We start from the raw sequence: 56,044 nt of genomic DNA, 5'->3' as shown, positions 1-56,044 counted from the left end.
GACCAAGAGACGGTCAACGGCAAGGACTCGCGAAGCAGATACCTCGACGGAAATTCTTGCTTCAAGCAGCGCGCGGCCGTTGCCTGGCGGCGCATCGGCTACTTCCGCTGGGACAACAACCACACGCCATTGGCGTCCCCGCACCTCACCAGAAAAAACACCGGGCCGTGTTCGCCCGTTTCGCAACTCCCCCGCCAAAACCTCCTCGGCGACCAGCCTGGCCTCAAGCCAGGCACGGGAATGACCGATCGACGCGCGGGCAGATACCAGACTGCGAGGAACGACCGAAACCACCGCCGCAAGGATCGCGACCGCAACGAGAACCTCGAGCAGGGTGAAACCCGCGTCGCCACGGCACTTGTCCTTGGCCACCTCTCGACGAACGACGTGCGGGGTCATCGGCGCATACTCAGTACCTCCGACAGCGTGACGCCCGAGGTCAACGGGTTGACCGCTATGCGGTAGGCGACATTGGTCCCCTCGATACTCAATACGCCGCCGAGCGCGCGTCCATCCGCTTGAAAGACAAACCCGCGGTAGCCGGCCGCTTGCCGGCGGCCGGAGCTCTCGATCCACATCGCCGTGCCGTCGGGCAAGACGACCTTTCGACCTGAAGCACCCGAGACCACCGTCCTGCGCTGCGGATCGACGGCAGAAAGGACCGGCCGCCCCTGCTCTATCGCCGTATTTCTGTCATGGCGCAAAAGTGCGGTGATCTCGGCTGACCGCACCCTCAGAGCCAAGGCGCGGTTGGCCTGCGACAGGTGGGGCAACGACATTGCGGCAACCAGTGCCACGATCGCGAGCGCAGCCAGGATCTCAAGCAACGCAAATCCGCTGTCGCATTCCGCATCATTGCTGGATGGTGATATCGGCTGCGCCATCGGTTCCTCCCTCGACACCATCGGCACCATAAGAGATGATCTGAGGTCTCCCCTTGCCACCGATACGGTATTGATATGGATTGCCCCAGGGATCGAGCGGCACGGAGGCCTGCTGGATATAGGGGCCCTTCCAGCGCTTGATCGCCGCACCGTCTACGAGCGCGTCCAGCCCCTCCCGTTCGGTCGGGTAGCGCGCCATATCGAGATAGAAGAGATCGAACGCCGAAGAGAGAGCCTCGATCTGCAGCTTCGCGGCGCGGACGCGCGCCTCGGAGAGATATCCGAGCACCCGCGGAGCGGCGATGCCGGCGACGAGGCTGAGGATGATCAGGACGACCAGCAACTCAAGCAGCGTGAACCCGCCCTCTCTTTCATCGTGCCCATACCGGCAAGCACTGTGGTCGATTGGCTTTGAGCGACGGGGTGTTTTCATAGGGGTCACAACAGCAGTTCGTTCAGACTGAGCAAGGCAGTGATCACCGAGACGATGATCCAGGCGATGAAGGCGCTGATCGCCAGCAGGACAAGCGGGCCCGCTATCGCGGTGGCGCGGGCAATCGATCGGTCGAGTTTCGTTTCATAGTAGCTTGCGACCCGCCATGCCGCCTTGTCGGCCTCTCCCGTTGTCTCGCCCACTCGCATTATCTGCAGGCCATAGGGCGGGAGGAAGTCGATGCGAGCGAGCGCATCGGTAAGGCGGCTCCCGTCGCGAACTTCGGCAAGAACTCCGGCGACGAGGTTGGCGGAGTTCTTGTCTCGCATGAGGTCTCGGATGAGCCGGAGTGCGGTCGGCAGATCGACACCGCTTCTGCTCAGCATCGCGAGTGTCGAACAGAAGACGACAGCGCGCTGCTGCATGAGCAAGGTGTCGAAACCAGGGATATGGCGAAGCATGGAGATTAGCGCCGCTTTCACCGCGTCGCTGCGCGCGACGAAAACTGCCGCACCGGTCAAAACCGCCGCCGCGTATGCCAAAAGTGCGCGGTGCCCAACGGCAATGCGCGACAGCGTGAATACCAAAGGTTCGGATCCGAGCGACGAGTTGCCCGTTTCGACGAGAGCTTGATCGAATTGCGGAACCACGACGATAAGCACAAAGAAGAACACGCCGATCGCCGCGAAAATCAGAAAACAGGGATAGGCCAGCGCAGAGGTCAACCGATGCCTCAGTTCGCTCTGGCGCCGTCGATTTTGAGCGATCACTTGCAGCGTGACATCGAGATTGCCAGCGACTTCCGCGACCTCCACCATTTTGACGTAGGTTCGCGGAAAGGCCTTTGGATAAGCCGCTATCGCCTCACCAAGACTGTGGCCCTTCGATATAACTTCCCAGATCGAATAGACGATGCCGGCGAGCGCGCGGCGTTTGGTCGATTGATAAATGATCTGAAGGGCGCGGTCCAAAGCGACGCTGCCGGTGAGCAGGGCTGCAAGATCCTCGGTGAGCGCTGTTACATCTTCGTATGATGGCGTCGGCGCCAGGATTGAAGCGCGTCGCTTCGGGGCGGATCGGTTCACTTCCTCTATGTCTATCGGCAGAAGAGACCGGCGTTCGAGTTCAGTCGTCATCACCGCGCTCGAAGCCGCGTCCAGATACCCCTCTAGTATGTGTCCGGACTGGTCGATAGCCCGATACCGGAAGCTCGGCATAACCATTCACCACCACTGGAGTGCTGCAGACGGGCGAGAACTCAACCCTGGCGATAAAGCCGGATCGAATACTAAGCTCAAGGTAATTATAAAAGAATGTCGGAAATCCTCAACAGAGGAACGTCGCAAAACCGGCGACCGACAACAATTCGTTCGATCTAAGTCGGAATAGTTATAAGACTAAAGTCTGGTCTAATCATTGTGATTGCAAGTGTTGAGGGGTACTATCTGCAGACATACAGATCGGAGGACCATGAACTACATTTGATAGGGGCGGATTAAATGTACATTTCTAACGATGCGTCGCGGGCGCGACAGAGAGAAGCGCGGCTCGCACGGGAAAACCGTGCCGAGATCGCTCGGGCAATCAATCAGGAACAGGTAACACGTCGCGAGTTGTTGCGATGGGGCATTTTCACGGCCAGCGGAATGCTCGCCATGAAAAATGGGCTCAGTCCGTTTGCAAAAAGCGCCTATGCGGCGGTGCCCACCGGGGCGCCGCGTACGCCGCTGTTCGGCATCAAGAAATTCTCGCAACCGATGAATCGTTTGCACCTGCTCAACCCTGTGCCGATGACGCGGACGTCAGAGGGTCATGCCTTATTTCCCGCACAACTGGCTGAAAGGCCGGCGAAGCGATTGTCCTATCACACCGACTTTTCGGCCGATCCGACAAACAGGCAATTCATCAATCCCAGGACCAATCGCGGGCCAATCGAGGGCCGGCCGCCCGGCGAAATCTTCGCTCATCAGCGCTGGGACGAGTTCTTTCCCAAGGTCGGTTACATCATGAGGCTGGGCCAGATTACCCAAGGCGCTACCGGCGGATACTTTCACGATGGTTTTCCGCACCAACAGCCAAACAGCGCCTGGTGCTATGGCGCCGGCAGGGCCGGCGAATGCAGCCTGCCGCCGTTCCTCATCAAGGGCCGTTACGGCGAACCCATCGTCACGCGGATCTACAATGATCTGCCCGTCGACAGGGCACAGAACAACGGCTTCGGCCGCAACGAGACCCAGCTTCACTTTCACAATGCGCACAATGGCGCCGAAAGCGATGGCGCAGCGAATGTGCACCACTTCCCGGGCACGTTCTACGACTACCGCTGGAGCACGACGCTTGCGCGGCGCGACAAGATCAACACACAGGCCACCGATCGGCGGGCATCAGGACCGGACGATAGTACCGGTCTCATCAATGTCCCCGGAGACTTCCGCGAACTGCAAGGCAGTATGTGGGCGCACGATCACCGCTTCTTTTTCACCGCGGAAAACGTCTACAAGGGCAATTTGGGCGCCATCAACTACTATAGCGGCCCTGACCGCGGCAACGAGGAGCTCTCCGACGGCGTCAATCTGCGGCTGCCCAGCGGCAAACTGCTGGGCTGGGGCAATGTCGATTTCGACGTCAACCTGATCTTTTCCGATTGCGCATGCGACGCGTCGGGCCAGCTGTTCTTCGACATTTTCGACACGGACGGAATGCTCGGCGATGTGCCGCTGGTCAATTTCGGCTATGCACCATTCTTCGAAGTCCTGCCGCGAAAATATCGCTTCCGCATTCTGAACGCCTGCATGTCACGTTTCCTGAAGCTTGCCCTGGCCGATGCCAAAGGAAATCCTGTCCCGATCAAATTCATCGCCAATGACGGGAACCTGGTGGTCACCCCCCTGACCTTGACCTCCCTTCCCGTGCAGGGCATAGCGGAGCGCTACGATATCATCGTCGACTTTTCCGGCTTCCGGATCGGCGACAAGATACGGGTGGTCAATCAGATCCTCCATGACGATGGCCGCGGGCCCAAGGAAGAACTCAGCCTGGCAGCGGCCATCAAGGGCCTTTCCAAGGATCCGGTGGTCGGGCCGATGCTTGAGTTTCGGGTGGTCGGCGCAGTCGAAAGCGTCGATGTGCCCGGTGTCATCCACCGCGCCACGGACCCGGACGTCAGCCGCGTTCCGCCCAAATTAACCGAACAAATACCGATCGTTACGCCGGTGCGCACAAGGCTCGTCGAGTTCGGCAGGTCGGGAGATGGGGATTCCCGCGGGCCGGACGGGTGTGTTCCGGATTGTGGCGAAATGGTCAACTTCCCCTGGACGATTCGCATCAATGGCGAAACGTCGCATTCCATGAATGCCAACCGAATTTCCCTGCTGGTTCCGAAAGCCGGCGAGGTGGAGCATTGGACCTATAGGAACGGCGGCGGCGGGTGGGATCACCCTATTCACCTCCACTTCGAGGAGGGCGTCACCATTTCGCGCACCGGAATGAAGCTTGCAGCGACCGAGAACCTCCAGCGGAAGGACGTCTGGCGGCTTGGCGAAAGCGGCAGCGTCACCTTCCAGGTGCAGTTCGGCGAATTCGGCGGCGCCTATGTCAACCATTGCCATAACACCGTGCATGAGGACTTCGCGATGCTGGCGCGCATTCAACTGCTGACCGGTGTGGCCGGCTCACCCCAAAGCGCGGTGACCCCTACTCCAAACCCAACCCCGGACGGCGTCGTTTTCACCACCCCGGAGATCCTGCCCGAAGGCGCGCCCAAGGGCTGGCAGGACAGCCAGCCGATGCAGGCCGCACAGCTTTCAGGCACTGTTGTTCCTTGAACGGTTGGCCGAGCCGAGGCCCGGTCAACCAGGAAGGGATTTGTCCTCGTTATGTGAGCTTGGCGCGCGTGCCGCGCCGGCTTGCCTGCTGTTTGGAGATCCAGATGAAACGATGGTTCGCGGCCGTCGCGGCGGTAACCGCAATTTTTCTATCCAGCCCAGGCGAACCGGCGGCCAAGAGTTCGCGTTGGGGAAAGGACTACTTCCCGAATGTCGACGTCGTTACCCAAAATGGCGACAGGGTTCGGTTCTATGACGATCTGATCAAGGACAGGATCGTCCTCATCAGCTTCATCTTCACCAACTGCACGGACCTTTGCCCGCTGACGACAGCGCGCATCGCCCAGGTGGTGGACAGGTTGAGAGACGAAATCGGCAACGACATTTTTGTACTCTCGATCACGGTCGACCCCGAAAACGACACGCCGGACAAACTGAGAACCTTCGCCAACGCCTTTTACACCGGCCCTGGCTGGACATTCATCACGGGGAAGCCAGCCGACATTCGTGCCATCAATTCAAAGCTTGGCAACAAGAGCGATGTGGCGACCCAGCACCGCAACGAAATCGTTCTTGGCAACGACAAAACTGGCGAATGGACAAGAAACTCGCCGTTCGCGGACATCGAGAACCTCGAGCTTGCCATCCGCGACATGGATCCGGACTGGCGGGATCGTCGTCACGTTCGGCAGGATGCCTTGGCAGCGGACCATGACCCACAGGGCCTGACAATCGGCCGCGAACCGGGGCAGGTCCTGTTCAAGAAGATCTGTGCACCTTGCCACACAGTGGGCGTAACCGATCATATCGGCCCCGATCTGCTCGGCGTCACGGACCGGCGTGACCCCAAGTGGCTGGTGGAAATGATCATGAACCCGGCCGGACTGCGCGCAAATAGAGACCCAATCCTCGCCGACCTCGACGCGAAATACAAAGGCGTCCGCATGCCAAATCTCGGCCTGTCGGCGAGCGACGCATCGGACCTCATCTCGTATCTGGCCAGCAAAACGGCTCAGATAGAGGAGTTGCGGGCCGAGCCCGAGGAATCGCATCTCCACCCCACACAAGGCGGGTCTCATCACCAGCACAAATAGACGACCGCTTCCAACTAAAGTACGCCGCCGCCCGACGGGCTGGCTGGCCGTGAGCTTTCGGGAAGTCGCACTTAGCGGGCGGATTCGGGAGCCTGGCGTTGCAGCCTCAAGTTTTCCAGATCGCTCTGAATGAACTTTCACAACAATGCACGCCTGTTGCCTTGAGACGCCAAACGCGGCTGACAGCGATGGCATCATGCCGGCGACCATGAACGCCGGCGCGGTCAGCGAGCAGATCGTCACGATCGAGACAGGCGCTTGAATGCTGGTTCGGATCTATCTCGGTTCATGGAAAGCAAAATTTAACCATACTTGTTCATCTTTTCTCGATCGGTCGTCAAGAAGGGGACAATCCGGGAAATCGCGCAGCGGTGGTCGATCGCCGGCCTGAAGGCCTTTGCGGGATTTACTGGCTTGATATGCGTTGTGAGTAAGGTCGTTCGTCCAAAGTCTTTGCACCGTCTGTTACGCCCGCTGCTGATCACGTGCTGCGGCCTCGCCTTTGCCGGCGTGGCTGCGGGATCGGTGGCCGGCATGGTCGCAATGGGCAGCTTTTTCGCTCATGGTTCGGGCCACTTCCTGCCCAAGCCGCAACTCCATGTGGCAGGGAGAGTAAAGGAGCGCCCGTGGGTCAAGCAGGCCAGGGTCAAACAGACGCCGAGATTGGTCGCCGCCGCGGCTGAGCCAGTCGTGCTCGCAAGCCTTACCGGTGGCCGAGCGAGATCCGCCCACGGTCCCGATGCTCCCGGAGATGCCGAGATGAGCGGCAACGCAGCGCACTTCGACGCCTTGGCGAGGCGGGCCACAGTGACATCCGAGAAACCCGCGAGCAATTTCCGGGCCTCTGGTTCCGCCACGTCGCGCCCCGCGACGGCAAAGGTTGTCGGGCCTGCGCTGGACCGGTTCGGGCCACCGCGCGCCGGTTCGACCGATAAGCCCGAGGCCTCGCTCGCCTATGCCGACCCCTCGCAGAGCGGAGCGAACGGCGTTGCGTTTTCGGCGTTACTGGCGCCGCCGCTGGATGACGACCTCGCCGCCCTGCCAGACTATGAAGATACACCATCCTTCGGCCCTCTGCCGCAGGTCCGTCCCCGTGACAATCAAACCCAAAAGCCTGCTGCTGAAACGGAGAACTCCGAGATCAGGCAGGCCGAAGCCGGGGCAGCGTCGAAGGTCGACGAAACCGCGAAGGCCGACGAACGCGAAACGCCGAGGCAGCAAAAGCTGGCTTATGCGCGGCCGGACGATCCGGCGGAGAACAGATCCGGCGGCGGCCTCGGCCAGGCCTTGCGCAGCATGTTCGGCGGTGGAACCAAGGCGGGAAATGGCGTCGCGGTCTACGACATCAGCGCCGCGAAGGTTTACATGCCCGACGGCAGTGTGCTCGAGGCCCATTCCGGCATCGGCAAGATGGCCGACAATCCGCGCTATGTGGATGTCAAGATGACCGGACCGACCCCACCGCACACCTACAATCTCAAGATGCGCGAAACGCGCTTCCATGGTGTCGAAGCGATCCGCATGCTGCCGATCGACGGAAAGAACAAGCACGGCCGCGACGGTTTCTTGACCCACAGCTACCTGCTGCGCGGCGGCCGAGCGGAATCGCATGGCTGCGTCGCCTTCAAGGACTACAGGCGTTTCCTCACCGCCTTCAAGGAGGGCAAGGTCCGGCAGATCGTCGTGGTGCCGAGCGGCGGACGCGCGGCTGGCATGCAAATGGCATCGAACGGAAAGAACACCTGACAGGCTCACCCGGCAGTCGGCTGGTTGAAGCAAGAGATGGCGATCAAGGCTTTCGCCAACGAGGGGTGGGCATTAAGATCTCGCCTTCTACAGCGCCGCGCGTCAAATATGACGCGCAAAGGACGCTGTAACACTTTGAGTTGCTGCATAATTTTGTCCTTAAATCGATTCCGATTTAAGGAATTATGCAGTAGAGAAGCCAGTTTAAAGCGGACCGGGAGCCAGTCATGTGCCGAAACATAAAACCCCTGTTCAATTTCGATCCACCAGCGACTGACGAGGAGATCCATGACGCCGCGGTGCAGTTCGTGCGCAAGCTGAGCGGAACGACCAAACCGTCCAAACGCAATCAGGCGGCCTTCGAGCGCGCGGTCAATTCGATCGCGGCCTACGCCCGAGAATTGCTCGATACGCTCGATACTTCGCAGCCCCCACGCAACCGCGAAGAAGAAGCAGCCAAGGCGCGCGCTAGATTGGCGATCAGGTTCGCCTGACGAGAGCAGCCATCAGCCTGCCATAAGCCTGGGTCTCCTCCCGCTGTCTCGCGATCGATTGCCCCGGCAAACCGCTCCGCTCACGCGAGGATGAAGCCGAGATTGATGTGGCCGTCCTTCAGACCGCGGATGATGTCGTTGGGCGAACCGCTTGATACATGCAGCTCGATATCGGGATACTTGCGGCTACTGCATAATTCCTTAAATCGGAATCGATTTAAGGAGAAAATTATGCAGCAAGTTTAAAGCCTTACAGCGTCCTTTGCGCGTCATATTTGACGCGCGGCGCTGTAATACGCCCCAGGAACGCCGGCAGCACGCCAATCGTCGCGGGATAGATGCGTCCCGGCAAGCCTCGACAGGTGTCGCAGGCCATGGATGCGGCCACGGGCGCCGCATCCATGGCCTCATCCGATATCAGGCCTCGATGAAGGCGAGCAGGTCGCCATTGAGGACGTCGGCATTGATCGTCAGCATACCGTGCGAGAAGCCCGGATAGGTTTTCAGCGTGCCGTTCTTCAGGAGCTTGATGGCCTTGAGCGCGGCGTCGGCGATCGGGACAATCTGGTCGTCGTCGCCATGCAGGACCAGCGTCGGCACGCCGATCGCCTTCAGGTCCTCTGTCTGGTCGGTTTCCGAAAAGGCCTTGATGCCCTCGTAATGGGCCTTGGCACCGCCCATCATGCCTTGCCGCCACCAATTTTGGATCACGCCTTCCTGCACTGTCGCGCCGTCGCGATTGAAGCCGTAGAACGGACCGGCGGGGACGTCACGGAAGAACTGCGCCCGATTGGCAGCCAGCGCGGACCGGAAGCCGTCGAAGACTTCAATCGGCAGACCTTCGGGATTTGATGCCGTCTTGAGCATCAGCGGCGGTACGGCGGAGACCAGCACCGCCTTAGCAACGCGGCCTGACGGTTCGCCGTGTCTGGCAACATAGCGGGCAACTTCGCCACCGCCGGTCGAATGGCCGATATGGACGACATTCTTCAGATCGAGCGCTTCGACGACCGCAAAGGCGTCGGCGGCGTAGTGATCCATGTCGTGCCCTTCGGAGACCTGCGCCGAGCGGCCATGACCACGGCGGTCATGGGCAACCACGCGGTAACCCTTCGACAGGAAGAACAGCATCTGCGCGTCCCAGTCGTCGGATGAGAGCGGCCAGCCATGATGGAACATGATCGGCTGCGCGTCCTTCGGACCCCAGTCCTTGTAGAAGATTTCGGTTCCGTCTGCGGTGGTAACAAAGCCCATGTCTTTCTCCTTTGGCGATCTGGATGGTGGGTTGTTTCGCGGCGTTTCGATTGTCTATGCAGAGATATTGGACCGAGAAGAGAATGCCGACAATTGCAACAATAGTATTGATTGAATTGCGATTTTAGCAATTAAGGGAGGGCGGCCGAAGCCGCCCCCTCTGGTCACGCCGATACCTTACCCGGCCGGTTGATGTTCAGAAAGTGCCTGACGACAGGCTTCTCCGCTCCCGAGTGATAGGCAAGCACCTTGCCCTGTAGATCGGCATCAGCCAGCGACACGCGCTTGTGCTGCCTAAGATGTTCCGCCCAGGATTCGACCATGAACCACTCGACCATCTTTTCCGGAGCGGCCGAATCCTCGGTTATGCCCCAGCCATAGGCGCCGTCACGGCGTCGTTCGTGCGACAGCTCGTCAAGCGCATGCAGGAATGCGGCACGGTTTTGCCTCTCGACCTGATACTCGATCAGGATCAAAACCGGGCCGCGGTCATGCGGGACCGGTTCTGCGACGAGCGGCTCCGGCCAATGGTTTGACGGGACCAAATCGGCATCACCCGCCGGCAACTTGATACGGTGCATGATCAGTCCAGCCACGAACAATCCGCCCGCTCCGATCAGCAAGGTGCCCGAGACACCGGCAACTTCGCCGACTGCACCCCAACCGAGGCTCCCGGCAGTCATCGCACCGTTGAAGACGGTCAGATAGACGGCGAGCCCGCGTCCCCGGACCCAGTTCGGCAGGATCGCCTGAGCGGCACCATTCAGGGTGGTCAGGGCCGTGATCCATGCAGCACCGAGGAAGAGCAAAATGACGACGGCAAGCCATTGCGGCGGCGCCAGCGACAGCGCTGCCATGACCAGCGCCGTCACGAGCGCAGATCCGAACAACAGGCCATCGGCGCCGAAATGTTGGCGCAGCCTCGGCATGACGAGGGCGCCGCCGATCGCACCGGCCCCAACCGAGCCAAGCAGGATCCCGTAGAAGCTGGCGTCACCGCCGAGCAGCTGGCGCGCCACCAGCGGAAGCAGTGCCCAGACCGCACTGGCGAAGGCGAAGAAGACGGCAGCCCTCAACAGAACGACATGCAGCGGCCGGCTGGCACGGGTGTAACGCAGCCCCGCTCGAAATGCGCCGAAAAAGCCTTCCGAAAGCGCGTCATTCGCATCCTTGGCGCGCGGCCACCAGACCAATGCGGCGACGACGAGCACGTAGGACGCCACGTCGGCGCCGTAAGTAACGGCGGCGCCGAGGGAGGCAAGCAGCAGACCGCCCGCCGCCGGACCGATGGAGCGCGCGATGTTGATGCCCAGCGAATTCAAAGCGACGGCACCCTTCACATCTTCACGCGGTACGAGTTCAGGAACGATCGCCTGCCACGTCGGCCCCATGAGCGCCGCACCGATGCCGCCCATGAACGTCAGGGCGATCAATGCGCTGACCGACAACAGACCCATATGGGACAGTGTCATCAGCGTTATACTGACACAGGCGAGCAGAAGCTGAACGGCGATGAGGAATTTGCGCCGGTCGAGAATGTCAGAGAGCACGCCAGCGGGGATTGCCAGCAGGAAGATCGGCAACGTGCCGGCCGCCTGCACCATGGCCACGGCCGCAGGTGCGGCGGAGAGATCCGTCATCAGCCAGGAGCTGGCGACATCGCGCATGAAGCTGCCGGTGTTGCCGAGGACCGTTGCTGCCCAGAGGACCGCGAACACGGGTTGGCGAAGCGGGGCAAAGCTGCCACCTGAAGATTTTGGGGCGCTCATTTGCCTGCTCCTTTGGTGATATCGATTGCCGCGACGAGGATGAACGCGCCGGCGAGGCCGAGGTGTTCGAAGAAGGCATTGGTCGCCATCATCCGCTCCATGCCCGGCGCAATTTCCCAGAAGCGAAGCGCGACGAAGGTCGCGAGAACCGTGAAAGCGGCCAGAGCCAACGCGCCCAGCCAACGCAAGAAACCTGAGAGAATCATGGCCGAGGCAGCAAGCTCGAATGCGATGACGGCGACAGCGAATAGGCCTGCCGGATGAAGGCCGAAATGCTCCATCTCGGCAATCGCGCCGGTGAAGTCGAAGATTTTGGTGAGCGGCCCCTGAATATAGGCCGCACACAGCGCGAGAAGCGCGATGGTGCGCGTGACAGGTGACGCGGCAGCCCTTTCAAGAAGCCTGCCGGGGCGATTGAAGGAAAAAGAACGATCAGTCATTTCTGCTCCTGCGATCTTCGCCGTTCGGTAAGAGCGACGGTGTGTTCGTCTGATGGAGGCTATGTTGCCCGGGAAGATTGCCGCCAACAATTGCAGTAATAGTTTTGATTTAATTGCGCTTCTTGCAACAATACGCCCGTAAGACGAGGAAGTCGGCTTCCATGCTACGGCACCATGGGGCTCGGGAAGAACGGGCAGCACCAATCCGCTGCCCGCTCGATGCTTAATGACTTAGCTGCGTTTCACACGGCCCAGCAGGAGCAGCCGAGCGCACCGAAGAAACCCTTGAGGTCGGCGATCGGCAGTTTCGACGTCCAGGCGCCGGCATGGTCGTGGCCATGCACGCCGCAGTCGTTGACACAGCCGCATGTCGAGATTGCCGTCCGGCGGAGCGAGCGCTTGCCTGCACCTTCTGGCTCACCCCAAGCGGCGTATCCGCCGAACGCGCGCACCGGCGACCAATTCGGCATGGCAGGCGGTACGTCGTTTTCATCGAGTGCCTTGAAGTCACCGGCACCGTAGACGATCTTGCCGCCCACCATGGTGAGGTCCGATGTCAGGAAGGAAATCTCGTCTTCGGCGCAGGAAAAGAAATCCTTGTCCGGCACGACGAGATCGGCGAACTGCCCCTTCTCGATGCGGCCTTTCTTGCCCTCTTCATTGGAAAACCAAGTGACCTTTTCCGTCCACATGCGCAGCGCCGTCTCGCGATCGAGGCAATTGGCACGAGGATAGAGTTGCATGCCGCCGACAGTCTTGCCGGTCACCATCCAGGAGAGCGAGACCCAAGGGTTATAGGATGCGACACGCGTCGCATCCGTACCGGCCGAGACGTTGACACCCTTCTCAAGCATGCGCTTGATCGGCGGCGTCGCTTCGGCAACGCCATGACCATAACGCTCGACGAAATACTCCCCCTGGTAGGCCATGCGATGCTGGGTGGCGATGCCGCCGCCCAGAGCTGCGATCCGGTCTATGGAGCTATCCGAGATGGTTTCGGCATGGTCGAAGAACCAGTTCAGTCCCTCGAGCGGGATGTCCTTGTCGACCTTTTCGAAGACGTCGAGCGCGCGGCTGATGGTTTCGTCATAGGTGGCGTGAAGGCGCCAGGGCCAGCGGTTCTCGGCCAGCACACGAACGACCTCCTCGAGTTCGCCTTCCATTTCCGGAGCCATCTCCGGCCGGGGTTGGCGGAAGTCTTCGAAGTCCGCAGCGGAGAAGACCAGCATCTCGCCCGCGCCGTTGTGACGGAAGTAATCATTGCCCTGCTTGTATTTGACCGACTGCGTCCAGTTCAGGAAATCCTGCTTCTCTTCTTTCGGCTTCTGGGTGAAGAGATTGTAGGCAAGCCGAACGGTCAGCTGATCTTCATCGGAAAGTTTCTGGATGACGGCATAGTCATCGGGATAATTCTGGAAACCGCCCCCGGCATCGATGACGCAGGTGATCCCCAATCGGTTCAGCTCGCGCATGAAATGACGGGTGGAGTTGACCTGATAGTCGAAGGGCAGCTTCGGGCCCTTGGCGAGCGTCGAATAGAGGATGCCCGCATTCGGCTTGGCCAGCAGCATGCCGGTCGGATTGCCGTTGGCGTCGCGGGTGATCTCGCCGCCCGGCGGGTTCGGCGTGTCTCTGGTATAACCGACGGCGCGAAGGGCTGCGCCGTTCAGCAAGGCGCGGTCGTAAAGGTGCAACAGGAAGACCGGCGTATCCGGGGCGACCGCGTTGATCTCCTCGATGGTCGGCAGACGCTTTTCGGCAAACTGATGCTCGGTGAAGCCGCCGACGACGCGAACCCATTGCGGTGCGGGCGTGATTGCGACCTGTCGCTTCAGCATGTCCATGGCGTCGGCAAGGCTACGAACGCCGTCCCAGCGCAGCTCCATGTTGTAGTTCAGCCCTCCCCGAACCACGTGGGTATGGTTGTCGATCAACCCCGGCAGCACGCGCTTGCCTTTCAGATCGATGATTTTCGTCTCCGGACCCGCCAACGCCATGATCTCACCATCGCTGCCCACCTTCATGAACAGGCCGTCCTTGATGGCGATCGCGGTGGCGTTCGGATTGGCGCGGTCGAGCGTGGTGATCAATCCGCTGTGAAGGATGATATCGGCGTGCATGGGATCGGCTCCGGTCTTGCTGGGATCGGCGGCATTTGCCGGTGAAAACAGGCTGGGAAAGGCGAGGCTCGTCGCTGCGCCCAGAAAGGTTCGGCGCGTCGTCATCAGCTTTTGTCCTGTGGCAAATGTTGGCTGGCGGTGGCTACGTTCACCGCGTTGACGCCGCCCTTCGGCAAGTGGCCGAACATGTGCGGCTTCACCTGGTGTAACCAGGATAGAGCGGCTGGCTCGCGGGCCCAGAAGCTCTTTGCCAGCGGCACGAGCTGCTCTCCGACAAGGATGCCGAGTAGCCCGATGAGGGCGACGACGGGCGGGGCTGGCGAGCGCACGTTAAGCAGGCTGTAGACCACACCCACCAGCAGGCCGGCACCGAGTGACAGAAGATAGACTTTCATTGGGGGAACCTCGCGCGGTGAAAGAAAAGTCCCTCCGGCAGGAAGCGTCCTGCCGGAGCGATCGGCGGTGGTTACTTGGCGGGATTCGGGCCGATCCGCTTGCCGTGGCTGACGCGCTCAGTGCCACCGTGGACATGCGTTACCGCGTAATCGATGCCCATGCCGTAAGCGCCGGAATGCTCCTTCACCAGCGCGGTGACAGCGTCGTAGGTTTCCTTGCGTGCCCAATCGCGTTGCCACTCGAGAACCACCTGCTGCCAGGTGACAGGAACGACGCCGGCCTGCACCATGCGGTCCATCGCATATTTGTGTGCATCAAGAGACGTGCCGCCCGACGCGTCCGCGACCATGTAGATCTCGTAGTCGGTATCGCGCATGCAGGAGAGCGCGAATGTCGTGTTGCAAACCTCGGTCCACAGGCCCGAGACGACAACCTTCTTGCGCCCGTTCGCAACGTTCTTCGCAAGAGCGTCGCGCACGTTCTGGTCGTCCCACGAGTTCATCGAGGTGCGCTCGAGAATGTCGTTCTCAGGGAAGACGCCAAGCAGTTCGGGAAAGGTGTTGCCGGAGAAGCTGTCGGTTTCGACGGTCGTGATCGTCGTCGGGATGCTGAATATCCTTGCAGCCTTGGCGAGGCCGACGACATTGTTCTTCAGGGTCTGACGATCAATCGACTGGACGCCGAAAGCCATCTGCGGCTGCTGGTCGATGAAGATGAGTTGGCTGTTCTGCGGGGTCAGGACTTCGAGTTTGCTGGACATTGGGTCTCTCCTTCGTGAGTTATGTGCCGTTTGGGCGGCGGGCTGGGAACTGAATAGGCTCGGCCGATCGGACGCCGGTGTTTCCGCAGTTCGTCCGAAGCCTCAAAGTGGAAGAGAGGCGGACCGCCTGGGGCGGCCCGCGGGAGTTCGTTCGCTACGCTGCAAGCGGAGCGAGGCCTGCCTCAATCCGGTCGCGCAAGGGTTCGTAGCGTACGGGCAGCTTCAGCGCCTCGCCGAGATGTGCGGTATCCTCGTCACGATCGAACCCAGGCTCGTTGGTTGCGATTTCGAACAGGACGCCGCCGGGGCTGCGGAAATAGATCGCCCAGAAGTAGTCGCGGTCGATGACCGGCGTCACCTGATAGCCCGTATCCATCAACGCCTTGCGAACCTCAAGCTGTGCCGCCCGGTCAGCCACGGCAAATGCGATATGGTGTACCGAGCCGGCCCCCTGGCGAGCGAACGGCGTTTGCGGCAGAGCCTCGAGATCGATCGTATCGGCGCCGTTGCCATTTGGGATCACCAAGCGCGTGACGTTGCCTTCCTTTTCTGCTCGCTCATACCCCATGAAACCGAGAAGCTCCTCCATGGCTGCGGTATCGTGCAGGCTCAATCTGGTGCCGGCAAAGCCACGGATCGCGGCACCGGCCGGCACGCCCGCGGCGGCCCAGGGAGAGCGAGCGTCCTCGACCTTTTCGACCAGCGCCAATCCGTCGCCGTCCGGGCCGCTGAACCGCAGGCGGTTGGCACCGAAGATCGTGTCGACCTTGATGCCGCCGACACCCTGCGATATCAGCCGGTCCTTCCAATAGGTCAGCGACCCCTTAGGAACCGAAAACTGGGTTTCGCCAACTTCTCCGACGCCGGGGCGGCCGCGCATGATGTGATCGAAAGGGAAGTATGTCATCACCGTTCCGGCTGCGCCCATTTCATCGCCATAGTATAGATGGTAGACGCTCGGCTCGTCGAAATTGACGGTCTTCTTCACCCTTCGCAGACCGAGGGTATTCGTGAAAAACGTGTTGTTCCGCCGGGCGTCCGACGCCATGGACGTCACATGATGAAGTCCTTTGATATCCTTGATCATGACCGTGTTTCCTGCGTTTGTCTGGTGTTGGCTGCTGAAAACAAATCTACGCAGATTGCCGCGACGACGGAATTGCAATATTAATTTCGAATGAATTGCGATTTTTGAAATAATGAGATGAACGACTACAAAGCTCTTCGCACCTTCCTGATGGCCGCCGAAAAGAGGAACTTCGCGCAGGCCGCCCGCGAACTCGACATGACGCCCGCCGCGGTGACCCGAGCGATCGCCGCACTTGAGGCTGATCTTGGCGTTCAATTGTTCGTTCGGACCACCCGGCAAGTGTCGCTCACGACGGACGGTGCGATTTTCGCCGCCCAAATTCAGCCCGCCGTGGAAACGCTCGAGAGCGCACGACGCGACGTGATGAACGCCAACAAGGCGGATGAAGGTCGTCTCAGGATCAGTGCTCCGACCTGGCTGGGAAAAACCGTCCTGCCTCCCATCCTGTCGGGATTCAAAGAACTCTATCCCAAGATGGGCTTTGAGATTTCCCTTTCGGACGGGCTCGTGAATATCGTCGACGATGACTATGATCTGGCGATCCGCATCTCCGCGCAGCCTTCCGACAAGTTCACCATCTGGCGAAAGATATGCGCCATACCGCGCATGCTGGTCGCAGCACCTGGCAGTCGGTTCGCAGACCTCAACCACCCCAGCGAACTGATGCCTGACGAGTGCCTCGCTTACAGTGACGAGAGCCGTCGAGAGAGTTGGGTTCTTTCAGACGGTGGTTCATCCGTAACAATATCAGCAGGTCGCGGCTTCAGCGCCAACAGTGGCGAGGTTCTCGCCGACATGGCGGCTGACGGTGCGGGCGTGGCGCTACTTCCGGGCTTTCACATCGCCGAACATCTGCGGACCGGACGGCTGGTGCATGTGTTCAAAGGATGGGCACCACAGGATCTGTGGCTGACCCTCTATTATCCGCCCTATCAGGCGCTGCCGCCACGCATCGCCTCGTTCTCGAAGTTTTTTGAGCAACAGGTTCCGGGATTTATGGTTGCAGTTCACTGACCTCCACGGGCCGAATTTTGCGCGGACGAGATCTTGTCCGGTTTTTATGGGGCAACTCCAGTCAATGCGCTGACGCCAATGAAGGCCGCAGCATATTCGAGGCGGAAATCCACTTACAGCGCCGCGCGTCAAATCTGACGCGCAAAGGACGCTGTAACACTTTAAACTTGCTGCATAATTTTATCCTTAAATCGGATCCGATTTAAGGAATTATGCAATAGCAAAACGCCCCGAACTGTTCAGACAAACCGAGCCAGTTCTGTGGGGACAAGTCGCGCCGGGTGTGTTCAGCTGTCTGTGAGGATCTGGATCAGTCGCTCGCGCGTCAGCGGCAGATCCCGCAGGCGCACCCCCAGCGCTCGCGACGCCGCGTTTCCGATCGCGGCGGCCACCGGACCTTGCGACGCCTCACCCGCGCCAAGTGGCGGACTGCCGCGATCGACGATGAAGCGCGTCTCGATTTGCGGTACGTCGGAGAACCGCAGGATCGGATAGCTTTGCCAGTCGAGCGCTGGCACGCGGTCATTCTCAAGGCTGATCGCCTCCTTCAGCGTCCAGCTGATGGCTTGTATGGCGCCACCTTCAATCTGGTTTCGCGCACCTTCCGGATTGATCAGTAAGCCGGCATCAACGCACAACCAAAGACGCTCCACCCGGACCGCCTCGTCCACCGTCACCTCCGCAACGGCCGCAAGCCATGCGCCCTTGTTCTTGTAGCGCGCAACGCCGATGCCCAGAGCCTGCCCCTCTCCAGCCAGCCGGCTACCGGGCCAACCACTCATCTTGGCGGCACCTTCAAGAACCGCGCGGCAGCGTTGATCGCGAAGGTGACGCAGCCGGAACTCAAGCGGGTCGGCTGCGGCGATCTCGGCAAGTTCGTCCATCGCGGATTCGATTGCGAACACGTTGAGGTGCGCTCCCAATGATCGCAGTGACGAGGTCCTAACCGAACTGCTGGTATCGAGGGCGACACACACCTCATGGCTCGGAAAATCATAAATCGCCACAGCATTGCGCGATGCGCCGCCGCCGGCCACATCCGGCAAATCCTCGACCCGGCCAGGAAGCCGGCGTACGTCGAGCGCCTCGGCCGAGGTCAGGTTGACATGACCACCGAAACCCGGACGCTGCGCATGGGGCGCGCTGACCACAGACATCCTCCAGGCCGATATGCTTCCCGCGGCATCGAGCGCGGCGCCGATCTCTGCCGACATCGCCGCTCCCAACGGTGCACGGCTGAGTTCGTCCTGGCGCGACCATTGCACGCGAACCGGGATCCCGGCGTGATCGACAGCGATAATCGCTGCATCCAACGCCGCATCATCCGCGCTGTTATGACCATAGCAACCTGCACCATGGGCATGGACGACGCGAACGTTGGCGACGTCGAAGCCGAGACAAGCCGCAATCTGGTCCCGAAGAGCGAAAATTCCCTGGGAATGCGTCCAGACCGACAGTTGCCCATGTTCATAAAATGCGAGACCACAACTGGGTGCGATCGACCCATGGGCGACATAGCCGCGCGAGTAGCGGGCTCTAAGGGCCAGATTTGTCATCGATAGCGGGACTTCGCCATCGCGGATCACCGCACGCATTTCGCCCGCCGTCTCTGCCGGCTGCCAACGCCCGGGTTCCTCCGACCAGGTCAGGAACGCGTCGGCATCTGCCTGCGCGGACTGAACATCGAATTCATCGGGCCCGACAAGAGCGACAAAGTCCTGCCTGCATAGCAACTCGACGCCCGGATAGTGTTTCGAAAGCCAGGCCGTGTCGGTGTTGGTCAGCCTGGCAAGGCGAAAGGGCTGCCGGACGACGCGCGCATGCAGCATGTTTTCGAGCGCGATGTCGTGAATGTACCCACCGCGTGAAATTTTGACAGCCAAGTCGAGACGCGGCGGGCTGGTACCGACGATCGCGTAATCGGCTGCCGCCCTTACCGCAATCGGCCCTTCGACAGCTTTGGTCCAATCGACATCTGCAGCCACCGTCCAGAAATCGAGCCCGACCGGCTCCACGCCCCTGAAAAACACACCGTCTCTGCAAGACAGGATTTCGGGAGCAGCCTGCAAACGTCTTGAAGCTGTTTGAAACAGCTCAGCGCGCGCATGCGCGGCCACGAGCCGCAACGAGGCGCCCGACACTTCGATCGATTGGCTGCCGGCAGTGATCCCTTCGTCCGGTGAGACGGCAGTGTCTGCCGAGCAAACCTCGATCTGTCCAAGGGACAGATCCAGTTCCTCGGCAACGATCTGAGCAAGCGCCGTCAGAATGCCTTGTCCAAGCTCGACCTTTCCCGGTCTGATCAGGACCTTTCCGGGTAGCTCGAACGAAATCCAGCGGGCAAGGATGGGATTGTCCTTAAGGCTCTTCGGCGTTGAAGCAGCGGTCATCGGCTCGCCTCCGCCAGGCCCTTCGCAGCGCGCTCGACGGCGCGCAGGATGCCGCCGTGGGCGCCGCAGCGACAAAGGTGGCGATCAAGCGCTTCGATCACTGCCTCACGTGTCGGAGACCTGTTCGCTTTCAACAAGGCGAACGCGGACATGACGATACCGGAGAGGCAATATCCACATTGGCCGGCATGCTCGGCGTCAAAGGCTTCAAGAAGAGCACGACCGACCGGATCGTCGGCTAGCCCCTCCGGGGTGACGATCGACGCACCATCCAGAAACGATACGGGCAAGGCGCATGAATAGCGGGCCTGCCCATCGACGCTGAGGACGCAGGCGCCGCATTGTTCCAGGCCGCACCCGAAATGGCTCGCCTTCAAGCCAAGCCGGTTTCGCAGCGCCAACAGGAGCGGCTCATCGAGGCGCCCCTCGAAGGAGACCTCGGCACCATTGATCTGGCATTGGACCCGATTGGTCATTGTTGCCCGCCCACCTTGCCTGCCTTGGCAGCGGCTCGCTGCGACGCACCTGCTTGCGGAAAGGCAAAGGTGGCGGCGGTCGCCCTCACATTGGCCTTTGCCTGCTTGAGTCGATAGGCGGTTGGCGTCATTCCGACGGACTTGCGAAAGGCGCGCAGGAAGTACTTTTCGTCGTTGTAACCGACCGCATAGGCGATCTGGCTGATCGTTTCGTCGGTAAGGACAAGCCGCTCCCTTGCATCCTCGATCCGCATCTGCCGAATGAGCGCATTGAAGCTCGTGCCGGAATATTGTCGGAGCAGCGAGCAGAGCCGGCTTCGCGAAAGCCGCACCGCTTTGGCCGCCTCTTCGAGCGTCGGCCCCTTTAGATAATTGTCGGAAATGAAATCGGCGATCCGACGCATGTTACCGCTATCGCGACCGATGGCGGGCAAAAGAGGCGACAACTCGTTGAATGACGTTTCATAGCTCTGGCAGATGCTTGCCAGCATCAGCGCGAGCTCACCCCTGATCATCTCGGTGGCACAAAGGCGTTCGCCGCCGTATTGATCGATCATGGAACGGCAAGCCTGCTCGACGCGCGCCATCTGTGTGCTGTCGAGGTTGAAGTCGATGTGCCCCTGCCAGACGAATGGCGTCAACTCCGGCGCCAATCGAACAAGCTCGGCGGTCGGATAGGTCCGCGTGATGGCCGGCCTCAGGAAGTCGAGATCGAAATAAAGTACGATGCATCGTGTCATCAGGTCGAAGCGGATCTGATGCGGAACCATCGGAGCGATGAAATAGATCGACCCCGCCCGTGGCTTACAAGACGTCAGGCCGATCCGCGCCGTCGGCGCCTCCGTCATGAAGTAAATGATCTGGAAGTAATCGTGCTTGTGTGCGGGATAGAGGCGCTGGGTTTTCTCGACCAATCGAACGTGAAAACGCGGTTCGCCGGATCGCTCCAGAGCATAGGAGCGGAAAGGCGCCGACATGTCGTCGATTCGATCCGAAGCCTCGCCGGTATTATGCTTCTTGACCGCCCGCTTCATGATACCTCCCATCTGCCCGATCACTCACAGTGTTGCGTCCAGTATCTCACTATCCTGCCGGCATGGCCGCCCGAATCTCCGGGACAGCTTCGAAGAGGTCGGCAACCAGGCCATAGTCCGCGACCTGAAATATCGGCGCTTCCGGATCCTTGTTGATCGCAACGATCACCTTCGAATCCTTCATGCCCGCGAGATGCTGAATGGCGCCCGAGATGCCGCAGGCGATGTACAGATCGGGAGCGACGATCTTGCCGGTCTGCCCGACCTGGAGATCGTTGGACACGAAGCCGGCATCAACCGCAGCCCGGCTTGCGCCAAGTGCAGCGCCGAGCGCATCGGCAAGGGGAGCCAGGACCGCCTCAAAATTCTCGGCCGAGCCAAGTCCCCTTCCGCCGGACACAACGATGCGCGCCGAGGTCAGTTCCGGACGATCCGAACGTGCCATGACCTTGGCAACGAATGAGGACAAATGGGGGCCACGCTGAAAGTTTACGGGTTCTATCGGCTTTGCGTGCTCGCTGGGCGCGGGAGAAAATGCCGAGGTTCTGATCGTCATGACCTTCTTGCTGTCTCTTGACCGCACCGTCTGGATGATGTTGCCTGCATGGATCGGACGGCGGAAGCGATCCGGTGCCTCGACGGCGATCACGTCGGAAATCTGCATCACGTCGAGCAGGGCCGCCACCCGCGGCATCACGCTTTTGCCCAACGTCGTTGTCGGCGCGACGAACGCGTCGTAGCGTTCTCCGAGGCCTGCGATCAATGCAGCGAGCGGCTCACAAAGCTGGTCTGCGAGATCGCCATCGTCGGCAATCAGGACTTTCGCGACTCCCGCAAGCGTCGCCGCCCTCGCTGCCACGGCGCCGCAGTCCCGTCCGGCGACGAGGACATGGACGTCCGGATCGACAAGAATGGCGGCCGTCACCGCTCGGGCGGTGGCGTCGTCAAGGACCAAGCCGTTGTGTTCGGCAAGAACAAGCACACTCATGACAGGACTCCCGCTTCGCTACGCAACCGTTCGACAAGCTCCGTCGCCGAGCCAACTTTTATGCCGGCTAGACGCCCGGCCGGCTCCTCCAGCCGAACGATTTCCAACCGTTGCTCAACGACGATGCCGTAATCTGCCGGCTGCCGTTCCGCGATCGGCTTCTTCTTCGCCTTCATGATATTGGGCAGCGATGCATAGCGCGGTTCATTCAACCGAAGATCGACCGTGATCACCGCGGGCAGGACCAATCGCACGGTCTGCGAACCGCCATCGACCTCACGCGTGACCGTCACCGCATCGCCTTCGACGGCCAGGTTCGAGGCAAAGGTGCCTTGCGCCAAGCCGAGTTGAGCGGCCAGCATCTGAGCGGTCTGATTGCATTCGTCGTCGATTGCCTGTTTGCCAAGCAAGATCAGATCCGGCTTTTCCTCGATCGCGGCCGCCCTCAAGAGCTTGGCAACCGACAGCGGCTCGATCGGAGCATCCGTCTTGATGAGAAGGCCGCGGTCGGCTCCCATCGCAAGCGCGGTGCGCAGTGTCTCCGTTGCCTTATCCGGGCCGATGGAGACGACGAGGACCTCGCTCGCAATAGCCAACTCCCTCAACCGGACCGCCTCCTCGACGGCGATCTCGTCGAAGGGGTTCATCGTCATCTTGAGTCCCGTGAGGTCGATGCCGCTTCCATCGGCAAGCAGCCTCACCTTGACGTTGGGGTCGACGACCCGCTTGACCGCAACCATGATCCTCATCTGTCTCCCTCCCATTTGGACAGCGGCTGGAAATGCTAGTTTTCAGGACCAGCGTATTTTCCGGCCGTCGCCGGGAACATCGTCTTGATGATCTTCATCCGGCTGACATCGACGGTCGCATCCATGTGCAGGAAGATCGCCGCGTCGCGGAACAGCTTCTCGATGCCGAACTCCAGCATGGCGCCGTTGCCGCCATGCAGTTCAAGCGCGTGGGTGGCGACCTTCATGATTTCCTCGGATGCATAGACCTTGGCCATGTTGCACAACGCATCCATGTCGGGGTGGCCCTCGTCGACGGCGCGCGAGGCGCGCTCAATGAGCGAGCGCACGGCTTCGATGCGCGTGGCCATATCGGCAAGCCGCAGGGCAACCGCCTGATGCTTGATGAGGATGCGGCCGCCCTGGACGTAGTTCTGGACATAGTCCGCGGTGCGCTCGAAGCAGGCAACGCCGACGCCAAGGTTCTTGGCCGCCTGGATGATCTTGCCGGCGCGGAAGTATTTGCCGGCGCTGCCAAGCGCCGTGTTCTGGACGAGCAGGTGGTCGGCGGGAACGCGGCAATCCTCGAAAACCAGTTCGCCGTTGTTCATGAAGCGGCAGCCCATGGTCTCGTTGCATTTGGTAACGGTCAGACCCGGCGTGTCGCGCGGGACGAGAAAGCTCGAGGTGCCTTGCAGCATGCCGACCGAAGTATCGGTGTTGGCGTAGACGACGTAGAGGCTTGCATCAAATCCGTTCGAGATGAATTGCTTGCGCCCGTTGATGACCCAGTGCCCATCCTTCAGCACGGCCTTGGTGTGCATGGCTGCCTCCGGAACATTGTAGGGCAGCCAGCGATCGGACGCGCCACGCGGCTCGGTCAGGCAATGGGCCAGGAGAAATTGCGGATCGGCCAGGAGCCGCGGAAACCACTTGTCCTGCAGATGCTTCGGCGCGAATTCGCGCAGGAGGATCGACACCTTCCAGTTCTGCACGAGCTTGTCGGCTAAGCCGGAATCGCCACGGGCGATTTCCTCGGAGATGAGCGCGAAGGTTCTGACTTCGGTGTCGTGCTCAAGGTCGACGCCGCCATGGGCCTCCGGCACGCCGAGCGTGCGCACGCCGATGGTCTCAGCGCCCTCCAGGATAGACCGTGGCAACCGTTCTCCAGGGCTCATGTCCCACTCGCGCTGCCAGTTCGACCGGATGAAGGGGGTCACCGCATCATCGACGAAGGCGCGGCAACTGTCGCGCATCAATCTCTGTTCCTGGGACAATGAGCCGTCATCGGCGTAGATCATGTTCACGCTCCCTAAAGTGCAACTTCGGCAGGCATTGAGTGCCTTCCTCCCACCGTTTTATTGCTAGCACCGGCCTTAGAAGTGGATCAGGTCGTGACGTCCTCTTCTGGTGGACTATCGTCCAATTCGACGTGGACTATCAGAGAACGCACCTATCGCTTTTGGCCGGAAAACCGGTCGTTCAACCAATCGGCAACGAGCGGGCGGTAGAGCCAGGAGATGTTGTTGCAGACATGATTGCCTTCGGGAAACACGTGGATTTCGGCGCCCCTCGCACAGGCTTCAGCACATTTCCTCGCTTCGGCAGGCGGAAAGATCCGGTCGCGGCCACCATGAAGGATGAGCGCAGGCGCGTCCGGTGCGGCACGGCCACGAAGCGTGAACCGTTCGGCGCTCTCGCGGATGTCCTCACCGCCGAGCGCAAAGCGCATGTTGTCCCGATAGACCTGCGGCAAATCGGGCCAAAAACTGCCGAGATCGAAGAAGCCGTTGATCGAGACGACGCCGACGATATCTGGAAGCGATGCCGCGGCTCGAAGCGCGAGAAAGCCGCCGAACGCCATGCCGACGAGACCGACCTCTCCCGACAATCCTTCTCGCCCTTCGACCACCCTCATCGCCGCGGCAAGGGCGTCAGCGAGATCCGGCCGCAAGGGACCGAACACACGCCCTTCCCCCTGCCCCGGACCGTCTAGCGACAAGGTTGCGATACCGCGTGCATGGAAGTGCCGTTCGAGAGCCGGAAACTCCTCCTTGGTCGAATCCGACCCGGGTACGATCAGCGCGAGCGGATAGCTGCCGCCACCCGGGGGAAGACGCAGGCAGGCCCGCAGCGCGCCGCCCTCGAACGGAATGTCGAGTATTTCGCCTGGCGGATCGAGCAAAGGGGCAGCCAGTCGATAGAGTTCGACCTTTCTTGCAGATGCCTTTTCCTTGGCCGCCAGGTCGTCGAACGCCATGAACTGGCCGAAGTGATAAAACAGGCTGGCGCGCGCGTAAGCTTCGCCTGCCGTTACTCGGCGACCGACGGCCAGGGCATCAGCGGCCATTTCGGCATGCCGCTCCCCTTCCTCGCTCCACGCAGCAAGCCAGTTCTCCCAGACGCCGGCACGTTCGATGACCGCCCTTGCGGTGGGCGAGGGAATGCCCGCCACCTCAATACGCGGCAGCCAATGCTCGACCACGCTTAGAAGACGGTTCTCTTGCTGGTCCATGTCTCACCTCCCGCACCACTTAAAGTTCAAACGAACCGGGGAATTGTCAGGGTCCGTCGCGGTCGAGGCCAATCGCGCGAAGCTCCTTGGGATAGGTCTCGGACTTTGCCCGATACCGCGCCGCGGCCAGCATAAGCTTGCCGGCCATGTCAGCGTTCAGGGCGCGCACGATCTGGGCTGGGATACCGACGACGAGCGAGCCGTCCGGGACCACCATGCCTTCCCGCACGAGCGAGTTTGCACCGATCAGACACCGGGCACCGATCTGGGCGCCGTTCAGCACCGTCGCTCCCATTCCGATCAGGCTGCCCTTGCCGATCCGGCATCCATGGATCGTCGCGTTGTGCCCGACGGTCACGTCCTCGCCGATCTCGACGGGATAGCCGGGGTCCGTGTGGATGACGCATCCATCCTGGATGTTGCTGCCGTCACCAAGGACGATCGGCTCATTGTCGCCTCGCAGCACCGCGTTGAACCAGATGCTGACGTCCCGTCCGATGCGCACGTCACCGATAACGATCGCACCGGGCGCCAGGTAAAAGCGGCCGTCGCCCGGGACGGCCGGGGCGAGAGATCCCAGACGATAAAGGCCCGAACCGTTCATCACATTTTCCATTGCTCATCCCGCAGAAGTCGCGGGCCTGTGACAGCGGCACTCATGTCGGCATGGCCAAAAGGATGGAGGCCGGCGCGTTGGTGCGATTGACAAGCGCCCGCGCCTCCCCTGGCGCGAGCCGACAGCTGTCGAGGAAGCCGAGCGTCACCGTGTCCGTCGAGGTCTCAACGGTAACCTCTCCGGCAACGACGATGTAGATCTTTTCCACCGCCGCGTCCTTGAGCGACGTGTATCCGCCGGGAAGCAAATGCGACAGACCAACCCAGATCGTATCGGTCTGCGTCGCCTCCTTGCCCTGAAGACGCAGACAGCGCATGTCGTAATGCTCCGGTGCATCGTAGCGTCGCGCGTCACTGTAGCGTGTAACCTGCACGACCGGCCCTCAAGGCTTGAGAAGAACCCGTTCCGGGGTACCTCGAAGCACCGACGCATAGGCCTTGGCGGCATCGGCAAGACCGTAACAGGTGGCGGGATTTATCGGGAACGGCTTCAGCTTTCCTTCCTCGAATTTCGGCCGCAGCTTGTCGAAAATGCGGGCGCCTTCGACAGAGGAAAGCGCAAGCGTGTCGATGCCGATATACTTGTGCCGCCCCCTGAAGAAATTGAAGATATCGAAAGGCACCGAGCGGTCGAAGGTCGAAATGAACACCTGGCGGGCCTGCTTGGCCATGGCATTGTTGGCAATCTCGAAGTAGGGACTGCCGACCGTGTTGAAGACGATGTCGGCACCGTGTCCGCCGGTCTTTTCGCGCACGATCGCGGCTATGTCGTCCGTTGCGCTGTTGAGCATCTCGACCGGTGCGTTGGTGTGGGCCAACAGAGGCTGCTCGTTGTATTCGACGGCGAAGACCTTGGCCCCGGCCATGGTGGCAAGCTGGATGACGGCCTGCCCGACCTTGCCGTTGCCGCCACAGACCAGAACGACATCGGTCGGCTGGACGCCGCCGGCCTCGCGCAGTCCCTCGAAGGCGGTGATGAAGGGGACGCCGATCGAACCTGCCTCTTCCATCGTGAAGTTCGCAGGCTTCGCCCGAACGGCCTTCTGGTCAAGAACCATCCACTTGCCGTGGCTGCCGTCCTGGGTGATGCCGAGTTCGCCGCCACCGCCCCAGACTTCCATGCCGATCATGGCGGACGGGCCTTCCCGCACGATCCCGCCGAAATCACGCCCTGGGGTGCGCGGCCAGATAGCATGCGGCATGTGCCCGAGCGATGCCTTGACGTCGCTCGGGTTAACACCGGCCGCGACGATCTCGATCAGGACTTGTCCCGGGCCGTGACGCGGGACGGTCACATCGACGAGATCGATCCGAAGATTGTCCAGATCGGGCGATTTCTCCGTGACTTTCAGGGCCTTGGCTGCCTTGGTGTCCACCTGAATGTTCATTTTTTGCCTCCTTGAATTTTAACGATCTTTTCAGGCAGAAAGCCCGAGCATGGCGCGTGCTTGCGACGGACTGGCAATCTGTCCCCCGAGCTTGACGATCAGGTCCTTGGCGCGCTCGACCAACTCGCCATTGCCTTTCGCCAGCACGCCCTTGGTGAGGTAGGAATTGTCCTCAAGGCCGACGCGAACGTGGCCGCCCAGCAGATAGGCCTGCATGGCCATCGGAAACGACATTCGCCCAACGCCGAAGCCCGTCCACACCGCATCTCGGGGTAGCATGCGTGCGGCAAGCGCCATCACGTCGGGGGTGGACGGGAAACCGTACTTGACGCCGGTCACGATCGTGAACATCGCCGGCGACTTCAGCACGCCTGCGGACAAGAGATCCTGTGCAAGCAGGATATGACCGGTATCGAAGACCTCGAGTTCCGGCTTCGAGCCGGCGTCGTTGATAATCTCGGCCATGATCTTCACATTGCCGGGCGTGTTGATCACCACCTCCGATCCGAAGGTCATGGTGTTCAGATCGAGCGTTGCGATATCAGGCTTCAGGGCAACGATGTGCTCGACGCGCTTTTCCGGCCGCATCAATGTGGTTCGCGGGCCCGCGACGGCAGGGTTCTCCTCGGACGGATGATAACGCCCCCCGGGTCCGGTGGTGACGTTGAGGATCAATGCGTTGTTCTTGGCCCTGATGCGCTCGATTACCTCTCGGTAGTATCGCAGCTCCATGGACGGTTTGCCGGTCTCCGGGTCGCGAACGTGGATATGGGCGATGGCCGCGCCCGCGTCGGCGGCTTCCAGGCATGCGTTTGCGATTTCCTCGGGCGTTACCGGCAAACCCGGATGGTGCTCCCGTGTGGTCAGGTTGCCGGTTACGGCACAGGTGATGATGACGTTTGGCTGCATTACAGATGCCTTCCCCCATCGACGACGATCCTGTCGCCGGTCGAAAACCTTAAGTGTGTGGCGCAGGCAAGGATCGCGTCGGCGACATCGGCCGGAGACGTGATCCGCCTGAGCGGTGTCGTTGAAGCGACCTTGTCGTTGAACTCCTTGCCGCGCCCGGGTACGAACTGCGTGTCGACGGCACCCGGCGAAACCGTCAGGACACGAATTTCCGGCGCGAGCGCCCGTCCAAGCGAATTCGCCATGATGTCGAGGCCCGCCTTGGCGCCGCAGTAGGCAACGTTCGAGCCGATACCGGTGAAGGCGGCGATCGATGACACATTGACGACGAGACCGTCACCGGTAGCACGCAAGGCCGGTGCAAAGGCGCGGATGGTGGCAAACACGCCGCGCCAGTTGTTGATGAATATCTGGTCGATGAGCTCGTCGGTCAGGGCGTCGAGATCGGCATGGGGAACCGGCTTCGTGACACCGGCAGCATTGACGAGGATGTCCACGCGTCCCGTCGCTTCAAGCGCGCGGTCGCGGAAAGCCTCGATGCTCGCCGTCTGCTCTATCGAGACCGGCAATGCCAGATGCCCGGTCCCTGCCAGGTTGGCGGCCAACTCTTCTGCCCGTTCCTTTCCAGCGCGATAACCGACGACCACGCGGGCGCCGGCCGAAGCTGCCTGCCTGCAGGTCTCCTGGCCAATGCCGCCCGACCCTCCGACGATAATTGCGACCTTGCCTTCAAGGGGCTGGCCCGCACGTGACATCGTCGTCATGCCTTTTTCCCCGAGATCGGAGGGATGGGATAGCTCGGCGTTCCCGGCACCAGCTTGAAGTCATAGCGGCATGTGTAGAACGGTGCCTTCATGCCGGGGAATTCGACATCCGGCCTGTCGTGGCGCACGAAATCGCCGACGATCTGCTGCTTGGCACCGAAGACCACATCGGCAAGCAGGGCGTCTTGGCTGTCGGCGAAAATCTGCGTCACCAGGGTCTTGTGTCCTGGGGCAGAAACGATGAAGTGGATGTGGGCAGGCCGCATCGGAGCACGCTGCTGGGCTCGCAGCAGATCGCCGACGGGACCGTCGGTGGGAACCGGATAGCCGGCGGGCTTGACTGATACGAAATGAAAGCATCCGTCCGCATCGGTCGTGAATTTTCCGCGCAGGTTGAAGTCGCCCTGGCTCTCGTCCTGGTTCTCGTAGAGCCCGACCGGCGATGCCTGCCAGACGTCCAGTGTCGCGCCTTCGACCGGATAGCCTTGGGCACCGATCACCCGGCCCGTGAACACCAGGCCGGCACCCGGGGTCTCTGATCGCGCGATGCATTCGCCAGAGACGCAATGCGGCGCGTGGCCCCGATAAAACGGTCCGAGCAGCGCCGACATGGTCTCGCCTTGCATGCCGTTGTTGTTGATAAGATCGATGAGGGTTGAGACGCCGATGACGTCAGCCGCGAGCACGACCTCGTTGTTGCTCTCGTGGGTGTGGTGTCCGAGAGCCGCGATCCAACGCAGACCGAACTCGAACTCCTCCTCCGTCAGGCGCGCCTCCAGGACGAACTGATGCAGGTGCGAAACCAGCGACGTCATGACCTGCTTGAGGCGAGGGTCGCTCGTATTGGCCATCGCCTCAAGCACGACGGGAGTAACGTCCCCTTCCCGTGATATCAGCTTCCGAGCAATGTGCATGTGGTTCATGGTCAGTCTCCAATCGTCATTGCAACGGCGTCAGGCCACGGCTGGCTCGGTGCCCTTTTGTGCTATATTCAGGTGCGGGTATTTTTCGGTGAGCAGCGAGCCGTGGTAGAAGGCCTTGGCATAGGCTGCGGTCGCTTGAAACGCGGCAAGCCAGGCGGCGATTGCCGGATAGGCCCGCCACATGGCGGACAGATTGATGTCGGCCATACGGACAATGACGGGCATGATGGCGATATCGGCAAGCGTCATCTCGCGTCCCATCACCCATGGACCGCCACTGTCTTCAAGCCATCGCGCCATGCGGTCGATGCCGCGTTGCAGCCGTCCCAGAGCCTCATCCATCTCGGCTTCAGGAAACCCGGTCTTGCCCATTTTCATCAGGAATTCGCGCCTGAGCGGCTTGCTGTCGCAAAGCGCCTGAAACTCCGCATCGCTCATCGACTGGAAATGCGGAAGGAAGGCGAGGTTATAGGAAGGAACGCGGATCGCAGGCGTCGGCACCTCGTCTATGAAGCGCATCTTGGCTCGCATCTCCGCGGCGCGAAGTGGTGTCGCCGGGCGAAGGGGGGCGACATCCGGCAGGATGTCTTCGAGATACTCGATGATGACGGCTGAATCCGTCACAGCCATGCCGTCGTGCACCAGCGCTGGCACCACGCCGTTGGGGTTGATGGCGAGATAGTCCGGGCTCAGCTGGTCGCCGCGAAAGAGATCCAACCTTCTTTCTTCGAACGCCTGGCCTTTGGCGTGCAGCACGTACCGGACGCGCTGGCTGCAGGTTGACTGCGGCGCGTTGTAGAGAACGAATTCCGTCATTGTCGTAACTCCCGGAGTTCTAACGGTGATGGTCTCGGTGACCCGCTCTGGTCGTCATCAGTCCCAGTTGAGGAACCGCGGCAACTTGTCTTTTCGCGCCAGTGTCCCGATGACTCCGAGCGGGAAGAACATCAGGCCGACCGCCATGACCAGGCCAGTGCCGAGGATGTTGATCTCGGAAGCCCCCATGGTAGCCACGAAGAGTTCGTTGATGGCGACGATCAGGATCGCACCGATGACCGGACCGGCGATCGTGCCCTTGCCACCCAGGATGCACATGAGCACGAGGTTGGCCGACACCAGAATGATCAGGAAGATGTTGGGACGCAGGTAGGTGAGGTATTCGCCCCACACTGCACCGGACATTCCCACGAAGAAGGCGGACAAAGCAAAGGCGAGGACCTTGTAGAAGCGCGTATTGATACCAGCGCTTTCGGCCTTGATCTCATCCTTGGAAATCGCGCGCAGACCGAGCCCGAACTTGGAATGCTTGATCCGGTAAGTCGCCCAGACCGTGAAGGCGGCCATCGCGATGAAGGCGTAGTAGTAGGGAACTTTCGCCCACAGCACGGGCAGGTCGTTGATCGGCAAGGACAGGCCGTTGGCGCCGCCAACGAAGGTCCAGTGATCGAAGAGAATGCGCACGATCATCAACAATGCGATCGAAGAGATGATGAAGCTCGGACCGCGCACTTTCAACGTGATGAGACCAATGAGGTAGCCGACGATGGCCGCGACGAGACCGGCGAGCGGCGCCGTCAGGATGGTGGAGATGCCGAGCCGTGCGAGCAGCATGCCGGAGAAATATCCCCCGATCGCGAAGAACACCGCGTGTCCGAGCGAGACGTAGCCAGCAAAACCGCCCAGGATGTTCCACCCCGACGCCATCACGACATAGGAAGCGGTGAACAGGACAAGATGAAGGACATAGTTGTAGTTGCCGGTAAGCTGCAGGAGCGGCAGGGCCGCAAGGACCAGGAGCAGGGCGACGGGGAACCAGGTCGCTCGTTTCTGGTCGGCTCTGCGGGCAAGCCGTTCATTGTGGGCGCGGCGCGCGGCGAGCACGTCGTCGGCATTGGTGTTCTGGAAACTGAGGGCCATTATGCCAACTCCGGTTTTTCGCCGAACAGGCCCTGCGGCCGTACCAGCAGAATGACGAACAGGGCGAGGAAGAAGGTCATCGTCGACCAGGTCGCACCCACCCAGGTACCGACGAAGGCGGCGATGATCGAAAGCGAGAAGGCCGCGATCACCGTGCCGAGGATGCTTCCCATGCCACCGAGCACGACGACGGACATCAGCATCGCAATCCATTCCCATTGCTTGGCGGGGAAGAAGCTGAAGACGAAGCTGACGAGCGATCCGGCGGCCCCGGCAAGTCCGATGCCGATGGCGAATGCGAGGACGCTGATGAAGTTGACGTTGACCCCGAGAAGCTCTGCCGCATCGCGGTTCTGCGTCGTCGCCCGGATGGCATAGCCGAGCCTTGAATACTTCAGGAACAGGCTGAGGCTGGCGATGATGACGATGGAAACGATACCGGCGTAGAGCTGCCCCTTCGGAACGAAGACGTCACCGATGAAGAACGCAGCCGTTGCATAGTCTGGCGAGGTAACGCGCTGCGTATTGGTGAACAGCCCACCCAGAAGTCCCTCGACCATCATTGCCAGGGCGAAGGTCAAAAGCACCGTCATTTCCGAGTAGCGCGCGCTTTTTGCCTCCCGTGCAAACATCAGGCGGTAGAGGAGGACGCCGATTGCCGCCATGATCAGCGAGGCGACCGGCAGCATGACGATCGGATCGACGCCCCAGAGCTTGAAGCCCCAATAGGTGACATAGGCGCCCGCGATGATCAGTGATGGATGTGCGAGATTGACGATGCGCATCACGCCGAACACGAGCGACAGGCCCGAACCCATCAGCGCGATGACGCCGCCGAGCGCCAACCCCAAAATTGTGACTTGTATGATTTCTGACATGTCTTCCCTCCGTCAGGCGGCCTTCTTGCCGCCGAGGTAGAGTTCCTGGATCCTGGGATCGGAAAGAACGTTGGTGGCTGGGCCTTCGAAAAGGGTTTTGCCGAGATCAAGAACGACGCCCCAATCGGAGTTTTTTAGCCCCATCATCGCGTTCTGCTCGACGAGCAGGACCGTGACGCCTTCCGCAGACATCATCTTCATGATGTCGAACATCTCCTGGACGATCTTTGGCGCGAGGCCGAGTGACGGCTCATCGAGCATGACGATCGCCGGCTTGATGATCAGCGTGCGGGCCATGGCAAGTGTCTGCTGCTGGCCGCCGGACATTGTCCCAGCGTGCTGGTCGGCACGTTCGCGCAGAATGGGAAAGCGCTCGAGAATCGCTTCTATCCGCCGTTCCAGTTCACGCGCGTCATCAAGAATGAAGCCTCCCATCCGCAGGTTTTCGCGAACGGTCATCTTCGGGAAGAGAGCGCGTTCCTGCGGAACGAAGCAGATACCCTTGCGCAGGATCTGGTCGGGACGCAGGCCATTCAGGCGCTCACCCTTGAAGACCACGTCGCCCTTGCGGATCGTCAGCATGCCGCAGATTGCCTTGAGCAGCGTCGATTTGCCGGCGCCATTGGGGCCAATGATGCAGTGGACCTTGCCGGGCTCGACCGTCAGGTGAGCGCCGTCGAGGATGGCCGGGCCGTCGCCATAGCCAGCGGTAATGTTGGTAACCCGGAGAAGTTCGCTCATCACGCCGCCTCCGCCTCGAGCACGCCGCCGAGATAGGCGTCGAGAACGTCCCGATCCTTTCTGACGATCTCGGGCGTTCCCTGGCAGATCACCCTGCCCTGCGCCATGACCACGACCTTGTGCGAGAGGCGCATGATCAGGTCCATGTTGTGCTCGACGATGAGGACGGTCAGCCCCTTTGCGTTCAGCGCGAGGATATGGCCGACGATTTCCTCCAACAGCGATGGGTTGACGCCTCCGGCGGGCTCGTCGAGCAGGATGATCTTCGGATCCGACATCAGGAGTGCCGCCAGATCCATCAGCTTTTTCTGACCGTAGGAAAGATTGTGCCCGTCTTCATAGGCAATGCGGGTAATCCCGAGGAAGTCGAGGATTGCCATCGCCTTGTCCTTTTCGCGCGGCGAGACGGCCGGGCTGAACAATCCGCGGATGCCCTCGGCGCGCGATTGCACGATGACATTCTCGAGAACCGTCATATCGGCCAGATTGCGCGAGATCTGAAACGTACGGCTCAGCCCCTTGGAGGTGATTTTATGCGGTCGCAGATGATCGATGCGCTGACCGTCAAGCCAAACTTCGCCGCTGGTCGGGACAACCGTGCGGCTGATGCAATTGAAAGCGGTGGTTTTGCCGGCCCCGTTCGGTCCGATCAGGGCGGTGATCGAGCCCTGCTCGACCTTGAACGTTGCCCCGTCGACGGCTTTGATGCCGCCATAATGCTTACAGAGATTCCTGACTTCGAGCACGGGCTCGGCCTCCTTGCGTGAAAAATGCATAGGAACGGATGGGAACGCCGAGCCGACGGCGTTCCCATTGGCAGGCGGCCTTAAAAGCCCGCCTTCGGATATGCCATCGGGGAAATCCCCTCGAACTCCCCGGTCGGGTAGACAAATCGCATCTGCCCGTCCTGCCACTGGGTCATGATATGAGATTTGCTCTCGGGCAGGCCGATGTCGTCCCAGGAAAACCGCCCAAGCACCGTGCGCACCGGATCATCCTTGGTCCGCGCGTTCAGCCATTCGCCCATCTTGGCGTTGTCGGTGGTGCCAGCCCCGATGATGGCCTGCTCGATCCCCTGGCAGACTGCAAAGGGAATAGCGCTGTCCTCATCCGGTTCGGCCGAATACTCGGCTTCGAATGCCTTGACGAAATCGGCATTATTGAAGGGTTTTCCGGCAATCGTGCTTTCGAACGGCACGTCCTTATGCCAGGTCGTATGGATAACGACACCTTCAGCGGCTTCCTTACCCACACCCTCGATGTATTCGGTCTGAGCGCCCTGGCTGAGATAGACGAGTTTCGGGGTTGCGCCGACGGTCTTGAGGCTGCGCGTCAGCTGCACCGCCTCTTCTGCCGAGGCGGTCAGTCCGATGATCATCTCGGCGCCCGATCGCTTGATCGAGTTGGCAAGATTGAGCCAGTCGTTGAAGCCTTCTTCAGGCCATTTCTCTTCCATCACGACCTTGATGCCGGCGTCCGCGAGATAACCGGGCGCGAGATCGGCGATTTGCTTGTCGTTTGCCGGATCGATCACCTTCTGGCCGAGAAGCCCTGCGGCAATGGCATTTGCAAAGAAGTCGTCGGCGTGAACGATGGCCACGGACTTCGGTGCCTGGTCGGCCGGGATCAGCTCCTTGATCATGCCGACGACGTCCTTGCCGGTGTATTCGGCGGCGTTGACCTGGAAATAGAACATGTTCTTGAAGCCCTGGGCGTAAATGCGCAGCGCCCCGCCCGAAGGGATCGGATGGACCATGTTGTACTTGGAGAGCACGCTTCCGACCGGAAACGTCAGCCGACTTGAGAATGTCCCGTATACCGCATCGACCTTGTCGACATTGATGAACCGTTCGTACTGGTTGATGGCGGTCGCCGGATCGGACCGGTTGTCGCTGACGATGAGCTCAACCTGCCGGCCGAGAATGCCGCCGGCCGCATTGATCAGTTTTGTGCAGAGCTCATAGCCCCGCTTGTGTTTCTCACCGCTGACGGAAAGCCCGCCGGTAATCGGCAATGATGCGCCGATCCGCAGGGTCTCCGCGTACGCGGCATTGGACATCAGCATCGCGGCCGTCGCGGCCAAGACAAATTTCAACTTTCCCATTGGTGCTCCTCCCAAAGCAATCGATTGCATAACTTCTTCCGAAAAAGCCCCTGAGATTGACCTCAAGGGCACCATTGCCGGTCTGCCAGGCTCCTCAACCCGAAAAACCGCCTGCGTATTCTGGATTGCACTAGCATTGCGCGATATTCACGCAATCGATTGCATTTGACATTTGCAAATTTCCGAACCGGCGTCAAGTCAATCTCGCAATCGATTGCATGAAATTTCGTTTGGATGTATGAGATGGTTCGAAAGGTGCGTGGCGTCATGTTGAAGAAGCGAATAACCCTCAAGGACATAGCTCGGGAAACCGGCGTTCACGTCTCGACCGTTTCGCGCGCCCTCGATCCGGTGGAACGCAGAAGCATAACCCCGGAAGTGATCGAGAAGGTGCAAGGAGCTGCCGAACGGCTCGGCTATCGGCCGAACCGGATTGCCGCCGGTCTGCGCACCAACCGCACCATGACAGTCGGGGTAATGATCCCTGATATCACCAACGTGATCTTTCCGCCCATTCTCCGTGGGATAGAAAGCGTGCTGGAGCCACTCGGCTACGCCTCGATCATTGTCAACACCGATAGCGAGAAGGAGCGGGAAAGCCGGCTTGTGGATGTGCTGCGCGACCGTGGCGTCGACGGGATCATCCACGCGGCTGCCTTGCGCAGCGATCCTTCGATCGCTCGGGCCGCCGAGGACGGCATGCCTGTCGTTACGCTCAACCGCCGTGTCGAACGCGCCTGCGTTCCCTACATCATCAACGACGAGGAAGGCGGCATCCGGCAGATGCTGTCACACCTCAGCGACCTCGGTCATCGTTCGATTGCCCACATCGCCGGACCACAGAATCTCTCGACCGGCCAGCTGCGGCTTGCTGCCTTTCGGGATTGCGTAACCTCCATGAAGCTTTCGCACAACGAGCGGCTGGTGGTCACTGCAACGCGTTTCGACGAGGACGAAGGCATGCGTTGCGTCGACGCCCTCTTGTCGTCGCAAGAGCCGTTTACCGCGATCCTCTGCGCCAACGACCGTCTTGCGCTTGGCGCCATCGAACGCTTGCGCGGGCGCGGCTTGCATTGCCCGACCGACGTATCGGTAAGCGGCTTCAACGACATGCCCTTCCTCAACCTGATCCGCCCGAAGCTGACGACGATCCGCATTGAGCAACACAGCGCAGGGCGAACGGCGGCAACGCTGCTCATGCGGCTGATCAATTCGAACGACCTTGAGTCCGTGCCGATTGAGACAATCCTGCCGGTCGAATTGATCGTCCGGGACAGCACTGGCCCTGCAAAGGACGCCGCGCCGAGGCCGACTGGGCGCTACAGCGCCGCGCGTCATACATGACGCGCTGAGGACGCTGTAACGCTTTAAACTTGCTGCATAATTTATCCTTAAACCGATTCTGATTTAAGGAATTATGCAGTAAGCGGCGCCACTGGTGCGCGGCCTGCCAAATCGATCGATGTTTGCAAACGCAGCCGCCTCGGCTTCTTTCGCCGCGAGGGATGCCTCCCACTTGGATCCCGCCTCCCAGCCGCGACCACAGGTGCTTGAAAAGGCGATCTAATCTTTAACGGCCTACCAAGCGCCGACCACCGCATGCGTCAGGTGCGCATTTTTGCCGACGGCTACCGGTTGCCAAGCGTCGATCGGCAATGCCCCGGCGCTCTGATCAATAGTATGGCGAAATGCACTCCTGGCGTGGCCCATAATAGGGCTGAAACGTGTTGTCGTAGGCCCTGTATGAACGGTAGCGGTCGTAACACCATTCGACGTGGGCTGAACTGGCGTTCGAATAGACCCGACGGGGTGGCGACGCGATCGCACCACCGATGGCTAAGCCTGCTCCGAATGCGGCCAGAGGATACCACCATCCATCATTATGCCGACGGTAGCCGTCCCGTCGGTAACGGTAACCCTGGTAGCCGTTGTAATAGCCGTATCGTGGGCCCGAATTGTAACGATGATTGCTGTATCCGCGTGAGTGCGGCGGACCACCATAATGACCGGGCTTGTGGTGGATCAGCTCTGCAGCCTGGAAATTCGGAGGATTCACCGACATTGGAGACATAGGCAATGCCTGTGCCGACACTGCCGTAAGGGCCGTGGCAACTGCAACTAACACTGCACCTATTTTTTTCATGACATCACCCGACAGTTTTTCGTCAGGTCATTTTCCAGTGAACGCCATGAACACAGCATGAACAGCATTCGGCTCGCCAGAAACTTGCGCCAACAACCGCCAACCTTCACTTTAAGCTGCCATTGAACGGGGACTCCGTTCTGCGCTGCGCCACGAATGTGATGCGCTCGCTTCACGTGCCCATGCCATGCCTTGCGCGGACAAGTGAGCGAGGTGCGGCAAAGGGCCAATGAGACGATCCGGCTCGGGGTCCCATGACGTTTTCGACTTCTGGCGCCACCACAAAGGTAGCGCTCACCTCCCTGCCGAACTCGATGGGAGTTAAACACGAATGCGCTTGATGATCGCCGCATGGGCGTTGAGGCACGCCAGAAATACGAGCACAAGCAGGACGAGCCCCGTCGGCGATCTCAGCACAACCGACCAGCTACTGGCGGGAAGCTGAGAGAATGAAGCGCTGGCAAGCCCTGCGCCGTTTCCTGAGATCTGGATCACCGCAAGCCCTGAGGCGATGAGCGCGACATGCGCGTGAACGAAGCGCAGTCGCAGATATCGTTCCGGGCGCACGGCGAGATAGGCACCAACCGCGGCGCCGACGGTGAGCATCGCGACCGCACCCCAGAATACCGACTCTGGAGCGGAGACGAGGGTAAGCACGAGTCCGCGCGTCGAGGGCACCATCGTCAGGTACACGCTCCAGGCGAGTGCGCTGGACGGCGCGTTTGCGACCAGCGCGACGCTGATAAGGGAGAGGGCGGCGGCCCCGTAGACCGCGCAAGGCCCAAGCCGAATGACCGTCATTACTGAGGCTCGCATGTTTCGATTCCTATCCCCCGCACGCGCCGAGCAAGAAAATATAAGATGACGCTTAATTGAGGCTTACCGAGGTGCCGCTACCTCGGATAAGAATCGGTCCATCTGCTTTTATTACTCCCGCCGCCTCGTATTTGTCGTCATCAAGCAGACGGCTATCGTGCTCACAAGACCGGAGCGAAAAACGGACCTTCGAGCTCGTCGTCAGTGTCTCTTTAATGCGACTCGCAATTTCAATTCTTTCTTTATTAGTTATTTTTCAGCAAGATTTTCGATGAGCCCATCTGCAGGCGAGGCTAGGATACCCGAAATTAGGGGGACGAATGGTAATGTCTCGGAGCAAATCAGGACGCGTTGTGCTTTTGATCGTTGGGGGGCTGATACTGGCCGGATGCCAAACGGACGCGCTGGACGATGTGGCCGCCTTCGGCGATAGCGCGAAAACCCTCAACGATGATTCGGCGGTCGCCTTCTACAAGGACGATGAACTGGTGACCACGGGCAAGCTCCAGTTTCAAGAGAAGAACTACGGAAAGTCCTACGCGATCTACAAGCGGGCCGTTGACGTCTTTCCGCGAGACCCTGCCGCATGGTTGGGCTTTGCGGCCTCTTCCGACATGATCGGCCGCTTCGACACATCCGACCGCGCCTACGCGCAACTCTCCAAAATGATTGGCGGTACGGCCGTCTACTACAACAATATTGGCTATTCCCACTTGCTGCGCGGCGACCTGCCCGGGGCCCGCAAGTACTTCCTGAAAGCATACGAGCTCGATCCGGCGAACGAGACGACGGCCAGGAACCTGGAGCTGATGAAGAACAGCGTCAAATACGCGCAGCGATAAGCCGCCGACACCACCGACACGGGCCCGCCGGCGCCAAAACGCCGGCGGTGAGCTTCCTTATGCAGCTTCCGTTCCGAACTGAACAACGCGGCAGTGCCGCTGTAGACGACGCACAGCGCCAGGCAACAGCGAACCGCTGCCATAGCAACGCCGCGTCGGGCAATTTGCGGGAGAGAATCTATTTCAAGGCAGGTTCGGCCCTACCGCACCTTTCTCAGCACAAGCTTGCCATCCGCCGAGACAGACCGTTCGTAGCGTGGCAAGTTCGCGATGGAACCGCCCTGAGGATCGGCTGCGGCCAGGACATCGTCAACGGCGTTTTCCGGAGCGGAGACCGAATAGGATGATGGCGCCAGGCGCTGGGTCACTTCCTTTCCAGGCGCGCTGATGATCATGCTGCCGCTGGAGGCAAACATGCTCGGGTTCATGCGGTCATCGAGATCGGCGACATCCTTTTGCAGCTCCTCGACAGTCTTTCGAACGGCCGCCATGTCGTCGGCCCTGGCGCCGTTGGCGATGTTCGCGGCCTGTTTGCTAATCTGCTGCTTCAAACCATCGATCGAGCGCTTGAGAGCGGAAAGGCTTTCTCGGCTCTCGCGGACGTCTGCGGCATTCTTGGCCGTGTAGAGCAAAATACCCGTGTTGAGCGGCAGCAGCATAAGGGCCAGTGCGATGATCGGCGTGCTCCGCGAACGGCTTGGCTCATTGGCGGCGTGCTCGTTACGCAGCAATGCGGCGTCGGGCTTGATGTCGACCTCGACATTCGAAATATGCGTCATCGAATTCCTCCGTCACGAAGCCGGGCCTTAACCCAAGCTCTCTGTGTTTCCCGAAACCCCAGATCCCCTTGGGGCCACGTTCACTTCAGGCGTTGCGCGTTGCCGAGCTCATGATCGTTTGCCTCAGTATTTCAGACATCTCTTAATGACATCCCATTGTCGGCCCACTTTACAGCGCCGCGCGTCAAACATGACGTGCAAAGGACGCTGTAACGCCTTAAAGCTGCTGCATAATTTTCTCCTTAAATCGATTTCGATTTAAGGAATTATGCAATAGCCCCCGCTTTAGTCCAATGTGAACACCCCTCCCCAAGCCCGGTCCAGCATCTCCAGCGACGCGACCTTCGGCATGTCGTTGAACTCGCAATAGGAGGAGATGAAATCCAGGAGGTATTTGGGATGGTAACAGGACGCCGGCGTATCCCCCTCGTATTTGCGTTCGTAGAACAGGCGCAGATCACTGCTCACCAAGTCTATCGCGGCCTTGCGGGCGTAGGACTCAAAGATACGTAGATATTCATCCCGCGAAGGGTTGTTCACATATATCTTATATTTGAGGCGCCGCAGGCCGGCTTCGTCGGAGAGTTCTCGCGGTGCAATGTTGGTCGAGAAGACGACAAGCTCATCGAACGGCACCTTGAACTTCTTGCCGGTATGCAATGTCAGGAAATCGTAGCCCCGCTCGAGCGGCACGATCCAGCGGTTGATGAGCGCCTGGGGTCGGTCCTGCTGGCGCCCAAAATCGTCGATGATGAAGACTCCGCCTGATGCCTTCAGATGCACCGGGGCTTCGTAGACACGGGATCCTGGGCTATAAGTCAGGTCGAGCAGATCCAGGGTGAGCTCGCCACCGGTTTTGATGACCGGCCGCCGGCACTCCACCCATCGCTGGTCGGCCTTCGGGTGCGGCCTGACCGCCGGTTCACTCACTGGCTGATGCGTCGCCTCGTCATAGAAGCTGATGACATAACCGCCGACCTCGATGGCATAAGGCACCCAGATCGTCTGCACGAAAAGCTCCGAGGTCCGCTCGGCGATGCTTGTCTTACCATTGCCGGGGGGGCCATAGAGCAGGATGGAAAGGCCCGAATTTACGGCCGGCCCAAGCTTCTCGACCAACGCCGGCGACAGCACCAACCCTTCCAGACTCCGGACTAACCGCTCATAGGTGACGCGTTCGTGGTGAATTGACTGCAAGCCGATCTGGCGACAGAAGGCATCGAGAGACACGGGAGCCGGGCCAATGTATTCTGACTGTCGTGCCGCCGCCTGCGCATAGTCCATGCCCTTCATCGAAAGCGCATAGCGGATGTCGGACTTGACGTCCTCCCCCGCAAGCCCCCTCGCCTCGATATATGCGAGCTTCACCAGCTCCTTGATCAGAAGATTGATCACCACCTTCGGCAGCTTCATCCGGGCCGCCAGGTGCGATGGCGTCACGGTATCCCGTTCCGTCGCGCATTTTGCCGCCAGCCGCAACATGAACGACACATCAAGGCCGGTTTCTTCGAGGCTCATCGGCGCCATCGGCATCCGCGGATCGAGTGCGACGGCGAAGTCTTCGCGATCTTGTTCGGGTGAATACTGCATATAGCCCCCTACGTCCTATCCACCAGGCTTCAGGCCGGTGAGAATGCCGACAACACGCATGACGATGGGCACGAGCACGATGATGAGGCTCACGGGAAACAGGAACGCCCCGAGCGGCAGCAGCATCTTGATCGGCAGGGAATTGGCCTTTTCCTCGGCCCGCACGACACGAAGATCGCGCATTTCCTTACTGTAAACGCGCAGCGTCTGCGTGACGCTCGTTCCCAGCTCCTCCGACTGGCGAAACAGCACCGCGAGCGCTCGCGCCTCGTCAATCCTGAGCCGCGTTGCCAGGTTGGCCAGGGCATCACGCAAGCGGCGCCCGCCGCGCACCTCCAGCATCATGATCGAAAGATGCAGGCCGAAATCCTGCCGCTTGTGGACGAATTCTCTCGCGACACGGTTTGCCGCCGCCTCGATGCTCATTCCGGCATCCAGGCAGACGATCAGCATGTCCATGAAATCGGGAAAGAGCCGCCTGTACTCGCGCTCCTTGGCCTGACCGCGCCGATCGATTTGGATGTTGACCAGAACAAAAGTGATGCCGGCGGCAAACATGGCGACGACCACGCCTGCGAGGCGCGACATTTCAGGAATGAAGCGGTCAAGGGCCCAGACGGCTGCAACCAGGACACCAATGCAGATGAGCGCACGGATCAATTGGAACACCGTTACCGCGCCCGCACTGAAATACCCGGCGCGGATCAGCCGGTTCTGTGTCGAGTTGGCATTCCGATCGCGTCGGGTGATCTCGAAATAGCGGCGGATCAATCGGTTTTCGACTTCACCGAAGTCAACAATCGCACCGTCGCCAAGCTGGAGTTCCTCCCCGCCTGCCGTCACCGTCGTTTCCGATATTCGGAGACCGACCTCGCGGCGCCGGAAGACAAATTCGGATGCGGCGCCGGTAAATATCAGCACCGAGAAGAAAACGATGAGATAAATTCCATACTCACCTAGCATGGTGGCCTCAGTACTCGAAGTTAACCATCTTGTAGAGAATGACGTTTCCGACTGCCATGATCGCAAACAGAACCACAACCACGGTCGTGCCGTGGCCGCTATTCCAAACAGGGTCGAAATACGTCGGTGAGAGCGCCTTGATCATTGCGTAAAGAAGAAACGGATAGAGTGACATAAAGATCGCGGTGATCCGTCCCTCCGACGAGATCGCCTTGACTTTGGCCTTCAGCATTGAGCGATCACGCAACGTCTTTGAGAGATTCTGAAGGATCTCGACAAGATTGCCGCCGGTCCCTGCCTGAACGCTCAGCGAGATCGCCAACAGATTGAGGTCTTCCGCACCCACGCGATCGCCAAGGTTGGCGAGTGCATCGTCCAACGTGACCCCGTAGGTCAATTCGTCCGATAGAAGACCGAACTCCGTTCCGACCGGATCAGGCATCTCGCGCGCCACCAGAGCAATCGCGGCCGGCAGTGGATGGCCGGCTGCAAGGCTCCGATTGGCAACATCGAGTGCTTCTGGAAGTTTTTGCGTGAATTTTCGAATACGGCTCGCCCTGGCGCGCCAGACGACAAGCACTGGAATGAGCAGGCAAATCATCAGGAAAACCGGAACCCGGACGATGTTGCTCGGCACCAGAAACTGGACGATCAACCAGATGAAAAGCCCGCCAGCAATTGCATAGAGCACAAATCGCCTTGGGTCGAACTTGATGCCGGACTGCGTGTAGAACTGTCTGATGAACTGCATCAATGGCAGCGAACGCCAATCCTCGTCGGCACCGCGCTCCTTCAGCATATCGCGATAGGTTTTGCGATGGTCATCACTTTCACCAAGCAGGCTCAGGCGATGGTTGACCGCCCGCTGACGCTCCGATTTCGTGAAGTAACTGCGCAGCAAAGCTTCGGCGGAAACCAGCACTGCGATGAACACGGCGGCATAGAGCAGGAGCAGACTCATGGTTCAACGACCCCCGTTTGCAGCGGCTTTCCAGGATCGAAAATCAGCGGGGAGACGGCGATCCCGAGGTCCGCGAACTCTTCGATGAAACGAGGGCGAAGCCCGGTTGCTCGGAATTCCCCCCGAATGCGGCCATCATCCTCTGTGCCGGTCCTCTTGAACCGCATGATCTCCTGCATCTGGACGACCTCGCCCTCCATGCCTGTGATTTCGGAAATCGAGACGACCTTGCGACTACCGTCGCTCAAACGCTGAACCTGCACGATAACCCGTATCGCGGAGGAGATCTGCGAGCGGATACTGAGCTGCGACATCGGCATGCCCGCCATGCCGACCATCTGTTCGAGCCGGCCGACGGCGTCACGCGGCGTGTTGGCGTGAATGGTTGTCATCGATCCCTCGTGACCGGTATTCATCGCCTGCAGCATGTCGAAGGCCTCCTCGCCGCGCACCTCGCCGACGATGATTCGATCGGGACGCATGCGCAGCGCATTCTTCAGCAGCTCGCGCTGCCGAACCTCGTTGCGGCCGTCGAGCGTTGGCGGTCTGGTCTCCAATCGCCCGACATGCGGCTGCTGCAGCTGGAGCTCGGCCGCATCCTCGATTGTGATCAGACGTTCCTTCGGCGAGATCTGCGACGACATGGCGTTAAGCAAGGTCGTCTTGCCCGAGCCGGTGCCACCCGAGATGATCATCGACACCTTGCCTTTGACCGCAGCGCTGAGAAGAATGCGCATCGCATCCGCCATGGCGCCGTATTCGACCAGGCGCTCCAGCGTCAGAGGCGAGCGGGTGAATTTGCGGATCGAAACAAGCGGCCCGTCAACCGAGATCGGCCGGATGGCAACGTTGACGCGCGACCCGTCCTTGAGGCGGGCATCGACCAGCGGTGTCGATTCATCGACGCGACGTCCGACAGCTGAGACGATCTTGTTGATCACCCGCAACAGGTGATCCTCGTCCTTGAAGCGAACCGCCGTGCTTTCGAGCCTGCCCCTTCGTTCGACATAGACACTTTTGTAGCCGTTGATGAGAATATCCGCGATCGTATCATCGGCCAGCAGCGGCTCTATGGGCCCGAGCCCGAGCATCTCGTCGGTGATTTCACGGATCAGATCATTGATTTCCTTGGCGTTGAGCGGAAAGTTGTTGCGGCGGATATAATCCTTGACCAGCGGCCTGATCTCGGCGGCGATCTCTTCGTTGTCGAGTGTGTCGAGAATGCCGAGATTGATGCGGTCCAGCAGGTAACGATGCAGGTTGACCCGCTCGGCGACCATGTCGAGGCCGAGCGAGGCTTCCAGCCCGACCGTTGCGCCAGCTTCGCCAACATGGGGATCAGGCGCCACCTTGTTCGCAGGCACCTCAGCGGAAAGAAGATCAGCGGGCTCCGCAAGTTCCCCATCACCCGTCTGCGTCTGCTTGTAGAAACGTCCGATGAACCCGGTTGCCATTGACCTTCACCCTGTTCGACTATCTTACAATCACTGTCGCTCCGACTTTCACTCGGTCATAAAGATCGATGACGTCGGCATTGCTCATCCGGAAGCATCCCGAAGATGCGAAGTTCCCGACCGTCGACTGGTCGTTCGTTCCGTGAATGCGGTAAAGCGTGTCGGCGGTTCCGCGGTAGAGATAGATGCCGCGCGCACCGAGCGGGTTGAACGGGCCAGCAGGCACCAATTCCGGAAGCTCAGGCGCACGCGCCTTCATCTCGGCCGGCGGCCGCCATTCGGGCCACTCTGCCTTTCGGCCAACCCTGACGACGCCACTCCAACGAAAGCCGTCGCGCCCGACTGCGATCTTGTAACGGATGGCGCGATTGCCGGAGATGATAAGATCGAGCGTCCGATTTTCGCTGACGATGACGATCGTGCCGGCCGGATAGTTTTTCTCGACCGTCACCGTGGCGCTCGTCCTCGGCCCAAGGCTTCGCGGCACGAGCCCGCTCGCCAATCCATCGGTGGCGGCGCTTGCAAGTCCAACCGAGACTGCAAACAGCAGGACCCGCATCACTCGGTCGCAAGCTGAAGCATTGCCGTGTCGCCATCTCGGTCCGTCGCTGCGATGCGCGTACACTCTCATCTGACAAGCGCTCCAAGCTTGTTGACGGCGCCGCAGAAGCGCGAGCGCGAGTTTACCTCGATCGGCAGCACGCCACGGTTCACCGCCTCGCTCATCGTGTCCCAGTCATAGGGAATGATATGCGCATGCGTATCCTTGAAGATTTTGTCCACCTGCTCCCGGCGCACGCCAAGGCTGAAAAACTTCGTCCGATACTTGTTGATGACGATCTGGATCGAGTCCGCGTTGCCGCGCAACCGCACCAGATTGAGAAACAGATCCTTGGCCTGATGGAGGGCGGGGATCGTCATCTCCGTGACGACGCAGATGCTGTTGACCGATCCGAGCACAGCATCCTTCCATGGGGTGTTGTAGTAGGGAATGTCGATGACCGTGTGGTCGCTCTCGAAGGCTGCGACATCCAGCATGCGCAACACCAGTTCGGCGCCCTTAGGTGCCAGAAGGACCGACGGTTGTTTGAAGGACAGCAGGGAAAAGCCGCTCGAATGGCGTTTGCGCACGAGATCGATGAATTCGAGGTCGACACGCGACGGATTGGCCATGACCGGCTTCAGATCGTAGTCGTTGACAAGGTTGAGATAGTAGCCGAGCGAGCCGCAAGAAAAATCCAGGTCGAACAGATCGACGCGCGGCGCCGAGTTTTTCGTCGACTGGGCCAGCACATGGGCGAGTGACGAGGAGATCACACTGGCGCCGGCGCCGCCAACGGCCGAGACGACGGCATGAACCCGGCTATCGCTGGCGCCCGCACCCGGCGCGTGCGTGGAGATCATGTCGATCAGTGAGCGCCGCTCGAGCGGCTTCTTCAGCCAATCGTCGCCATTCAGCCGGAAGAGCGGCCGTAGCATTTCCTCCGGCAGATCTTCCGAAACGATCACGAGCGGAATGTTGCGGTGGCTGGTGCGGAACGCAAAGAGGCCGGGGCGGTTCAGCGTCTCGCCATTGTCGACATCCAGCACGATCAGGTTGAACTGCGTCGGATCGAACCGCCCCGCATCCGCAAGTGCTGTCAGCGCCATGTGGCGCACTTCGTAGCGCGACAGCGAACCGAACGTGTCGAGCATAAAGCTCGCAGCCGCAGCGTCGTCGGAAAGGACAAGGATCTTTGTGGATGCTGCGAAGTTCATATGAGCTGTCATCTCACTATTCCACGCTGTATTTTAGGGAGCCGGGCAGGTTGAACATGTCCGGAGGTCTTCCGAAGTAATCGTCACCGGATGGGCGGGAATGGTGATGTCATTGAGCCCAAGCAGCGCACCGAGGATGGGCAGGTCGAAGGTGATGTTCTGGCTTGCAAGGCGGATCGTGACCACCGCACCGTCTGGGCGGCCCCAGTAGCCGAGCCCCGAACGCTCATAAGTGACGACCACGTTATTCTTTCGGATCCGCGGATTGATGTGGCACATCCCGGGACGTGCCCCGAGCGCCAGGTCCGGGCAACTCTCCGCCGCGGCGGAACCGTAAACGATACGGTTCAATTGACTGTTGCAGTTGACGCCCTCGCAGGTCCATATGCGCGGAAGGCCCGCTGGAGCGGGTCGGACGCCTGTTCCGACGACCAGGGGATCCGTGGACTCAACAGCCGTAACCGGGTTGAAATTGGAATTGACGGGATCAGAGACTGCCGCCACGCGCGCCCCGTATTGCAGTGCCTTGACCGTCTGGTTCCACTGATGCATGGCATAGCCGAACTCGACGAAGGCAGCGAAGATCAGCATGACGAGCGGAAAAGTAATCAGCCCTTCGGCGAGGCTGACGCCGCGGGTATCCTGCCAGAAGGTGCCGACTGTGCGGAGGGTCACCATCCAATATACCTCTCTTCATGGGAGGAGTTGATGGTGATGGTGTCGATGCCGAGCCAGCCGAACAGAGGCGAAGTCTGGTAGAGATGCGACGTTTCGACGGTGATCGTGCCGTTGGTGCTGATCGGCGAAATATCGAGTGCCGCCGTACCCGGGCCCCAGCCTGGAACGCGCAAGGGTGTTCCCGTGGGCGGAATGGGGCTACCATAAAAAGCAATCTTCCTTGCAATATCTTCAGTGCAGTAAGAGGTGTATGTTGGAGATTGTCGGCAGCGCGACCAATAGCGCCCGGCGTCTCTGAGCCCCGCGTCGATCTGCATCCGTTCCCAAAAGATGTTGCCGAATTCGAGTATGCCCGCCGCAAACAGCGTCACGAAGGGCACCACCACCAGCGCCTCGGCAAGCACAGCGCCCTCCTCCCTCCGCCAGAAGCCGAGACAGAGCCGATGCCGGATCAGGTGTCGGAGCGCCATCATCGGACCAACTCAGCTTCTTCGCGCAGGAACTCATCGAGCGTGCCGCGTCCGCCCTTTCCGGTGATATCGACCATTTCGAGGGTCATATGGCTGTCGCTGCCGTTGGTCACCACAGGCTTCGTGAGAAACATCCGCGCGAAGGCAACCGCCTCCACGCCAGGAGTGCGCCCTTTGAGCTCCTGATCTGCACAGTTAACGATCGCAGCGAAGATCTCGCGGCGGTTGCCATACGTGCTATCGGGATAGTCGGCGAGATTGTAGCCCTTGTGGCATTGGGGAGAACCCTTTTCGCCGTTTGGCGCCTTGTCCGCCAGAAGGGTCGGGTTGCCGATTTCATAGTTGTAGACATCATAGGCCGATGGCTGTGTGCCGGAAGGGGTAATTCCTCCGGGATAGCTCGACGAATATCCAGTGATGGCAGCAATCGGCGCAAGCGGCGGAGTATAATTTGGATTGGACTTCAGTGGGCTCGGATCCTTGCCCGAGTGCGAGATGTCCCAATAAAGATTTAAGTTCCAATTATTGCTCTTACTAATCTTGCCGCCGCCGCCCGGAATAACCTCCATATCCGTGCCATAGCCGAGCGGCACGGCATCGTAGGCGTTGGCCGCCTGCTCATACGTGCTGCAAGCTTTATTGCCCTGCGTTTGGGCCATTCGTACGTTTGGTGCCGGGCGATAACGCCACTTGTCGTCTACGTTCTTGTAGTCGGCGCCATAGAGACCGAAACGGGTGTTCGTTCCATGCTCGACCTTCCCTCTCATCTCGCCCGGTTCGGTCGTTAAATCATCCTGCTTGTAACATACTCCCGGTTTGCCGAGGGCAAGCGCGTCGGCGAGCGCGTCGGCCCCCTTGCCGAGGGTTTCCAGAAAACCGAAGTTTCCCGGTCCAGATGTTGCGGTGACACTATTGTTGTTGTGCAGTTCGATCTGCCGGCCGTAGAGGTTGCCGGAGGCAAAATTAGTATGCAGCGCATCGGCCGCCGCCTCGGCATTTCCGCCGCCCGGATTCTCATACGGATTGCAGATATAGATCGGCGTCACGTCGCAGGCGCTCGCCCGGTAGACTGCCACCGCCTCGGCGGAGACGCTGATCGTATCCCTGCTGAAACCCACCGGCAGAGGGAAGATCGTTTGCATCTTTACGCGCTCATCCGGGACGAAGACCCAGGCATAGGACGCCTCGTTTGAATTCTCCGTCTCCATCGATCCGGTGATGGGATCGTCATCGTTGGCGGGAATTTTCTTGAGAAATCGGACGTTGACCGTGCCCTTTGCTGGGTTCCCGGCATCGAAAGACACGGGGTCGTATGAGCCGAGCGACATGCTGGTTCCGCCGCCGGCAAAGGCCGCGCTGTTGGTGAGCTTCTTGATCGCCGTTTCGGCCCGCTCGATCGCGTCGTCGCGGCCGTCAAGCTCGCGGGCGCCTGCAAGCGCCATGGCGTCAACAGCGTTCTGAAGGTCGGTATGAAGATTGCTGCTGCGCCCGACATCGATGACCAGCAGGGAGAAGCCGAGCAGCAGCGGCATGGCAACGAGCGTCAAAGCAATGACGTAGCCGCGATGATCGTTCCAGAACCGTCTTATAGCCCTGTTCAACATTGGCATGCCCCTCCATCGCGGCGGCGTTGCCGTCGTGACGCGCTGTTTCTACTGCAGTCCTTTCCGGCGCTGCCGCCGTTTCTTAAACGCTGCCTTCTAACGTCACTGCCCGGACATCGCTCCGTTGGACGACTGCGCAGGCGCGGGCAAGACCATCGCCGATGGCCCTCCACCATTCTGATAGCTGCTGACAGCCCTATGGATCACCTTGCCGTCGGCGGCGATGTGGGTGTTCTGTGCCGCCCGCGGGAAGGGATCCTGCGTGTGGATGCCTTTGTTCGCTTCCACCGCGTTTCCCAGCCCGAAGGTGATCGTGTCCCTGTGGTTCATGTAGTCGGCGCAGCCGGTGACAAGGCTCGCAACAGCAACGACCAGCAGTGCGCGCCTACTTCTTCGCAACAGCAAGTTCGCCTCCCACATCGAGATCGAGACGGTGGCCATAGGGACCTGTCACGCCTTCGCCATCGCGGAAGCGGCGCAGCATGTCCTTGTCGACCTCCAGGATGCCAAGCGCAAACAGCTCGACATCATTCGACGAGCGCGTCTGGTCAAGCGGAGTGTAAAGGTCCTCGCCGGGTGCTGCCGGTCGCACGATACGCGGCGTGACGACGATGACGAGATCGGATTCCTTTTTCAGAAAGCTGGTCGAGCGGAACAGCGCGCCAATCACGGGAAGTTTCCCCAATCCCGGCAATTGCTGGATGTCCTTGGCGTTGGTCGACTGCAGGAGACCGGCCATTGCGAAGCTCTGGCCGTCGCGCAGCGCCACCGTGGTCTTGGCCGCACGCGAGATGAAGCCGGGATTGCCGTTGACGTTGATCGATGTGTCGAGCTCGGAAACTTCCGGCTCGACCTTCAAGCTGATCAGTCCGCCGTCGAGCACCACCGGCGTGAAGGACAGCCGCACGCCGAACGGCCTGTAGTCGGTCTGGGTCGCAACCGTCGCACCGTTGGCCACAGTTGTCAGGATCGGCACTTCACCGCCAGCGTGGAAATTTGCGGTCTCACCGCTCATCGCAATCAGGTTCGGCTGCGCCAGGCGGCGCACCAGCCCCTTTTGTTCAAGAGCGTTGATGACGACATCGATTTGGCCGCCGGAAATTTCCAGCACCTTGGCGATCAATTGGCCGAAAGGCTGCATGCCGGTTGCCGCGCCGGCCGCATCCCCCAGCGTACGGACGAGTGCGCCGTCTTCCACGCCGATACCCTGGCTCGTCGTTGCCTTGCCGATGCCGTTCGTGCCTCGCCCCGACCAGCCGATGCCGAGGTCCCGGCCGGTCTGGCGCGACGCTTCGATCACCCGGACCTCAAGCATCACCTGCTGGGAATCGTTGACGCGCAACTGGTTGAGGACCGGCTGATCGGAATAGGACTGGGCAATTTCCAGCACCCGCTGCAATTCAGTGGCGTCGCGGACAATGCCAGTCAGGCGGATGCGGTCATTCGAGTTGATCACCCGAACCTGCGACCCCGGCGAGGCGGAGCGGATGGCTGAGGCGACTTCGCTGAAATCGCTGGCGATGCGGATATCGATGACACCGACAAGCTTCTTGTCGTCGTCATAGACCGAGATGTTGGTGGCCCCGATCTTCTTGCCGCGAATGAACAGCGACCTGTCGGAAAGCGGCACCACATCGATCAGCTCGGCGCTGCCTATGACGAGGTCCCCGAACGGCTTGGCGGTTCTGATCGTCATCGTCTCATTCGGCGGGAGGTTCACCTGCTGAACGGCCCCCCCGAGGTTGACGAATTTTTCCTGTGCATCGGCACGTCCGGCCAGGCCGGGGCCCCAGAGGCCATAGGCCGAAACTACGGCAACTGTCGCCGCGAGGGCTTTGGCACGTGCCGCCCCCTTCAAGCTTCCCCTCAACATTCCAGCCTTAGCCCCCTCTCGTCGAAGCCCGGCCTGCCCCCCTCAGAGCAGGCCGTATTTCATCTCACTGGATCAGACCCACCCGGTGTTCTTCACGTTTGGTCGTGTTCCAGACGCCGACCGTCGCCCACTTGGGTTCCATCGGCAAGGTGGGTTCGACCTGACGCTCTACGATTTGCACCTGTTTTTCACGCAGCGGCGTATTCATCCTGCTTTCGACCGAATTCAGTCGGCCTCCGAGGTCGTCCCCGACCTTCCGCACCAGGCGCTCGATCACATCGAAGCGCCCGTCGTCAGACTTTTGCGCGATGTCCTTGCCAAGTTCGACTGCCATCGGACCTCCGCCAAGATCCGCCACGGTGACCGGCCGCGTCTGCTCGACGTCGGCGGAAGCGATATTGCGTAAGGCCAGCGACAACGTGCCGATATTGGCGCCGAGCGTCAGGCGCTGCGCCTCGTCGGTCGTCACCTCGAAAGTCACGGTCTTGACGACCGAGGGTTCGTCCTTGCGCTCATCGGCCGTCTGGTCCACCGCCAGAACTTTCACACCCTGGAGCAGAACATCGACAGAGGTCTGTTCGCTGCCATTCCTCTGGTTCCGCGCAAGCCGGGTCAGAAGGACGTCGACGCGATCCGAGGGACGCACGAAGCCCGCAACGCCGAGAACGTCGTTGACGCGGATGGAAACGGCCTTCATTCCCTGGTCGAGCGCCGCCGACAACGTGGCCCGCTCACCGGCACCGGTAATCTTCGAGGAGAGCACCGGCTCACCGGGATCGATCGCCTCCATGGCATAGCGCGGCTCGTCATTGTTTCCGATCACCGCCTCGATCGCCTGGAACGAACCCTCGGGCCGCTCCTCGGACGGCCAGGGAATGGCCTTGAGATTTTCGGGGCGTACCCGATCGCCGAAGCGCATGGCCTTGGCGGCAACGACAAGCGTTTTTTCCTGGGATTTCTTGGCGCCGGCGGCCGCAAGCCGCGCCTGCTGGTCGGCAAGATAGGTGCGCGTGGCAAAAACCGCAGCGAGTCCAAGCATAAGAGCAATAACTAGACTGATGATCGTCGATGTACGCATCGTCGGCACTCGCACATAGGACAAAAATACTTCAAAAACTCTTCTCTAAATTAGCGGAGAGGAGTTAATAAACTCCCCTCCTTTTGATTCGCCTTGCAAATAGATCAGCCGCCGGTGGTGCCGCCAGTGCCGCCAGTGCCGCCAGTGCCGGTGCCTGCCGGAGCGCCGAAATCTTGCGTTGTAAACCAACCGGCCCACTCGGACCAATCAGAGTTAAGTTCGCCGCCGATTGTAAGGACTGACGCCACGACACCGCCGACAAGCAGGCCGAGCAGGATCAGATATTCGGTCAGCGCCACGCCGTCTTCTTCCCGCGCGAAAGCGCGTACTTTAGACAAAAGTGCTTTCATCGAGAATTACCTCCAGATTGTTTTCTGCGTGCCGCTTGTTCCCCGGCTCGCCCCCGTCATTGAGACCACCTCTCCGACTGCCATGATTAATAATCTCTTAATTATTATATCGTCAACTTCTAATGCTGAGTCATATCGGACATCTATATTTTATGGTTAAAATCGGAACTTGGAAGAAACTGAATTGACGGGGATATACGCTACCGAAATACGACAGGCGGTAATATTTATTGACGGCGACCTAACCCAAAAGGATTAGAGATAACTTGGAATTAGTCGAGAGTTGCTGAAATTACGACCACATGGCACGAAAGGGGGCAAAACATGACATCGATAATCGACATTATTACTATGATCTCGGTACCGCTTTTTCTCTATGCCGCCTGGAGTGATTTTCGCAGCTGGAAGATACCGAATACCGCCATCCTCGCGCTTCTCGCCCTTTATTTCCTGCGCGCCTTGGCGGAATTGCTGACGAGCGGGGACGTCGGCGCGACGCTCTTTTCCTCCACCGGGATCGGCGGCGATCTCGCGGCCGGCCTGCTGCTTTTCGCCCTCGGCGTCTGCCTCTGGGCCCTCGGCATGTTCGGCGCCGGCGATGCCAAGCTCTTCCTGCCGATCGGCCTTTTCATCGGCTGGCACGGCATGCTCCCCTTCGCCGCCTTCCTGCTGATCGGCGGTATTGTGACATTGCTGGCGCTCAAATGGCCGATGCCGCTGCAACTGGCGCATTTTTCGGTTTTTGTGCGCATCGAGGAAATCCGCGCCACGCGCAAGATCCCCTATGGTGTCATCATGGCCCTGGCGGCACTGGCCACGATGGCCGTGTCCTACGCCAAGTCCTGACATTCCGCAGCGATGCGGTCGATTGCGCTACGGCGCCGCCATGATGCTCAAACCTCGTGAACGACCGCATCGTCATCAATTTGGTCATCAGCCCGGCATGGTCAACGGCAACGCGTCTTATCAGACGCGCCAAGGTCGCTGTAGCACTTTGAATTGCTGCATGTTTTTGTCCTTAAAGCGGATAGGATTTAAGGAAACATGCAGTAGCAAACCGCGCGTGACATGAGCGAGGAAGCGGCGAATGGGTCGCATGTGACGGCTTGAAATCGCCTTCCGTAGGCCTACCTACCATTGCATTGCCTACCTTGAAGGAGCGCAGCCATGGAACTCACCGTGGTGCCAATCGTCAAGCCGGACGCCACCAACTTCATTTTTGGCCAGTCGCATTTCATCAAGACCGTGGAGGACCTCCACGAAGCGCTGGTGGGCGCGGTTCCTGGCATCCGCTTCGGGCTGGCCTTCTGCGAGGCCTCCGGTAAGCGGCTGGTGCGCTGGTCGGGCAATGACGAAGCGGTGCTCGCCCTCGCACGTGACAACGCATTGGCCATTGGCGCCGGCCACACTTTCCTGATCTTCCTGGGCGACGGATTCTTTCCCGTCAACGTGCTGGCTGCGGTGCGCGCGGTGCCGGAGGTCTGCCGCATCTACTGCGCAACGGCCAACCCGACACAGGTGATCGTCGCGCAAACTGAGCTGGGCCGTGGCGTACTCGGCGTGGTGGATGGCGCCTCACCGCTGGGTGTCGAAACCGACGCAGACATTGCGTGGCGGAAAGACCTGCTGCGAAAGATCGGCTACAAACTGTAGTGGCTGGATGAAGCCGAAGTCGACGGCCCTCCAGAGAGATTTTCGAGCGAACCCACTCTGCCACGGTGCAGGCCGCTATCCACTCCCCATGGGATCTTGCTGGAGCGAAACGGGCGACAGAAGCCCTGCCATACTGCCAGAAACCCGGGAGCTGGGAGGCGCCGACGGCAGCGTCGTTGAGTGCCGGGTCAGCTCCCTGCTCGCCAAGCTCAAGGCGGCTTTCGCGGCCCGCGCCTTCGGCAACCGGTCGCGCGATGCTTCCCATATGGGCCCGCTCGCCAACGAGGCCTCAAGGCAGCGTATCCACGCCATGGTGGAGCGCGCCCGCGCCGAGGGCGCCATCGTCGAAGCGGGCGGCTTCCTGCCGGAAGGCGAAGGCTATTTCTATCCACCGACCCTGCTGTCCGGCTGCCGCCGGGATATGGAGATCGTGCGCGAAGAGGTCTTCGGCCCCGTGCTTGCCGTCCTGCGCTATTCGGATTTCGAGCAGGCGCTGGCGCTCGCGAGCGACCACCAGTTCGGCTTGAGTTCGGTGCTCTTCACCGAGCACTACCGCAAGGCCATGCGTGCCGCCGCGACCATCGAAGCGGGCGAACTCTATATCAACCGCTTCCCGGCCGATCCCTACCAGGGCTTCCATTCCGGCTGGAAGAAGTCCGGCCTCGGCGGCGACGACGGCAAGCACGGCATGCTGGAATTCACCCAGACCCGGCTCGTCATCCTGAAACACTGATCCGACGACACATGACCGGCCGGACCTTCTGAAAACCGGCCGGGGGAGGAAAACCGTGAGCACAACCCTCGAATCCGCAGCCACGACGGCAGCGGGCGCGCGCGGGCGCTATCTGCAACTGACCCTGATCGCGATTGCCGCCGGCGCGATCTACCCGATCCTCTATCTTCGCCAGTCCTACCAGACCACGATGCTGGAGGTGCTGCACCTGACGAATATCGACCTCGGCGTCCTCTATTCGATCCTCGGCACCGCCTTCCTCGTCTGCTACCTGCCGAGCGGTTGGCTGGCCGACCGCGTGCAGCCGCGCCTGCTCATCCTCTTCTCAATGGTCGGCACCGGGCTTCTTGGCCCGTGGTACGCGACGCTGCCGGGCTACCACGCCCTGCTCGCCATCTATTGTGGCTTCGGCGTCACCACCGGCCTCACCTTCTGGGCCGCAACGCTGAAACAGGTCAACCTCATCGCCTTGATGTTCGACGGCACCTGCCGGCGGTCGGGCAGAACATGCAGGATCATCTTTGCGCGAGCTACTATTACCGCGCGACGATCCCGACCCTCAACGGCGAATTCGGCAGTCTCTTCGGCCAGGCCAAGCTCGGCCTCCAGTA

57 protein-coding genes and 2 pseudogenes (1 of these 59 cut by a window edge) are annotated in these 56,044 nt (G+C 60.4%); 11 read left to right on the top strand and 48 right to left on the bottom strand.

Features of this window, described 5'->3' with window-relative positions; genetic code table 11:
• The 4 genes in view from BC363_RS10245 to BC363_RS10230 are tightly spaced (at most 5 nt apart) and all read right to left on the bottom strand, a layout consistent with a single transcriptional unit that may run on beyond the window.
• Window positions 1–399 carry the 5' portion of a prepilin-type N-terminal cleavage/methylation domain-containing protein gene (locus BC363_RS10245; protein ID WP_065781822.1) on the bottom strand. 15 nt of this gene lie to the left of the window's left edge, so the window shows 399 of its 414 coding nt (coding positions 1–399); its start codon is at window positions 397–399; its stop codon lies beyond the left edge, outside the window.
• Window positions 396–884, bottom strand: coding sequence for a prepilin-type N-terminal cleavage/methylation domain-containing protein (locus BC363_RS10240; RefSeq protein ID WP_065781824.1), 489 nt, complete (start codon window positions 882–884; stop codon window positions 396–398). The genes BC363_RS10245 and BC363_RS10240 overlap by 4 nt, the downstream gene beginning before the upstream one ends.
• Window positions 853–1,317, bottom strand: a complete 465-nt coding sequence (gene gspG, locus BC363_RS10235) for a type II secretion system major pseudopilin GspG (protein WP_065781826.1) — start codon at window positions 1,315–1,317, stop codon at window positions 853–855. The genes BC363_RS10240 and gspG overlap by 32 nt, the downstream gene beginning before the upstream one ends.
• Window positions 1,318–1,322: 5 nt before the next feature.
• Window positions 1,323–2,453, bottom strand: coding sequence for a type II secretion system F family protein (locus BC363_RS10230; protein ID WP_244519839.1), 1,131 nt, complete (start codon window positions 2,451–2,453; stop codon window positions 1,323–1,325).
• A 720-nt stretch (window positions 2,454–3,173) separates the two neighbouring features.
• Here BC363_RS10230 and BC363_RS10225 point away from each other — a divergent pair.
• The 4 genes from BC363_RS10225 to BC363_RS10210 all read left to right on the top strand — a co-directional run bounded on the left by BC363_RS10225 (window position 3,174) and on the right by BC363_RS10210 (window position 8,475).
• Window positions 3,174–5,141 (top strand): multicopper oxidase domain-containing protein, encoded by a 1,968-nt coding sequence (locus BC363_RS10225; RefSeq protein ID WP_244519838.1) that lies wholly within the window; start codon window positions 3,174–3,176, stop codon window positions 5,139–5,141.
• A complete protein-coding gene (locus BC363_RS10220; RefSeq protein WP_244519837.1) occupies window positions 5,138–6,235 on the top strand; it encodes an SCO family protein in 1,098 nt (365 codons plus the stop codon). The genes BC363_RS10225 and BC363_RS10220 overlap by 4 nt, the downstream gene beginning before the upstream one ends.
• A 759-nt stretch (window positions 6,236–6,994) precedes the next feature.
• Complete coding sequence (locus BC363_RS10215; protein ID WP_348272177.1) at window positions 6,995–7,981, top strand: tlde1 domain-containing protein; 987 nt, start codon at window positions 6,995–6,997, stop codon at window positions 7,979–7,981.
• 227 nt (window positions 7,982–8,208) lie between these two features.
• Window positions 8,209–8,475, top strand: a complete 267-nt coding sequence (locus BC363_RS10210) for a DUF2277 domain-containing protein (protein ID WP_065784783.1) — start codon at window positions 8,209–8,211, stop codon at window positions 8,473–8,475.
• 89 nt (window positions 8,476–8,564) lie between these two features.
• On the opposite strand, the pseudogene BC363_RS35895 reads toward BC363_RS10210, so the two are convergent.
• The 9 genes and pseudogenes from BC363_RS35895 to BC363_RS10175 form a co-directional block, all read right to left on the bottom strand.
• Window positions 8,565–8,663: pseudogene (locus BC363_RS35895) on the bottom strand (LysR family transcriptional regulator); the annotation flags it as partial.
• A gap of 62 nt (window positions 8,664–8,725) precedes the next feature.
• Window positions 8,726–8,878 carry a hypothetical protein gene (locus tag BC363_RS35085; RefSeq protein ID WP_161491380.1) on the bottom strand — a complete coding sequence of 51 codons (153 nt, stop codon included), beginning with the start codon at window positions 8,876–8,878 and terminating at the stop codon, window positions 8,726–8,728.
• Window positions 8,879–8,892: 14 nt separating this feature from the next.
• Window positions 8,893–9,729 carry an alpha/beta hydrolase gene (locus BC363_RS10205; RefSeq protein ID WP_065784782.1) on the bottom strand — a complete coding sequence of 279 codons (837 nt, stop codon included), beginning with the start codon at window positions 9,727–9,729 and terminating at the stop codon, window positions 8,893–8,895.
• A gap of 164 nt (window positions 9,730–9,893) precedes the next feature.
• The gene (locus BC363_RS10200; protein ID WP_065784781.1) at window positions 9,894–11,498 is read right to left on the bottom strand and encodes an MFS transporter; all 1,605 of its coding nucleotides are present in this window, start codon (window positions 11,496–11,498) and stop codon (window positions 9,894–9,896) included.
• Complete coding sequence (locus BC363_RS10195) at window positions 11,495–11,938, bottom strand: DoxX family protein (RefSeq protein ID WP_065784780.1); 444 nt, start codon at window positions 11,936–11,938, stop codon at window positions 11,495–11,497. The genes BC363_RS10200 and BC363_RS10195 overlap by 4 nt, the downstream gene beginning before the upstream one ends.
• A 242-nt stretch (window positions 11,939–12,180) precedes the next feature.
• Window positions 12,181–14,163 (bottom strand): amidohydrolase, encoded by a 1,983-nt coding sequence (locus BC363_RS10190; protein ID WP_065784779.1) that lies wholly within the window; start codon window positions 14,161–14,163, stop codon window positions 12,181–12,183.
• On the bottom strand, window positions 14,163–14,453 hold the full coding sequence (locus BC363_RS10185) for a XapX domain-containing protein (protein ID WP_065784778.1): 291 nt from the start codon (window positions 14,451–14,453) through the stop codon (window positions 14,163–14,165). Before BC363_RS10185 ends, BC363_RS10190 begins: the two co-directional genes overlap by 1 nt.
• A 71-nt stretch (window positions 14,454–14,524) precedes the next feature.
• Window positions 14,525–15,214 (bottom strand): hydrolase, encoded by a 690-nt coding sequence (locus BC363_RS10180; RefSeq protein WP_065784777.1) that lies wholly within the window; start codon window positions 15,212–15,214, stop codon window positions 14,525–14,527.
• Between the two features lie 154 nt (window positions 15,215–15,368).
• Window positions 15,369–16,301 carry a VOC family protein gene (locus BC363_RS10175; protein ID WP_065784776.1) on the bottom strand — a complete coding sequence of 311 codons (933 nt, stop codon included), beginning with the start codon at window positions 16,299–16,301 and terminating at the stop codon, window positions 15,369–15,371.
• Between the two features lie 117 nt (window positions 16,302–16,418).
• Here BC363_RS10175 and BC363_RS10170 point away from each other — a divergent pair, with 117 nt between their 5' ends.
• Window positions 16,419–17,318 (top strand): LysR family transcriptional regulator, encoded by a 900-nt coding sequence (locus tag BC363_RS10170; RefSeq protein ID WP_065784775.1) that lies wholly within the window; start codon window positions 16,419–16,421, stop codon window positions 17,316–17,318.
• A gap of 287 nt (window positions 17,319–17,605) precedes the next feature.
• Here BC363_RS10170 and BC363_RS10165 read toward each other — a convergent pair whose 3' ends face one another.
• The 19 genes from BC363_RS10165 to BC363_RS10075 form a co-directional block, all read right to left on the bottom strand.
• Window positions 17,606–19,708: a molybdopterin cofactor-binding domain-containing protein gene (locus BC363_RS10165; RefSeq protein ID WP_065784774.1), complete on the bottom strand. Its 2,103-nt coding sequence runs from the start codon at window positions 19,706–19,708 to the stop codon at window positions 17,606–17,608.
• Window positions 19,705–20,184 carry a 2Fe-2S iron-sulfur cluster-binding protein gene (locus BC363_RS10160; RefSeq protein ID WP_065784773.1) on the bottom strand — a complete coding sequence of 160 codons (480 nt, stop codon included), beginning with the start codon at window positions 20,182–20,184 and terminating at the stop codon, window positions 19,705–19,707. The genes BC363_RS10165 and BC363_RS10160 overlap by 4 nt, the downstream gene beginning before the upstream one ends.
• Complete coding sequence (locus tag BC363_RS10155) at window positions 20,181–21,218, bottom strand: helix-turn-helix domain-containing protein (protein WP_065784772.1); 1,038 nt, start codon at window positions 21,216–21,218, stop codon at window positions 20,181–20,183. Before BC363_RS10155 ends, BC363_RS10160 begins: the two co-directional genes overlap by 4 nt.
• A gap of 49 nt (window positions 21,219–21,267) precedes the next feature.
• Entirely contained in the window at window positions 21,268–22,206 is a 939-nt protein-coding gene (locus tag BC363_RS10150) for an FAD-binding protein (protein WP_065784771.1), read from the bottom strand.
• Window positions 22,203–22,955, bottom strand: a complete 753-nt coding sequence (locus BC363_RS10145; protein ID WP_065784770.1) for an electron transfer flavoprotein subunit beta/FixA family protein — start codon at window positions 22,953–22,955, stop codon at window positions 22,203–22,205. The genes BC363_RS10150 and BC363_RS10145 overlap by 4 nt, the downstream gene beginning before the upstream one ends.
• Window positions 22,956–22,990: 35 nt before the next feature.
• Window positions 22,991–24,235: an acyl-CoA dehydrogenase family protein gene (locus BC363_RS10140; RefSeq protein ID WP_065784769.1), complete on the bottom strand. Its 1,245-nt coding sequence runs from the start codon at window positions 24,233–24,235 to the stop codon at window positions 22,991–22,993.
• A gap of 152 nt (window positions 24,236–24,387) precedes the next feature.
• Complete coding sequence (locus tag BC363_RS10135) at window positions 24,388–25,449, bottom strand: alpha/beta fold hydrolase (protein WP_065784768.1); 1,062 nt, start codon at window positions 25,447–25,449, stop codon at window positions 24,388–24,390.
• Between the two features lie 46 nt (window positions 25,450–25,495).
• Window positions 25,496–26,053, bottom strand: coding sequence for a gamma carbonic anhydrase family protein (locus BC363_RS10130; protein ID WP_065784767.1), 558 nt, complete (start codon window positions 26,051–26,053; stop codon window positions 25,496–25,498).
• A 52-nt stretch (window positions 26,054–26,105) separates the two neighbouring features.
• Window positions 26,106–26,438: a cupin domain-containing protein gene (locus BC363_RS10125; protein ID WP_083222579.1), complete on the bottom strand. Its 333-nt coding sequence runs from the start codon at window positions 26,436–26,438 to the stop codon at window positions 26,106–26,108.
• 9 nt (window positions 26,439–26,447) lie between these two features.
• Window positions 26,448–27,452 carry a zinc-binding alcohol dehydrogenase family protein gene (locus BC363_RS10120; protein WP_065784765.1) on the bottom strand — a complete coding sequence of 335 codons (1,005 nt, stop codon included), beginning with the start codon at window positions 27,450–27,452 and terminating at the stop codon, window positions 26,448–26,450.
• Window positions 27,453–27,482: 30 nt separating this feature from the next.
• Complete coding sequence (locus BC363_RS10115; RefSeq protein WP_065784764.1) at window positions 27,483–28,361, bottom strand: 3-keto-5-aminohexanoate cleavage protein; 879 nt, start codon at window positions 28,359–28,361, stop codon at window positions 27,483–27,485.
• Window positions 28,361–29,125, bottom strand: coding sequence for an SDR family oxidoreductase (locus BC363_RS10110; protein ID WP_244519836.1), 765 nt, complete (start codon window positions 29,123–29,125; stop codon window positions 28,361–28,363). Before BC363_RS10110 ends, BC363_RS10115 begins: the two co-directional genes overlap by 1 nt.
• The gene (locus BC363_RS10105) at window positions 29,122–30,048 is read right to left on the bottom strand and encodes a dioxygenase (protein ID WP_244519835.1); all 927 of its coding nucleotides are present in this window, start codon (window positions 30,046–30,048) and stop codon (window positions 29,122–29,124) included. Before BC363_RS10105 ends, BC363_RS10110 begins: the two co-directional genes overlap by 4 nt.
• Before the next feature lie 30 nt (window positions 30,049–30,078).
• On the bottom strand, window positions 30,079–30,864 hold the full coding sequence (locus BC363_RS10100) for a glutathione S-transferase N-terminal domain-containing protein (protein ID WP_065784763.1): 786 nt from the start codon (window positions 30,862–30,864) through the stop codon (window positions 30,079–30,081).
• A 57-nt stretch (window positions 30,865–30,921) separates the two neighbouring features.
• Window positions 30,922–31,965, bottom strand: a complete 1,044-nt coding sequence (locus BC363_RS10095; RefSeq protein WP_065784762.1) for a branched-chain amino acid ABC transporter permease — start codon at window positions 31,963–31,965, stop codon at window positions 30,922–30,924.
• On the bottom strand, window positions 31,965–32,843 hold the full coding sequence (locus BC363_RS10090; RefSeq protein ID WP_065784761.1) for a branched-chain amino acid ABC transporter permease: 879 nt from the start codon (window positions 32,841–32,843) through the stop codon (window positions 31,965–31,967). The genes BC363_RS10095 and BC363_RS10090 overlap by 1 nt, the downstream gene beginning before the upstream one ends.
• A gap of 12 nt (window positions 32,844–32,855) precedes the next feature.
• Entirely contained in the window at window positions 32,856–33,584 is a 729-nt protein-coding gene (locus tag BC363_RS10085) for an ABC transporter ATP-binding protein (protein ID WP_065784760.1), read from the bottom strand.
• Entirely contained in the window at window positions 33,584–34,330 is a 747-nt protein-coding gene (locus BC363_RS10080; protein ID WP_083223578.1) for an ABC transporter ATP-binding protein, read from the bottom strand. Before BC363_RS10080 ends, BC363_RS10085 begins: the two co-directional genes overlap by 1 nt.
• 80 nt (window positions 34,331–34,410) lie before the next feature.
• Window positions 34,411–35,688 carry an amino acid ABC transporter substrate-binding protein gene (locus BC363_RS10075; RefSeq protein ID WP_065784758.1) on the bottom strand — a complete coding sequence of 426 codons (1,278 nt, stop codon included), beginning with the start codon at window positions 35,686–35,688 and terminating at the stop codon, window positions 34,411–34,413.
• 243 nt (window positions 35,689–35,931) lie between these two features.
• Between BC363_RS10075 and BC363_RS10070 the strand changes: the two genes are divergently transcribed.
• Entirely contained in the window at window positions 35,932–37,032 is a 1,101-nt protein-coding gene (locus BC363_RS10070; protein ID WP_065784785.1) for a LacI family DNA-binding transcriptional regulator, read from the top strand.
• Window positions 37,033–37,360: 328 nt separating this feature from the next.
• Here BC363_RS10070 and BC363_RS33430 read toward each other — a convergent pair whose 3' ends face one another.
• Window positions 37,361–37,831 (bottom strand): BA14K family protein, encoded by a 471-nt coding sequence (locus BC363_RS33430; protein ID WP_083223575.1) that lies wholly within the window; start codon window positions 37,829–37,831, stop codon window positions 37,361–37,363.
• A gap of 321 nt (window positions 37,832–38,152) precedes the next feature.
• The gene (locus tag BC363_RS10065) at window positions 38,153–38,647 is read right to left on the bottom strand and encodes a hypothetical protein (protein WP_065784757.1); all 495 of its coding nucleotides are present in this window, start codon (window positions 38,645–38,647) and stop codon (window positions 38,153–38,155) included.
• A gap of 320 nt (window positions 38,648–38,967) precedes the next feature.
• Between BC363_RS10065 and BC363_RS10060 the strand changes: the two genes are divergently transcribed.
• Window positions 38,968–39,489, top strand: coding sequence for a tetratricopeptide repeat protein (locus BC363_RS10060; protein WP_065784756.1), 522 nt, complete (start codon window positions 38,968–38,970; stop codon window positions 39,487–39,489).
• Between the two features lie 200 nt (window positions 39,490–39,689).
• Here BC363_RS10060 and BC363_RS10055 read toward each other — a convergent pair whose 3' ends face one another.
• The 14 genes from BC363_RS10055 to BC363_RS09990 all read right to left on the bottom strand — a co-directional run bounded on the left by BC363_RS10055 (window position 39,690) and on the right by BC363_RS09990 (window position 53,047).
• The gene (locus BC363_RS10055; RefSeq protein WP_065784755.1) at window positions 39,690–40,268 is read right to left on the bottom strand and encodes a hypothetical protein; all 579 of its coding nucleotides are present in this window, start codon (window positions 40,266–40,268) and stop codon (window positions 39,690–39,692) included.
• Between the two features lie 285 nt (window positions 40,269–40,553).
• Complete coding sequence (locus tag BC363_RS10050) at window positions 40,554–41,858, bottom strand: AAA family ATPase (RefSeq protein ID WP_065784754.1); 1,305 nt, start codon at window positions 41,856–41,858, stop codon at window positions 40,554–40,556.
• Window positions 41,859–41,873: 15 nt separating this feature from the next.
• Window positions 41,874–42,821, bottom strand: a complete 948-nt coding sequence (locus tag BC363_RS10045) for a type II secretion system F family protein (protein WP_065784753.1) — start codon at window positions 42,819–42,821, stop codon at window positions 41,874–41,876.
• Between the two features lie 7 nt (window positions 42,822–42,828).
• Window positions 42,829–43,782 (bottom strand): type II secretion system F family protein, encoded by a 954-nt coding sequence (locus tag BC363_RS10040; RefSeq protein ID WP_065784752.1) that lies wholly within the window; start codon window positions 43,780–43,782, stop codon window positions 42,829–42,831.
• Window positions 43,779–45,236: a CpaF family protein gene (locus BC363_RS10035; protein WP_065784751.1), complete on the bottom strand. Its 1,458-nt coding sequence runs from the start codon at window positions 45,234–45,236 to the stop codon at window positions 43,779–43,781. Before BC363_RS10035 ends, BC363_RS10040 begins: the two co-directional genes overlap by 4 nt.
• Before the next feature lie 19 nt (window positions 45,237–45,255).
• Window positions 45,256–45,795: a L,D-transpeptidase gene (locus BC363_RS10030; RefSeq protein WP_065784750.1), complete on the bottom strand. Its 540-nt coding sequence runs from the start codon at window positions 45,793–45,795 to the stop codon at window positions 45,256–45,258.
• A 68-nt stretch (window positions 45,796–45,863) separates the two neighbouring features.
• On the bottom strand, window positions 45,864–47,006 hold the full coding sequence (locus BC363_RS10025) for a pilus assembly protein (RefSeq protein WP_065784749.1): 1,143 nt from the start codon (window positions 47,004–47,006) through the stop codon (window positions 45,864–45,866).
• 21 nt (window positions 47,007–47,027) lie between these two features.
• On the bottom strand, window positions 47,028–47,672 hold the full coding sequence (locus BC363_RS10020; RefSeq protein ID WP_065784748.1) for a TadE/TadG family type IV pilus assembly protein: 645 nt from the start codon (window positions 47,670–47,672) through the stop codon (window positions 47,028–47,030).
• Window positions 47,666–48,145, bottom strand: a complete 480-nt coding sequence (locus BC363_RS10015; RefSeq protein WP_065784747.1) for a TadE/TadG family type IV pilus assembly protein — start codon at window positions 48,143–48,145, stop codon at window positions 47,666–47,668. The genes BC363_RS10020 and BC363_RS10015 overlap by 7 nt, the downstream gene beginning before the upstream one ends.
• The gene (locus BC363_RS10010; protein WP_065784746.1) at window positions 48,142–49,746 is read right to left on the bottom strand and encodes a TadE/TadG family type IV pilus assembly protein; all 1,605 of its coding nucleotides are present in this window, start codon (window positions 49,744–49,746) and stop codon (window positions 48,142–48,144) included. The genes BC363_RS10015 and BC363_RS10010 overlap by 4 nt, the downstream gene beginning before the upstream one ends.
• Before the next feature lie 102 nt (window positions 49,747–49,848).
• Window positions 49,849–50,151: a hypothetical protein gene (locus BC363_RS10005; RefSeq protein ID WP_244519834.1), complete on the bottom strand. Its 303-nt coding sequence runs from the start codon at window positions 50,149–50,151 to the stop codon at window positions 49,849–49,851.
• A complete protein-coding gene (locus BC363_RS10000; RefSeq protein ID WP_065784745.1) occupies window positions 50,132–51,619 on the bottom strand; it encodes a type II and III secretion system protein family protein in 1,488 nt (495 codons plus the stop codon). The genes BC363_RS10005 and BC363_RS10000 overlap by 20 nt, the downstream gene beginning before the upstream one ends.
• Before the next feature lie 64 nt (window positions 51,620–51,683).
• A complete protein-coding gene (cpaB, locus tag BC363_RS09995; RefSeq protein WP_065784744.1) occupies window positions 51,684–52,697 on the bottom strand; it encodes a Flp pilus assembly protein CpaB in 1,014 nt (337 codons plus the stop codon).
• 104 nt (window positions 52,698–52,801) lie between these two features.
• Window positions 52,802–53,047, bottom strand: coding sequence for a hypothetical protein (locus tag BC363_RS09990; RefSeq protein ID WP_065784743.1), 246 nt, complete (start codon window positions 53,045–53,047; stop codon window positions 52,802–52,804).
• Between the two features lie 324 nt (window positions 53,048–53,371).
• Between BC363_RS09990 and BC363_RS09985 the strand changes: the two genes are divergently transcribed.
• The 4 genes and pseudogenes from BC363_RS09985 to BC363_RS09970 form a co-directional block, all read left to right on the top strand.
• Window positions 53,372–53,893 carry a prepilin peptidase gene (locus BC363_RS09985; RefSeq protein WP_065784742.1) on the top strand — a complete coding sequence of 174 codons (522 nt, stop codon included), beginning with the start codon at window positions 53,372–53,374 and terminating at the stop codon, window positions 53,891–53,893.
• 321 nt (window positions 53,894–54,214) lie between these two features.
• Window positions 54,215–54,700 (top strand): adenosine-specific kinase, encoded by a 486-nt coding sequence (locus tag BC363_RS09980; RefSeq protein WP_053251050.1) that lies wholly within the window; start codon window positions 54,215–54,217, stop codon window positions 54,698–54,700.
• 88 nt (window positions 54,701–54,788) lie between these two features.
• A complete protein-coding gene (locus BC363_RS09975; RefSeq protein ID WP_244519833.1) occupies window positions 54,789–55,433 on the top strand; it encodes an aldehyde dehydrogenase family protein in 645 nt (214 codons plus the stop codon).
• 55 nt (window positions 55,434–55,488) lie between these two features.
• Window positions 55,489–56,044, top strand: a pseudogene (locus tag BC363_RS09970) (hypothetical protein); the annotation flags it as partial.

The organism is Ensifer sp. LC384 (assembly GCF_001695865.1).
Taxonomy (GTDB): domain Bacteria; phylum Pseudomonadota; class Alphaproteobacteria; order Rhizobiales; family Rhizobiaceae; genus Ensifer.
This window is presented reverse-complemented; position numbering and strand designations above follow the sequence as displayed.

Excerpts from the sequence above, each read along its gene's own strand:
- BC363_RS10240 (WP_065781824.1), bottom strand. The coding sequence starts at position 884 with ATGGCGCAGCCGATATCACCATCCAGCAATGATGCGGAATGCGACAGC.
- gspG (WP_065781826.1), bottom strand. The coding sequence starts at position 1,317 with ATGAAAACACCCCGTCGCTCAAAGCCAATCGACCACAGTGCTTGCCGG.
- BC363_RS10230 (WP_244519839.1), bottom strand. The coding sequence starts at position 2,453 with ATGACGACTGAACTCGAACGCCGGTCTCTTCTGCCGATAGACATAGAG.
- BC363_RS10215 (WP_348272177.1), top strand. The coding sequence starts at position 6,995 with ATGAGCGGCAACGCAGCGCACTTCGACGCCTTGGCGAGGCGGGCCACA.
- BC363_RS10210 (WP_065784783.1), top strand. The coding sequence starts at position 8,209 with ATGTGCCGAAACATAAAACCCCTGTTCAATTTCGATCCACCAGCGACT.
- BC363_RS35085 (WP_161491380.1), bottom strand. The coding sequence starts at position 8,878 with ATGGATGCGGCGCCCGTGGCCGCATCCATGGCCTGCGACACCTGTCGA.
- BC363_RS10205 (WP_065784782.1), bottom strand. The coding sequence starts at position 9,729 with ATGGGCTTTGTTACCACCGCAGACGGAACCGAAATCTTCTACAAGGAC.
- BC363_RS10200 (WP_065784781.1), bottom strand. The coding sequence starts at position 11,498 with ATGAGCGCCCCAAAATCTTCAGGTGGCAGCTTTGCCCCGCTTCGCCAA.
- BC363_RS10195 (WP_065784780.1), bottom strand. The coding sequence starts at position 11,938 with ATGACTGATCGTTCTTTTTCCTTCAATCGCCCCGGCAGGCTTCTTGAA.
- BC363_RS10190 (WP_065784779.1), bottom strand. The coding sequence starts at position 14,163 with ATGACGACGCGCCGAACCTTTCTGGGCGCAGCGACGAGCCTCGCCTTT.
- BC363_RS10185 (WP_065784778.1), bottom strand. The coding sequence starts at position 14,453 with ATGAAAGTCTATCTTCTGTCACTCGGTGCCGGCCTGCTGGTGGGTGTG.
- BC363_RS10180 (WP_065784777.1), bottom strand. The coding sequence starts at position 15,214 with ATGTCCAGCAAACTCGAAGTCCTGACCCCGCAGAACAGCCAACTCATC.
- BC363_RS10175 (WP_065784776.1), bottom strand. The coding sequence starts at position 16,301 with ATGATCAAGGATATCAAAGGACTTCATCATGTGACGTCCATGGCGTCG.
- BC363_RS10170 (WP_065784775.1), top strand. The coding sequence starts at position 16,419 with ATGAACGACTACAAAGCTCTTCGCACCTTCCTGATGGCCGCCGAAAAG.
- BC363_RS10165 (WP_065784774.1), bottom strand. The coding sequence starts at position 19,708 with ATGACCGCTGCTTCAACGCCGAAGAGCCTTAAGGACAATCCCATCCTT.
- BC363_RS10160 (WP_065784773.1), bottom strand. The coding sequence starts at position 20,184 with ATGACCAATCGGGTCCAATGCCAGATCAATGGTGCCGAGGTCTCCTTC.
- BC363_RS10155 (WP_065784772.1), bottom strand. The coding sequence starts at position 21,218 with ATGAAGCGGGCGGTCAAGAAGCATAATACCGGCGAGGCTTCGGATCGA.
- BC363_RS10150 (WP_065784771.1), bottom strand. The coding sequence starts at position 22,206 with ATGAGTGTGCTTGTTCTTGCCGAACACAACGGCTTGGTCCTTGACGAC.
- BC363_RS10145 (WP_065784770.1), bottom strand. The coding sequence starts at position 22,955 with ATGAGGATCATGGTTGCGGTCAAGCGGGTCGTCGACCCCAACGTCAAG.
- BC363_RS10140 (WP_065784769.1), bottom strand. The coding sequence starts at position 24,235 with ATGATCTACGCCGATGACGGCTCATTGTCCCAGGAACAGAGATTGATG.
- BC363_RS10135 (WP_065784768.1), bottom strand. The coding sequence starts at position 25,449 with ATGGACCAGCAAGAGAACCGTCTTCTAAGCGTGGTCGAGCATTGGCTG.
- BC363_RS10130 (WP_065784767.1), bottom strand. The coding sequence starts at position 26,053 with ATGAACGGTTCGGGCCTTTATCGTCTGGGATCTCTCGCCCCGGCCGTC.
- BC363_RS10120 (WP_065784765.1), bottom strand. The coding sequence starts at position 27,452 with ATGAACATTCAGGTGGACACCAAGGCAGCCAAGGCCCTGAAAGTCACG.
- BC363_RS10115 (WP_065784764.1), bottom strand. The coding sequence starts at position 28,361 with ATGCAGCCAAACGTCATCATCACCTGTGCCGTAACCGGCAACCTGACC.
- BC363_RS10110 (WP_244519836.1), bottom strand. The coding sequence starts at position 29,125 with ATGACGACGATGTCACGTGCGGGCCAGCCCCTTGAAGGCAAGGTCGCA.
- BC363_RS10105 (WP_244519835.1), bottom strand. The coding sequence starts at position 30,048 with ATGAACCACATGCACATTGCTCGGAAGCTGATATCACGGGAAGGGGAC.
- BC363_RS10100 (WP_065784763.1), bottom strand. The coding sequence starts at position 30,864 with ATGACGGAATTCGTTCTCTACAACGCGCCGCAGTCAACCTGCAGCCAG.
- BC363_RS10095 (WP_065784762.1), bottom strand. The coding sequence starts at position 31,965 with ATGGCCCTCAGTTTCCAGAACACCAATGCCGACGACGTGCTCGCCGCG.
- BC363_RS10090 (WP_065784761.1), bottom strand. The coding sequence starts at position 32,843 with ATGTCAGAAATCATACAAGTCACAATTTTGGGGTTGGCGCTCGGCGGC.
- BC363_RS10085 (WP_065784760.1), bottom strand. The coding sequence starts at position 33,584 with ATGAGCGAACTTCTCCGGGTTACCAACATTACCGCTGGCTATGGCGAC.
- BC363_RS10075 (WP_065784758.1), bottom strand. The coding sequence starts at position 35,688 with ATGGGAAAGTTGAAATTTGTCTTGGCCGCGACGGCCGCGATGCTGATG.
- BC363_RS10070 (WP_065784785.1), top strand. The coding sequence starts at position 35,932 with ATGGTTCGAAAGGTGCGTGGCGTCATGTTGAAGAAGCGAATAACCCTC.
- BC363_RS33430 (WP_083223575.1), bottom strand. The coding sequence starts at position 37,831 with ATGAAAAAAATAGGTGCAGTGTTAGTTGCAGTTGCCACGGCCCTTACG.
- BC363_RS10065 (WP_065784757.1), bottom strand. The coding sequence starts at position 38,647 with ATGCGAGCCTCAGTAATGACGGTCATTCGGCTTGGGCCTTGCGCGGTC.
- BC363_RS10060 (WP_065784756.1), top strand. The coding sequence starts at position 38,968 with ATGGTAATGTCTCGGAGCAAATCAGGACGCGTTGTGCTTTTGATCGTT.
- BC363_RS10055 (WP_065784755.1), bottom strand. The coding sequence starts at position 40,268 with ATGACGCATATTTCGAATGTCGAGGTCGACATCAAGCCCGACGCCGCA.
- BC363_RS10050 (WP_065784754.1), bottom strand. The coding sequence starts at position 41,858 with ATGCAGTATTCACCCGAACAAGATCGCGAAGACTTCGCCGTCGCACTC.
- BC363_RS10045 (WP_065784753.1), bottom strand. The coding sequence starts at position 42,821 with ATGCTAGGTGAGTATGGAATTTATCTCATCGTTTTCTTCTCGGTGCTG.
- BC363_RS10040 (WP_065784752.1), bottom strand. The coding sequence starts at position 43,782 with ATGAGTCTGCTCCTGCTCTATGCCGCCGTGTTCATCGCAGTGCTGGTT.
- BC363_RS10035 (WP_065784751.1), bottom strand. The coding sequence starts at position 45,236 with ATGGCAACCGGGTTCATCGGACGTTTCTACAAGCAGACGCAGACGGGT.
- BC363_RS10030 (WP_065784750.1), bottom strand. The coding sequence starts at position 45,795 with ATGCGGGTCCTGCTGTTTGCAGTCTCGGTTGGACTTGCAAGCGCCGCC.
- BC363_RS10025 (WP_065784749.1), bottom strand. The coding sequence starts at position 47,006 with ATGACAGCTCATATGAACTTCGCAGCATCCACAAAGATCCTTGTCCTT.
- BC363_RS10020 (WP_065784748.1), bottom strand. The coding sequence starts at position 47,672 with ATGGTGACCCTCCGCACAGTCGGCACCTTCTGGCAGGATACCCGCGGC.
- BC363_RS10015 (WP_065784747.1), bottom strand. The coding sequence starts at position 48,145 with ATGATGGCGCTCCGACACCTGATCCGGCATCGGCTCTGTCTCGGCTTC.
- BC363_RS10010 (WP_065784746.1), bottom strand. The coding sequence starts at position 49,746 with ATGTTGAACAGGGCTATAAGACGGTTCTGGAACGATCATCGCGGCTAC.
- BC363_RS10000 (WP_065784745.1), bottom strand. The coding sequence starts at position 51,619 with ATGTTGAGGGGAAGCTTGAAGGGGGCGGCACGTGCCAAAGCCCTCGCG.
- cpaB (WP_065784744.1), bottom strand. The coding sequence starts at position 52,697 with ATGCGTACATCGACGATCATCAGTCTAGTTATTGCTCTTATGCTTGGA.
- BC363_RS09990 (WP_065784743.1), bottom strand. The coding sequence starts at position 53,047 with ATGAAAGCACTTTTGTCTAAAGTACGCGCTTTCGCGCGGGAAGAAGAC.
- BC363_RS09985 (WP_065784742.1), top strand. The coding sequence starts at position 53,372 with ATGACATCGATAATCGACATTATTACTATGATCTCGGTACCGCTTTTT.
- BC363_RS09980 (WP_053251050.1), top strand. The coding sequence starts at position 54,215 with ATGGAACTCACCGTGGTGCCAATCGTCAAGCCGGACGCCACCAACTTC.
- BC363_RS09975 (WP_244519833.1), top strand. The coding sequence starts at position 54,789 with ATGGGATCTTGCTGGAGCGAAACGGGCGACAGAAGCCCTGCCATACTG.